Source organism: Yoonia sp. (assembly GCF_014859355.1).
Lineage (GTDB): Bacteria > Pseudomonadota > Alphaproteobacteria > Rhodobacterales > Rhodobacteraceae > Yoonia.
The window spans coordinates 1-46,757 of sequence record NZ_JACUUJ010000024.1 but is presented as its reverse complement, the minus strand read 5'-3'; the positions used below and the strand labels follow the sequence as shown (position 1 = coordinate 46,757).

Annotated in this window: 48 protein-coding genes, 2 tRNA genes and 1 other RNA gene; 28 read left to right on the top strand and 23 right to left on the bottom strand. The window is 58.2% G+C overall.

Going from position 1 to position 46,757, the window contains the following annotated elements:
- From IBX59_RS10090 to IBX59_RS10065, 6 genes are all read right to left on the bottom strand, one after another.
- Positions 1 to 497 (bottom strand): VOC family protein (locus tag IBX59_RS10090; protein WP_296375086.1); only part of this gene is annotated, 497 nt, incomplete at its 3' end.
- Between the two features lie 102 nt (positions 498 to 599).
- Positions 600 to 2,417, bottom strand: coding sequence for a translational GTPase TypA (typA, locus tag IBX59_RS10085; protein WP_296375084.1), 1,818 nt, complete (start codon positions 2,415 to 2,417; stop codon positions 600 to 602).
- An 81-nt stretch (positions 2,418 to 2,498) separates the two neighbouring features.
- The gene (locus IBX59_RS10080; RefSeq protein WP_296375082.1) at positions 2,499 to 2,834 is read right to left on the bottom strand and encodes an SMR family transporter; all 336 of its coding nucleotides are present in this window, start codon (positions 2,832 to 2,834) and stop codon (positions 2,499 to 2,501) included.
- A 181-nt stretch (positions 2,835 to 3,015) separates the two neighbouring features.
- Positions 3,016 to 3,615: a YitT family protein gene (locus IBX59_RS10075; RefSeq protein WP_296375081.1), complete on the bottom strand. Its 600-nt coding sequence runs from the start codon at positions 3,613 to 3,615 to the stop codon at positions 3,016 to 3,018.
- Between the two features lie 65 nt (positions 3,616 to 3,680).
- Positions 3,681 to 4,889 (bottom strand): NADP-dependent isocitrate dehydrogenase, encoded by a 1,209-nt coding sequence (locus IBX59_RS10070; protein ID WP_296375078.1) that lies wholly within the window; start codon positions 4,887 to 4,889, stop codon positions 3,681 to 3,683.
- A 107-nt stretch (positions 4,890 to 4,996) separates the two neighbouring features.
- A tRNA-Ile gene (locus IBX59_RS10065) sits at positions 4,997 to 5,073 on the bottom strand.
- A gap of 355 nt (positions 5,074 to 5,428) precedes the next feature.
- Between IBX59_RS10065 and purM the strand changes: the two genes are divergently transcribed.
- Genes purM through IBX59_RS10045 form a run of 4 tightly spaced genes read left to right on the top strand, consistent with a single transcriptional unit; the run spans position 5,429 to position 8,757 of the window.
- On the top strand, positions 5,429 to 6,469 hold the full coding sequence (gene purM, locus IBX59_RS10060) for a phosphoribosylformylglycinamidine cyclo-ligase (RefSeq protein ID WP_296375076.1): 1,041 nt from the start codon (positions 5,429 to 5,431) through the stop codon (positions 6,467 to 6,469).
- Entirely contained in the window at positions 6,466 to 7,095 is a 630-nt protein-coding gene (gene purN / locus IBX59_RS10055; protein WP_296375073.1) for a phosphoribosylglycinamide formyltransferase, read from the top strand. The genes purM and purN overlap by 4 nt, the downstream gene beginning before the upstream one ends.
- 39 nt (positions 7,096 to 7,134) lie before the next feature.
- Positions 7,135 to 8,292, top strand: coding sequence for a ribonuclease D (rnd, locus tag IBX59_RS10050; RefSeq protein WP_296375070.1), 1,158 nt, complete (start codon positions 7,135 to 7,137; stop codon positions 8,290 to 8,292).
- Positions 8,293 to 8,349: 57 nt separating this feature from the next.
- Positions 8,350 to 8,757 carry a SufE family protein gene (locus IBX59_RS10045; RefSeq protein WP_296375068.1) on the top strand — a complete coding sequence of 136 codons (408 nt, stop codon included), beginning with the start codon at positions 8,350 to 8,352 and terminating at the stop codon, positions 8,755 to 8,757.
- On the opposite strand, the gene IBX59_RS10040 is transcribed toward IBX59_RS10045, so the two are convergent.
- The 6 genes from IBX59_RS10040 to IBX59_RS10015 form a co-directional block, all read right to left on the bottom strand.
- The gene (locus tag IBX59_RS10040) at positions 8,754 to 9,377 is read right to left on the bottom strand and encodes a DUF1638 domain-containing protein (protein WP_296375066.1); all 624 of its coding nucleotides are present in this window, start codon (positions 9,375 to 9,377) and stop codon (positions 8,754 to 8,756) included. The two genes, IBX59_RS10045 and IBX59_RS10040, sit on opposite strands and share 4 nt — an antisense overlap.
- Positions 9,374 to 9,529: a heavy metal-binding domain-containing protein gene (locus IBX59_RS10035; protein ID WP_296375064.1), complete on the bottom strand. Its 156-nt coding sequence runs from the start codon at positions 9,527 to 9,529 to the stop codon at positions 9,374 to 9,376. Before IBX59_RS10035 ends, IBX59_RS10040 begins: the two co-directional genes overlap by 4 nt.
- Positions 9,510 to 9,731, bottom strand: a complete 222-nt coding sequence (locus tag IBX59_RS10030) for a hypothetical protein (protein WP_296375062.1) — start codon at positions 9,729 to 9,731, stop codon at positions 9,510 to 9,512. The genes IBX59_RS10035 and IBX59_RS10030 overlap by 20 nt, the downstream gene beginning before the upstream one ends.
- 52 nt (positions 9,732 to 9,783) lie before the next feature.
- On the bottom strand, positions 9,784 to 10,491 hold the full coding sequence (locus tag IBX59_RS10025) for a B12-binding domain-containing protein (RefSeq protein WP_296375061.1): 708 nt from the start codon (positions 10,489 to 10,491) through the stop codon (positions 9,784 to 9,786).
- A gap of 496 nt (positions 10,492 to 10,987) precedes the next feature.
- A complete protein-coding gene (bmt, locus tag IBX59_RS10020; protein ID WP_296375059.1) occupies positions 10,988 to 12,004 on the bottom strand; it encodes a betaine--homocysteine S-methyltransferase in 1,017 nt (338 codons plus the stop codon).
- Between the two features lie 128 nt (positions 12,005 to 12,132).
- Positions 12,133 to 12,447 (bottom strand): DUF1476 domain-containing protein, encoded by a 315-nt coding sequence (locus IBX59_RS10015; RefSeq protein ID WP_296375057.1) that lies wholly within the window; start codon positions 12,445 to 12,447, stop codon positions 12,133 to 12,135.
- 135 nt (positions 12,448 to 12,582) lie between these two features.
- On the opposite strand from IBX59_RS10015, the gene purC reads away from it, so the two are divergent.
- The 6 genes from purC (at position 12,583) to IBX59_RS09985 (ending at position 20,536) form a co-directional block, all read left to right on the top strand.
- Entirely contained in the window at positions 12,583 to 13,344 is a 762-nt protein-coding gene (gene purC / locus IBX59_RS10010; RefSeq protein ID WP_296375055.1) for a phosphoribosylaminoimidazolesuccinocarboxamide synthase, read from the top strand.
- 51 nt (positions 13,345 to 13,395) lie between these two features.
- Positions 13,396 to 13,626, top strand: a complete 231-nt coding sequence (gene purS, locus IBX59_RS10005; protein ID WP_296375052.1) for a phosphoribosylformylglycinamidine synthase subunit PurS — start codon at positions 13,396 to 13,398, stop codon at positions 13,624 to 13,626.
- A complete protein-coding gene (purQ, locus tag IBX59_RS10000) occupies positions 13,626 to 14,294 on the top strand; it encodes a phosphoribosylformylglycinamidine synthase subunit PurQ (protein ID WP_296375050.1) in 669 nt (222 codons plus the stop codon). Before purS ends, purQ begins: the two co-directional genes overlap by 1 nt.
- 46 nt (positions 14,295 to 14,340) lie before the next feature.
- Complete coding sequence (locus IBX59_RS09995; protein WP_296375049.1) at positions 14,341 to 16,095, top strand: ATP-binding protein; 1,755 nt, start codon at positions 14,341 to 14,343, stop codon at positions 16,093 to 16,095.
- A gap of 11 nt (positions 16,096 to 16,106) precedes the next feature.
- Positions 16,107 to 17,438: a sigma-54 dependent transcriptional regulator gene (locus tag IBX59_RS09990; protein WP_296375048.1), complete on the top strand. Its 1,332-nt coding sequence runs from the start codon at positions 16,107 to 16,109 to the stop codon at positions 17,436 to 17,438.
- Between the two features lie 413 nt (positions 17,439 to 17,851).
- Positions 17,852 to 20,536 carry a ribonuclease E/G gene (locus IBX59_RS09985; RefSeq protein WP_296375047.1) on the top strand — a complete coding sequence of 895 codons (2,685 nt, stop codon included), beginning with the start codon at positions 17,852 to 17,854 and terminating at the stop codon, positions 20,534 to 20,536.
- A 54-nt stretch (positions 20,537 to 20,590) separates the two neighbouring features.
- On the opposite strand, the gene IBX59_RS09980 is transcribed toward IBX59_RS09985, so the two are convergent.
- Positions 20,591 to 20,818: a sulfurtransferase TusA family protein gene (locus tag IBX59_RS09980; RefSeq protein ID WP_296375044.1), complete on the bottom strand. Its 228-nt coding sequence runs from the start codon at positions 20,816 to 20,818 to the stop codon at positions 20,591 to 20,593.
- A gap of 105 nt (positions 20,819 to 20,923) precedes the next feature.
- Between IBX59_RS09980 and IBX59_RS09975 the strand changes: the two genes are divergently transcribed.
- From IBX59_RS09975 to IBX59_RS09960, 4 genes are all read left to right on the top strand, one after another.
- A complete protein-coding gene (locus IBX59_RS09975; protein WP_296375042.1) occupies positions 20,924 to 21,679 on the top strand; it encodes a cytochrome c biogenesis CcdA family protein in 756 nt (251 codons plus the stop codon).
- A gap of 62 nt (positions 21,680 to 21,741) precedes the next feature.
- Complete coding sequence (locus tag IBX59_RS09970; protein WP_296375040.1) at positions 21,742 to 22,980, top strand: hypothetical protein; 1,239 nt, start codon at positions 21,742 to 21,744, stop codon at positions 22,978 to 22,980.
- Positions 22,977 to 24,335: a cytochrome P450 gene (locus IBX59_RS09965; RefSeq protein ID WP_296375038.1), complete on the top strand. Its 1,359-nt coding sequence runs from the start codon at positions 22,977 to 22,979 to the stop codon at positions 24,333 to 24,335. Before IBX59_RS09970 ends, IBX59_RS09965 begins: the two co-directional genes overlap by 4 nt.
- A 258-nt stretch (positions 24,336 to 24,593) precedes the next feature.
- Positions 24,594 to 24,833 carry a hypothetical protein gene (locus IBX59_RS09960; protein WP_296375037.1) on the top strand — a complete coding sequence of 80 codons (240 nt, stop codon included), beginning with the start codon at positions 24,594 to 24,596 and terminating at the stop codon, positions 24,831 to 24,833.
- On the opposite strand, the gene IBX59_RS09955 is transcribed toward IBX59_RS09960, so the two are convergent.
- From IBX59_RS09955 to IBX59_RS09915, 9 genes are all read right to left on the bottom strand, one after another.
- Entirely contained in the window at positions 24,818 to 25,081 is a 264-nt protein-coding gene (locus IBX59_RS09955) for a ribbon-helix-helix domain-containing protein (RefSeq protein WP_296375035.1), read from the bottom strand. The two genes, IBX59_RS09960 and IBX59_RS09955, sit on opposite strands and share 16 nt — an antisense overlap.
- Positions 25,074 to 25,250, bottom strand: coding sequence for a DUF4169 family protein (locus IBX59_RS09950; RefSeq protein WP_296375033.1), 177 nt, complete (start codon positions 25,248 to 25,250; stop codon positions 25,074 to 25,076). Before IBX59_RS09950 ends, IBX59_RS09955 begins: the two co-directional genes overlap by 8 nt.
- The gene (fumC, locus tag IBX59_RS09945; RefSeq protein ID WP_296375031.1) at positions 25,247 to 26,638 is read right to left on the bottom strand and encodes a class II fumarate hydratase; all 1,392 of its coding nucleotides are present in this window, start codon (positions 26,636 to 26,638) and stop codon (positions 25,247 to 25,249) included. Before fumC ends, IBX59_RS09950 begins: the two co-directional genes overlap by 4 nt.
- A 67-nt stretch (positions 26,639 to 26,705) precedes the next feature.
- Positions 26,706 to 27,176 carry an SspB family protein gene (locus IBX59_RS09940; protein WP_296375029.1) on the bottom strand — a complete coding sequence of 157 codons (471 nt, stop codon included), beginning with the start codon at positions 27,174 to 27,176 and terminating at the stop codon, positions 26,706 to 26,708.
- Positions 27,177 to 27,409: 233 nt separating this feature from the next.
- A complete protein-coding gene (locus tag IBX59_RS09935; RefSeq protein ID WP_296375027.1) occupies positions 27,410 to 28,060 on the bottom strand; it encodes a DUF1194 domain-containing protein in 651 nt (216 codons plus the stop codon).
- Between the two features lie 52 nt (positions 28,061 to 28,112).
- Positions 28,113 to 28,463, bottom strand: a transfer-messenger RNA (tmRNA) gene (gene ssrA, locus IBX59_RS09930).
- 5 nt (positions 28,464 to 28,468) lie between these two features.
- Entirely contained in the window at positions 28,469 to 28,813 is a 345-nt protein-coding gene (locus tag IBX59_RS09925) for a DUF4345 family protein (RefSeq protein ID WP_296375025.1), read from the bottom strand.
- 110 nt (positions 28,814 to 28,923) lie between these two features.
- Positions 28,924 to 29,964, bottom strand: coding sequence for an ABC transporter substrate-binding protein (locus IBX59_RS09920; protein ID WP_296375024.1), 1,041 nt, complete (start codon positions 29,962 to 29,964; stop codon positions 28,924 to 28,926).
- Between the two features lie 72 nt (positions 29,965 to 30,036).
- Positions 30,037 to 30,765 (bottom strand): GntR family transcriptional regulator, encoded by a 729-nt coding sequence (locus IBX59_RS09915; protein WP_296375022.1) that lies wholly within the window; start codon positions 30,763 to 30,765, stop codon positions 30,037 to 30,039.
- Positions 30,766 to 30,842: 77 nt separating this feature from the next.
- Between IBX59_RS09915 and IBX59_RS09910 the strand changes: the two genes are divergently transcribed.
- The 13 genes from IBX59_RS09910 to IBX59_RS09850 all read left to right on the top strand — a co-directional run bounded on the left by IBX59_RS09910 (position 30,843) and on the right by IBX59_RS09850 (position 45,386).
- On the top strand, positions 30,843 to 31,601 hold the full coding sequence (locus IBX59_RS09910; protein ID WP_296375019.1) for a DUF2182 domain-containing protein: 759 nt from the start codon (positions 30,843 to 30,845) through the stop codon (positions 31,599 to 31,601).
- 12 nt (positions 31,602 to 31,613) lie between these two features.
- Complete coding sequence (locus IBX59_RS09905) at positions 31,614 to 32,255, top strand: DUF1326 domain-containing protein (RefSeq protein ID WP_296375017.1); 642 nt, start codon at positions 31,614 to 31,616, stop codon at positions 32,253 to 32,255.
- A gap of 45 nt (positions 32,256 to 32,300) precedes the next feature.
- On the top strand, positions 32,301 to 33,401 hold the full coding sequence (locus IBX59_RS09900; RefSeq protein WP_296375015.1) for a dimethylsulfoniopropionate demethylase: 1,101 nt from the start codon (positions 32,301 to 32,303) through the stop codon (positions 33,399 to 33,401).
- A gap of 78 nt (positions 33,402 to 33,479) precedes the next feature.
- Complete coding sequence (gene acuI, locus IBX59_RS09895; RefSeq protein ID WP_296375013.1) at positions 33,480 to 34,463, top strand: acryloyl-CoA reductase; 984 nt, start codon at positions 33,480 to 33,482, stop codon at positions 34,461 to 34,463.
- A gap of 190 nt (positions 34,464 to 34,653) precedes the next feature.
- Positions 34,654 to 35,082 carry a universal stress protein gene (locus tag IBX59_RS09890; protein ID WP_296375011.1) on the top strand — a complete coding sequence of 143 codons (429 nt, stop codon included), beginning with the start codon at positions 34,654 to 34,656 and terminating at the stop codon, positions 35,080 to 35,082.
- 24 nt (positions 35,083 to 35,106) lie between these two features.
- A complete protein-coding gene (locus IBX59_RS09885) occupies positions 35,107 to 36,750 on the top strand; it encodes a BCCT family transporter (protein ID WP_296375008.1) in 1,644 nt (547 codons plus the stop codon).
- A gap of 115 nt (positions 36,751 to 36,865) precedes the next feature.
- Positions 36,866 to 38,284, top strand: a complete 1,419-nt coding sequence (locus IBX59_RS09880) for a deoxyribodipyrimidine photo-lyase (protein ID WP_296375006.1) — start codon at positions 36,866 to 36,868, stop codon at positions 38,282 to 38,284.
- A 124-nt stretch (positions 38,285 to 38,408) separates the two neighbouring features.
- Positions 38,409 to 39,617 (top strand): cyclopropane-fatty-acyl-phospholipid synthase family protein, encoded by a 1,209-nt coding sequence (locus tag IBX59_RS09875; protein WP_296375004.1) that lies wholly within the window; start codon positions 38,409 to 38,411, stop codon positions 39,615 to 39,617.
- 33 nt (positions 39,618 to 39,650) lie between these two features.
- Positions 39,651 to 40,091: a TrgA family protein gene (locus IBX59_RS09870; protein WP_296375002.1), complete on the top strand. Its 441-nt coding sequence runs from the start codon at positions 39,651 to 39,653 to the stop codon at positions 40,089 to 40,091.
- 3 nt (positions 40,092 to 40,094) lie between these two features.
- Positions 40,095 to 41,210 (top strand): gamma-glutamylcyclotransferase, encoded by a 1,116-nt coding sequence (locus IBX59_RS09865; protein WP_296375000.1) that lies wholly within the window; start codon positions 40,095 to 40,097, stop codon positions 41,208 to 41,210.
- Between the two features lie 53 nt (positions 41,211 to 41,263).
- A complete protein-coding gene (locus IBX59_RS09860; RefSeq protein WP_296374997.1) occupies positions 41,264 to 42,295 on the top strand; it encodes a cysteine synthase A in 1,032 nt (343 codons plus the stop codon).
- On the top strand, positions 42,292 to 44,673 hold the full coding sequence (locus tag IBX59_RS09855) for a DUF3772 domain-containing protein (RefSeq protein WP_296374995.1): 2,382 nt from the start codon (positions 42,292 to 42,294) through the stop codon (positions 44,671 to 44,673). Before IBX59_RS09860 ends, IBX59_RS09855 begins: the two co-directional genes overlap by 4 nt.
- Entirely contained in the window at positions 44,670 to 45,386 is a 717-nt protein-coding gene (locus IBX59_RS09850; protein ID WP_296374993.1) for an alanyl-tRNA editing protein, read from the top strand. Before IBX59_RS09855 ends, IBX59_RS09850 begins: the two co-directional genes overlap by 4 nt.
- Before the next feature lie 22 nt (positions 45,387 to 45,408).
- Here the strand turns inward: IBX59_RS09850 and IBX59_RS09845 are convergent, their stop codons facing one another.
- Positions 45,409 to 46,539 (bottom strand): AI-2E family transporter, encoded by a 1,131-nt coding sequence (locus IBX59_RS09845; protein WP_296374991.1) that lies wholly within the window; start codon positions 46,537 to 46,539, stop codon positions 45,409 to 45,411.
- 127 nt (positions 46,540 to 46,666) lie between these two features.
- Between IBX59_RS09845 and IBX59_RS09840 the strand changes: the two genes are divergently transcribed.
- Positions 46,667 to 46,756, top strand: a tRNA-Ser gene (locus IBX59_RS09840).
- Position 46,757 lies beyond the last annotated feature (1 nt).

Genomic DNA, 46,757 nt, shown 5'->3' with positions numbered 1-46,757 from the left:
GCTTTGTCGATGTGGTGATCGCCTGCCGCGACGCGGATCAGGTGGGCGCGGTGCAGCACATCGGTGTGCGTCAGCCCCGCAGGCGGTTCAAACCGATAGCTGGCCAGTTCAATCAGCATCCCGCAAGGATCCCGAAAATAGATGCTGTCCATAAACCCACGGTCCTTGGGGCCGGAATTGGGAATGCCGCGTTCTTTCAGGCGGTTTACCAGTTGATCGAACGTGACTTTTGAAACGTTGAACGCCAGATGGTGCAGGTATCCTTGTCCCTGATCTACGACCTTGCGTTCGGGCTTACGGTCTTCGGATGTGAACACCGTGATCAGTCGCCCGTCGCCGGGATCGAAATACAGATGCCCCTGCGACGGATCATCCAGGTTGGGCTGATCAAAGACAAAAGGCATGCCCAACACACCTTCCCAGAAATCAATGGTAGATTGCCGGTCGGCGCCGGTGATCGTGATGTGGTGAACCCCTTGGGTCTGAAGCTTGCGCATTGTCATTCTCCCTTGTTGCAAAATATCTAATATCTCTTTGCCAAAGTAGAAAGGGCAGCCTATGCGGGCTGCCCTGTGCAAAAATGCAGATGTTGTCGCGGTTCAGGACGCGCGCGACTGCCGCTTGCGTTCATGCGGGTCAAGGAACCGTTTGCGCAGGCGGATCGCGTTTGGTGTGACTTCGACCAGTTCGTCATCGTCGATATAGGCGATGGCCTGTTCCAGCGACATGGTGACCGGTGTGGTCAGGCGCACGGCCTCATCCGTGCCGGAAGCGCGCACGTTGGTCAGCTGCTTGCCCTTCAGCGGGTTCACCTCAAGGTCGTTGTCGCGGCTGTGTTCGCCGATGATCATGCCCTGATACACGGCTTCCTGTGCGCCGATAAAGAATTTGCCGCGGTCTTCCAGTTTCCACAGGGCATAGGCGACCGAGGTGCCGTTTTCCATGGAAATCAACACGCCCTGACGGCGACCTTCGATCTTGCCTTTGTAAGGGGCCCAGCCGTGAAACAGCCGGTTCAGAATGCCGGAACCGCGTGTATCGGTCAGAAACTCACCATGATACCCGATCAGGCCGCGCGACGGGACATGCGCGATGATGCGGGTCTTGCCTGCACCGGCGGGCTTCATTTCGACCAATTCACCCTTGCGCGGGCCGGTCAGTTTTTCGACGACCGCGCCGGTGTATTCGTCATCCACGTCAATCGTGGCTTCTTCGATGGGTTCCATGCGGACGCCATCGACGACCTTGTAAATCACCTGCGGGCGGGAAATCGACAGCTCGAACCCTTCGCGGCGCATGTTTTCGATCAACACACCCATCTGCAATTCGCCGCGGCCCGACACCTCGAATGCGTCGCCTGTCGGCGTATCGTTCACCTTGATCGCGACGTTGACTTCGGCTTCTTTCATCAGACGGTCGCGGATCACGCGGCTTTGCACCTTTTTGCCATCGCGGCCGGCAAGGGGGCTATCGTTGATGCCAAAGGTCACGGTGATGGTGGGCGGATCGATCGGTTGCGCAGGAATGGCGGTATCGACGGACAGATCGCAAATTGTATCGGCCACGGTCGCCTTGGTCATACCGGCCAGTGTCACGATATCGCCTGCCTCGGCCGCATCAATCGGTTGTTGGCCAAGCCCGCGAAAAGCGAGGATTTTGGACACCCGAAACTGTTCGATCTTGTCGCCATTACGCGATAGCGCCTTGACAGTTTCGCCTGCGCGCAGAGTGCCTGCTTCGACCCGGCCCGTCAGGATGCGCCCGATGAACGGGTCAGCCGACAATGTGGTCGCCAGCATCTGAAACGGTTCATCCCGGCGACTGATTTGTGCGGGCATTGGCACATGCTTCAGCACCAGATCAAAAAGCGCCGACATGTCCTTGCGCGGGCCATCAAGTTCGGCGTCGCACCAGCCGTTGATGCCGCTGGCGTATAGCACGGGGAAATCAAGCTGGTCGTTGTTCGCTTCCAACGCCGCGAACAGATCAAACACCAGATCAAGCGCCTGATCGGGTTCGGCGGCGGGTTTGTCTACCTTGTTCAGCACCACGATCGGGTTCAGCCCCAGCGCCAGCGCCTTGGAGGTCACGAATTTGGTCTGCGGCATCGGTCCTTCGGCGGCATCCACCAACAGAACAACGCCATCAACCATCGACAGGATTCGTTCCACCTCGCCACCGAAATCGGCGTGGCCGGGGGTGTCAACGATATTGATCCGGGTGCCTTTCCATTCGACGGACGTGCATTTCGCCAGAATCGTGATGCCGCGTTCGCGTTCGATGTCATTGCTGTCCATCGCGCGTTCGGTGGTTGTTTCGTTTTCGCGGTAAACGCCGGATTGTTTCAAAAGTTCATCGACAAGGGTTGTCTTGCCGTGGTCAACGTGCGCGATAATCGCGATATTGCGGATGTCCATTGGTCTGCCTTATGGGAAAGTTAGACGCGCGATACCGTGCAATCGCAGCAAAAGCCAGCCCTTAAACGCGGAAACAGCGCGTCAATGCGTTGCCGTATTCGAAAAAAGCTGAATAACAACGATCCCCGCGATGATCATTCCCATGCCCAGCACGGCGGCCAGATCGAGCTTTTGCCCGAATACGGTAAAGCCAATCAGCGCGATCAGCACGATCCCAACCCCCGACCATAGCGCATAAAGTATCCCCACAGGGATCACCTTGAGCGCCAGCGCCAACAGATAGAACGATGCCGCATAGGTCACAACGCACAAGACAGAGGGCCAGAACCGTGTGAATTGCGCGCTGGCTTGCAGGGCGGTGGTGCCAATCGTTTCAGTGATGATGGCAAGCATCAGGTAAAGGTATTGGGGCGGCATTTGAATTTCCTGTTGCAGGGGGGGCGTTTTGAAATTGTCGGGTGACAGCCTGCGATCTGTCTGAAAACGACTTCACTTTCTACCGCAACCCGATGGTTTGCCCCCCGGTCCGAAGGCACCTTGCGACATTTAGCAGAGGACGGGGATTCGCGCAAATGCGCGCCGGCCGCGATACCCCAGACTAGCGCGGGGTATAACGGTCGGGCCGGTGGTTGACCGCGATGACCAGATTGGTGGCAACGGCCCCCGCCAGTGACAGCAGGATCGGGGCACCCCCGATTACGAACAGCGCGATGCTGAACAGCACCACATCAAAGACCAGCTGCGTCCAACCCGCGCGAAACCCTGTTTTGTCCTGTAGATACAGCGCCAGCACGCCGATGCCGCCCAGCGACCCGCCATGGCGGAACAAGACAAGCAGGCCGATCCCGATCATTGCGCCCGCCATCACGGCCCCAACCAAGGGTTGCAATCTGTCAAAACGGATCAGGTCCGGCAAGAACAGGCTGACCAGTGACACCATCCCCACCGCGATAAAGCTTTTGAGGGTAAAAATTGCGCCCTTGCGCGTCCAGGCCAAAACGTAGAACGGTAGATTGATGACAAAGAAAACCGCCCCAAAGTTCCATCCGGTCACATAGGATACCAGAACCGCCAGCCCGGCGGTTTGCCCGGTGATCAGCCCCAGATGGCCCAGCATCAGCAACCCAAACCCGCAAAGCGCGGTTGAGAGCACAAAGGCTTGCGCATCTTCGGATAAGGGGTGCGTTTTTTCTGCCATGTGTCTGCCCAATCAAAACGGGCCGCCCTGTGACGGACGGCCCTTTACACTGCAAAAGCAGTATCTTACATCGCGGCGTTCAGGTTTTCATCGATCTTTTCAAGGAAACCTTCGGTGGTCAGCCATTTCTGGTCGGGTCCGACCAGAAGCGCCAGATCCTTGGTCATGAAACCGCTTTCCACGGTATCGACTACAACCTTTTCCAGCGTTTCGGCGAATTTCATCAATTCGGTGTTGCTGTCCAGCTTGGCGCGGTGCTTGATCCCGCCGGTCCACGCAAAGATCGACGCGATCGAATTGGTCGATGTTGCCTGTCCCGCCTGATGCTGGCGATAGTGGCGGGTGACCGTGCCATGGGCGGCTTCGGCTTCCACGATCTTGCCATCGGGAGTCATCAACTGGCTGGTCATCAAACCTAATGAGCCAAAGCCCTGCGCGACGGTGTCGGACTGCACGTCGCCGTCATAGTTTTTGCAGGCCCAGACATAACCGCCCGACCATTTCATCGCTGATGCGACCATATCGTCGATCAGACGGTGTTCATAGGTCAAACCGGCCGCATCGAACTGGTCCTTGAATTCCGCGTCAAAGATGCGCTGGAAGATCAGCAGGAACTGGCCGTCGTACTGTTTCAGGATCGTATTTTTGGTGGACAGGTAAACGGGGTAATTCCGCTTGAGGCCATAGTTGAAAGACGCGCGGGCGAAATCCTCGATTGATTTGTCCAGGTTGTACATCGACATGAACACGCCCGATGATGGCGCATCGAACACTTCTTCTTCCATGACGGTGCCGTCTTCGCCGACGAATTTCATCGTCAGCTTGCCGGGTCCGGGGAACTTCATGTCGGTGGCACGATACTGGTCACCAAAGGCGTGGCGCCCGATCACGATGGGCTGGGTCCAGCCGGGCACAAGGCGCGGTACGTTCTTGCAGATGATCGGTTCGCGGAACACGACACCGCCCAGAATGTTGCGGATCGTGCCGTTGGGGCTGCGCCACATCTTTTTCAGGCCAAATTCCTCGACCCGTGCCTCATCCGGGGTGATGGTGGCGCATTTCACGCCAACGCCGATTTCCTTGATCTTTTCGGCGGCATCAATCGTGATCTGGTCGTTGGTTTCATCGCGTGTTTCGATGCCGAGATCGTAATACAGCAGATCAATATCCAGATAAGGCAGGATCAGTTTCTTTTTGATGAAATCCCAGATAATCCGGGTCATTTCGTCGCCGTCAAGTTCGACGATGGGGTTCTCTACCTTGATCTTGGACATGTGTCTCTCCGATGTGGTGCCAGTGTCTGCGCCGCCATAGCGCAAATTTGCAGCAACGGAAAGACTGTATGCACTTGTATACCGCAATTTCCATACGGGGGGTGGTATGGTAGGCCCGGCAGGACTTGAACCCGCAACCAAAGCGTTATGAGCGCTCTGCTCTAACCAATTGAGCTACAGGCCCCCTGTGACAGGCTTTAACAGACCGGACCAAGCCGTCAAGTTGGCCGGGGAAAAAGACTTGTGAAATTCAACCGCCCATTAACATTGATGCGCTGGATGATCGCGGTTTTGCGGAATGTCGGCAAAATGAAGCGGCGGCGCAGGCCATATATGGAAAACCAAACGCCGTCCGCCCCAAAACCAGCAAGACCGAAAGAACATGAGGAGGGCGCTTTCATCGCTTCCCTTCAATTCGCCTATAAGTCTTAACAAAGGGTGAATGATCCGTTGAAAAAAAGACATTGCGGTGGTTCATGCCGTTGCGCAGCCCTTTGGCATCCGTTATCGCAAAGTCAACTGACAGACGGGGTGTCATTATGACGAAGAACGGGCTGACCTATGCGGATGCGGGTGTCGATATTGACGCGGGCAATATGCTTGTGGAACGGATCAAACCTGCCGCCAAACGCACCGCGCGTCCGGGTGTCATGGCGGGCTTGGGCGGGTTCGGCGCGCTGTTCGATCTGAAAGGCGCGGGATACAGCGATCCGATTCTTGTGGCCGCGACCGATGGCGTTGGCACCAAACTGCGCATCGCGATCGACACCGGCAACGTCGATACGATCGGGATCGACCTTGTGGCGATGTGCGTCAACGATCTGGTGTGCCAAGGGGCAGAGCCGCTGTTTTTTCTGGATTATTTCGCCACCGGAAAGCTGGAGCTGGATCAGGCCACGCGCATCATCGAAGGGATCGCTGCAGGATGTGCGGCGTCTGGTTGCGCCCTGATCGGCGGTGAAACGGCTGAAATGCCCGGCATGTATCATGATGGCGACTTTGACCTTGCGGGTTTTGCCGTGGGGGCGATGGAACGTGGCACTGATCTGCCTGCGGGGGTTGCTGTGGGCGATGTGCTGTTGGGGCTGGCATCGGATGGGGTGCATTCGAATGGCTATTCTCTGGTGCGCCGTGTGGTTGGCCTGTCGGGGCTGGGATGGGGTGATGCGGCCCCGTTTGCCGATGACAGCCTGGGTGCGGCACTGCTGACGCCGACGCGGCTTTATGTCAAACCGGGCTTGGCGGCTGTGCGGGGAGGGGGCGTGCATGCGCTGGCCCATATCACCGGCGGCGGGCTGACGGAAAACCTGCCGCGTGTCTTGCCTGAAGGGATGGGTGCGCAGATTGATCTGGGCGCGTGGGATTTGCCGCCCGTCTTTCGCTGGCTGGCAGAAACGGGCGGTATGGCGCAGGCGGAATTACTGAAAACCTTCAACGCAGGTATCGGCATGGTGCTGGCGGTGGATGCAGGGCAGGCTGGCGATCTGACCGCGCTGCTGACGGACGCAGGCGAAACCGTGCACGACCTTGGCCGTGTCACGATGGGCGATGGCGTGTCCTACACAGGGCAATTGCTGTGACCAAACGCGTCGCCATCCTGATTTCGGGCGGCGGGTCGAATATGGTGGCCTTGGTCAAATCCATGACCGGTGATCACCCCGCCCGCTGCGTGCTGGTGGTGTCGAATGATCCGGCTGCGGGTGGGCTGGACAGGGCGCAGGCGCTGGGTGTGGCCACGGCGGCGGTCGATCACAAACCATTCGGGCGCGACCGCGCCGGGTTCGAGGGCGCATTGCAAAAGGTGCTGGCGGATGCGCGCCCCGATATCATCTGCCTTGCCGGCTTCATGCGTATCCTGACGCCGGAATTCACCGCGCAATGGGCGGGCCGGATGCTGAACATCCACCCTTCGCTGTTGCCGAAATACAAGGGCCTGCACACCCACGCCCGGGCGTTGGAAGCGGGCGACCGTGAACATGGCTGCACGGTGCATGAGGTGACAGCCGAACTGGATGGCGGGCCGATCCTGGGGCAGGCCCGTTTGACCATTGGCCCGACCGACACAGCCGAGACCTTGGCCGCCCGGCTTTTGCCGCTGGAACATGCGCTCTACCCTGCGGTGCTGCGCCGCTATGCCGTCGGGGATCGCAGCTTGATCACACTGCCCGCGAAAGAAACGGCCCCCGACTTTCCATTGCAGGATTGATCGCTTAACACAGGGTCAGCAATGAATGACGGACCAAGCATGAACAAGATCACGACCACCCAAGAATTGGCTGTTTTTTGCGCCGAGGCATCAAAACGTGCTTATGTGACAGTCGATACAGAGTTTTTACGCGAACGCACCTATTATTCCAAACTTTGCCTTGTGCAACTGGCCTATCAAGATGATGCGGGCGCCGATGCGGTTCTGGTGGACCCATTGGCCGAAGGGCTGTCACTGGACCCGCTTTATGCGCTGTTTCGCAACACCGATGTCGTCAAGGTATTCCATGCCGCGCGGCAGGATCTTGAGATTTTCTGCGTCGAGGCTGGGGTCATTCCCGAGCCGCTGTTTGACACGCAGGTCGCCGCGATGGTCTGCGGATTTGGCGAACAGGTGGGCTATGAAACCCTTGTTCGCAAGATCGCCAAGGCCGATCTGGATAAATCGTCGCGCTTTACCGATTGGACCCGCCGCCCGCTGACAGATGCACAACTGACCTATGCCATCGCCGATGTGACCTATCTGCGTGATATTTACGAATATCTTGCCGACAGGTTGGAAAAATCGGGCCGCAAGAAATGGGTGGCCGAGGAAATGGCCGTTCTGAAAGATCCTGCCACCTATGCCGCAAACCCCGATGAAGCATGGCAGCGGGTCAAGACACGCACGCAATCGGGCCGTTTTCTGGCTATCGTGCGTGAACTGGCGCGGTTTCGTGAAATCTATGCGCGCGATAACAACATCCCCCGGTCGCGCGTGTTCAAGGATGACGCACTGGTCGAACTTGCATCGACCAAGCCGCAGAATGAACAGGATCTGGGCCGGTCACGGCTGTTGCTGCGTGAAGCCCGCAGGGGTGATATTGCCCAAGGCATTCTGGCCAGTATCAAGGCCGGGTTGGAAACCCCCACCACGGATCTGCCCAAACCCGATAAATCGCGCGTGGCCATGCAGGTCAACCCTGCACTGGCCGATATGCTGCGCGTGCTGTTGAAGGCCAAGACCGACAACGAAGGCGTGGCGCAAAAGTTGGTGGCGTCGTCGGCCGATCTGGATGCGCTGGCGGCAGGCGAGCGCGACGTGCCTGCAATGACAGGCTGGCGGCGCGAGGTGTTCGGCAATGATGCGCTGCAGCTTTGCGATGGCAAGGTCGGGTTGGCGGTGAAAGGCCAAAGGGTGGTGACTGTCCCGCTTTGATCTGGACGACTGCGCCTGGGGCACCTAGATAAAGGGGCGTAATCAAAAGGCGGAAAAATGGCAAACCCAGATTTCGAAGATCTCGTTGAAACCTTTGAATTTCTTGATGATTGGGAAGACCGCTATCGCCATGTGATCGACATGGGCCGCGCGATGGACCCGCTCGAGAATGCGTTGCGTGTGCCTGCGACCAAGGTTGACGGCTGTGCCAGTCAGGTTTGGCTGGTGCCGCAGGTCAAGAATGGCATATTCACCTTTCGCGGCGCCAGCGATGCGATGATCGTAAATGGCCTGATTGCGGTGCTGCGCGCGCTGTATGACAATCAGCCGGTTGCCGAGATTGGCAAGATCGATGCGCCCGCTGAACTGGGCCGTCTGGGCCTGAACGATCATCTGTCTGCGCAACGCTCCAACGGGCTGCGGGCCATGGTCGAACGGATCAGGCAGACAGCCGCTGCGGCCTAAAGTTCTGCCAGTGCTGTTTGCAAGTCGCCATAACCTGTAAACCGCCGTTCGAACCTCAGCCCCAGCCGCGTGGCGCAGTTCTGCGCCTTGGCCGTCAGCGCCGGATCATCGGTTTGCGCCTGATAAACCAGTTTTTCGTAATTCCCGAAATATATGTCGCGCAGGTCAGGGTGACGGTCCAGCCCCAGCGGTTCCCACACAAAGGCGTCGAACTGGCGCACCAGAAAATCCGTCAGGTAAAACGCCGTCATCTCATCGCGGGCGGCAAAGCTGTCCACCCCTTCAAAAAAAGCATAGCAATGTGGACCGGGCACCATAGCCACATCCAGTACCGCGCAGGCGGCCTGCAATTGCCCGCCCGTGCCGCAATCAGCGTAAACCACGAAAACGCGGTCATAATCCGCGCGATGTTTTTCCACTGCCGCCCGCACAGCCGGCACGATCCGTTCCGGGTGGTTATGCAGGATGGCAGGCAGGCATTGCAGGTCTAGATGATCCCATCTGTTCGCAGCCTTCAACGCCAGAATTTCCCGCGCCAGTGCCCCGCAGGCAATCAGCAGAACAGACCCATCGCCGCGAGGGGCCAACCCCTGTGTGGTCAATGCCGCATCGGACGTCACGACAAACGCACCGCAGTGCCACAGACGATGATTTCAGACACGCGGTGCATGATCGCACAGGTTTCAATGCGACAACTGACCACCGCGTTGACCCCCATGCGCCGGATGTCGTCGGACATGCAAATCAGGAAATCAGTTTTTGAAACGGTCATAATGATCGTCGTCCTTGTTGCCAAGCCGCTCTGCGATCAGGCGCCAAGCCACATAAGCAACAAGCGCCACAATTCCGGTTACGCCCAGCCCAACCAACGGGAGGATTTCTGTGTCCGCAAAAAACGCGGTGAAAAGCCACACAGTGACCGCAGCAGCGGCCACAACACACACAATGATCAAACTCAGTCGATTAAACGGCATCACCCACTCCTTTGTGTCAGATATGAGGGGGCGGGGCAGAAATAAAAAGGGGTCAGGCTTGCGCCGCCCCCTGATTATGCTTGCGCGCCACCAGTGCCTTGGCGGTTTCGACTGCGACAGCGGCATCGCGGCAATAGGCATCAGCCCCGATCGCCCGTCCAAATTCTTCGTTCAGGGGGGCGCCGCCAACAAGGACGATATAATCGTCGCGCACGCCTTTTTCGACGAGGGTGTCAATGACGACCTTCATATAAGGCATCGTCGTGGTCAGCAGGGCCGACATGCCCAGAATATCAGGTTGTTCGGATTCCAGAGCGTCGAGATAGGATTCGACTGCATTATTGATTCCAAGGTCGACCACCTCGAAGCCGGCCCCTTCCATCATCATCGAAACAAGGTTCTTGCCGATGTCGTGGATATCGCCCTTGACGGTGCCAATGACCATCTTGCCCATGCGCGGCGCGCCCGTTGCAATCAGCAATGGTTTCAGAATGGCCATGCCGCCTTTCATCGCGTTCGCAGCCAGCAACACCTCTGGGACAAACAGGATACCGTCTCGGAAATCGTTCCCGACAATGGTCATGCCACCCACAAGCGCTTCGGTCAGAACGCGGTAAGGCGCCCACCCGCGGGCAATCAGGATGTTCACACCTTCTTCGATCTCTTCCTTCATCCCGTCGTAAAGGTCGTCAAACATCTGCGCGACAAGTTCTTCGTCGTTTAGTTCGGACAGGATGATGTCATCTTCTTGGTCGGACATGGGGCACCTATTGAAAAATCTGCCCTTAACTAATGCGCCTTTGCGGGCTTGACCAGCCAGAGAATTGCGACATTCGCACCATCTTCACCGACCTTCGCTTGCGTGTGTTTCTTTTTTTTTGCCTGTCAATTAAGTGCCTAATCCGGAATCGTGCGAACGGGCGCTGCTGTTCTCTCGAACCGGGGTGCCTTGTTGCGGGTTGCGGACATTGAAACCAGCGCACAGAATGATCAACCGCACGATATCTGCAGAACTGGCATTTCTTTGTCCGGTCGGTCCTTTCCGGGGCGGCATAGATCTGTTTGTCAGACCCCGCAACACGTTGATCGTGCGCGGGGCCCTTCTCCTGTTACGGTCATCGACTCCTCAGCCTGTGCCGCATTCTCATGATGGCAGCCAGAGGTTAGAAAAAAGTGAATATCTTCTTTTGTTCAAAAATACCTCGGGGGAGTCCGCGGCACGCGGGCGGGGGCAGCGCCCCCTTTTTTGCCCGGCCTCAGGGTTTGCGGCGGCGGCCACGACGGGGTGTTGCCTCTGGTCCTGCACCATCCGTCCCGTCCGAAACCGAAGAAAACCCGCCCAATGCCGCTGTGATCGTTTCCAGCGTCGGGCGCGGGCCATTGGGCCGCGTTTCCAACGCGGCGCGCATCGCGCGCAAATGCTCGGGTGTGGTACCGCAGCAACCGCCGATAATGGTCGCCCCACAGGCGCGGGCCAGCACGGCATAATCGGCCATCAGCGCAGGGGTGCCGTCATAATGGATGTGGCCATCGTGGTATTTCGGAATGCCTGCGTTGCCTTTGGCGATGATCGGCAACGTGGGGCCTGCAGCCGCAAACCCCAGCACCGTGCGCAACAGGTCAGATGCACCCACGCCGCAATTTGCCCCAAAGGCGAGTGGTGCCGGGTCGAGCTTTCCAACCATCTTGACCATCTCGGCGCTGGTCAGTCCCATCATCGTGCGGCCTGCCGTGTCAAAACTCATCGTGCCACACCATGGCATTTCAGCCAGTGCAAAGGCTTCTGCTGCGGCGCGGAATTCTTCGGCGGCACTGATCGTTTCCACCCAAAGAACATCCGCGCCGCCTGCCTTCAGCCCTTCGGCCTGTTCGTGAAACATTTCGACGGCCCGCGTATGGGTCAGGCTGCCCATCGGGGCCATGATTTCGCCCGTCGGGCCGACGGACCCGGCAACCACGACAGTCCGCCCGGCGGCATCGGCCACGTCGCGGCCAATTTCCGCGGCGGCCTTGTTGAGCGCAAAGACCTGATCCGCGGCGCCATGCAGTTTTAGCCGTGACGCATTTGCGCCGAAACTGTTGGTCAGAAACAGGTCACTGCCCGCATCCACGGCGCCTTTGTAAAGCGTTGTGATTTTGGCGACTTCGCTAAAGTTCCACATTTCCGGGGCATCACCGGACATCAGGCCCATGTTGAAAAGGTTTGTGCCGGTCGCGCCATCGGCCAACAGCCAGTCGCGGGTTTCAAGCAACTTGGAAAGTGCATTGGTCATGATGTTGTCAGGCCCTTGAATTTAACGGGTGGTTGCATGAAATGATGAAAGATCAACTGCAAATGGCGCATGTCCCGGCCGCAACGATGCAACAGGATCTGATCTTGCGTGACAGGGGGTTGCAGGGCCTAGTTTTCGTCCAGCAGTTCGGCTTTGGCGCGCGCCATCAGCATTGTCATCTGTTCGCGGATCAAACGTTCTTCGGCCAGACTGCCCAGATCGGCGGCAAGCTTGCGATACACGTCTTCGTCGCCGGGCTCTTGCATGTCGGCCTTGATCACTTCGGCGGCATAGGTCGTTGCATCATCGCCTGTTTTCCCAAGCAGTTCTGCCGCCCAAAGGCCCAACAATTTATTGCGCCGTGCCTCAGCGCGAAACTGCATTTCAGCGTCATGGGCAAATTTCGTCTCAAAGGCGTTTTCGCGATCTTTGAATGTGTTCATCGGGCCGTCCTCGTGATTTGCAAAGCGTTGCCTATGATATGCCTGCACAGGTGCTTGCCCGCAAGGGGGGCATGCACTATGACGCGCACATGACGCGGCCCGGGGCGGGCATGCGCACGACACAAAGAGGTGAGCATGGCACGCCGCAAAAAGATTTATGAAGGCAAGGCGAAAATTCTGTATGAAGGCCCCGAGCCAGGCACATTGGTGCAGTATTTCAAGGATGATGCGACCGCTTTCAATGCTGAGAAAAAGGCGGTCATCGAAGGCAAGGGTGTGCTGAACAACCGCCTGTCGGAATATTTCATGACCGGGCTGGGCCAGATCGGGATTCCCACGCATTTCATCCGGCGCCTGAACATGCGCGAACAATTGATCCGGCAGGTGGAAATCATTCCGCTAGAGGTGATCGTGCGCAATTTTGCCGCTGGCACGATGGCCAAGCGCATGGGCATGGAAGAAGGCACGCCGCTGCCGCGCCCCATCGTGGAATTTTCCTACAAGGATGATGCGCTGGGTGATCCGTTGGTCCCCGAAGAATATATCATCGCCTTTGGCTGGGCGTCCCAGCAGGATATGGACGACATCGTCAGCCTTGCCCTGCGGGTCAACGACTGGATGTCGGGCGTCATGTATGGCGTGGGGATCAAGCTGATCGACTTCAAGATCGAGGTGGGCCGCGTCTGGGACAATGAATTCCCCCGGCTGTTGCTGGCCGATGAAATCAGCCCAGACAGCTGCCGCCTGTGGGATATCGAAACGGGCCAGAAGCTGGACAAGGACGTGTTCCGCCGTGATCTGGGCAACTTGACCGATGCCTATACAGAAGTGGCGCGTCGTTTGGGTGTGTTGCCGTCGAATGTGACCCACAGACCGAAACCGACGCTCATCAACTGACGGATCGTTTTTGAGTATTTTTGGCAAGATGATGAGGAAAGAGGCGCTGACATGAAAGCTCGCGTGTATGTAATGCTCAAGACTGGCGTGCTGGACCCGCAGGGCGAGGCGGTGCGCCACGCGCTTGGCAGCCTTGGGTTTGATGGTGTGAACGCTGTGCGGCAGGGCAAGGTGATCGAACTTGATCTGGCCGAGGGCACGACCGAAGAAACCGTCAGGTCCATGTGCGAAAAGCTGTTGGCGAACACTGTGATCGAAAGCTACCGGATCGAGGTGCTGTGATGCGCGCGGCGGTCATCGTTTTCCCTGGTTCCAACTGCGACCGTGATATGGCTGTGGCTTTGCGCGCGGCTGGGGCCGACGTCAGCATGGTCTGGCACAAGGACGCAACTTTGCCCGATGGCGTTGATCTTGTCGCTATTCCTGGCGGGTTTTCCTTTGGCGATTATCTGCGTTGCGGGGCAATTGCCGCGCAGTCGCCAATCTCTCGGGCGGTGGTCGCGCATGCCGAGCGGGGCGGATATGTGCTGGGGGTGTGTAACGGGTTTCAGGTCTTGACGGAAACCGGTTTGCTGCCCGGTGCGCTGATGCGCAATGCCAACCTGAAATTCCTTTGCAAGACCGTAGACCTGAGGGTCGCAACGACCGATAGCGCCTTTACGGCGGGTTATCATGCCGATGAGGTGGTTGCGCTGCCGATAGCCCACCATGACGGGAACTACACCGCCGATGCCGATACGCTCGCGCGGCTTGAAGGCAATGATCGCGTGGCCTTTCGGTATGTGACGAACCCGAACGGGTCGATTGCGGAGATTGCCGGGATCCTGTCGGAAAACCGTCGGGTGTTGGGGATGATGCCGCACCCCGAGCGGGCAGTGGACGCGCGCCACGGCAGCACTGCCGGCGAGCCCTTGTTTGCCGGTCTTGTGGGCCAATTGGCGCTGACATGATAGCAGCCTGCTTGTCGCTGCGGTGATCTGCACATAAACTGGTGTCATGAAAAAGACGCAAGCGCAGGGCAGTCGGCATGCGGCGGGCAGATGGTATCTGCGTCTGTCTATCGTCGTCATTTGCGGTCTGGCGCTGATCGTCATTTACGTCAGCAACCATTTCCTGACCGAACGTTTTACCGAAACGATCCGTAACCGGTCAGAGGTGCGCGTTGCACTTTATGTGACCAACCTGATGAGCGAGTTGCAACGCAATTCCGTTGTGCCGCAACTGTTGGCACGTGATCCCGAACTTATAAAAGCCCTGGACAACAAAGATTATTCATTATCGACGGCGCGGCTGCTGTCATTTGTCGATGAAATTGGGGCTGCGAACTTGATGTTGCTGGACCGCGACGGTCGCACAGTGGCGGCCACCGACCGCAACCGGCTTGGCGAAAACCACCGTGCAGCGCCGTTTTTTGTCAATGCGCAGCGCAGCAACCGCACCGTCTATACCACCGTTCGCAAGGAAACAGGGGCCTATGATCTGATCTACGCCCGCCGGATCGACATGGGCGGGCAAATGCTGGGCGTGATCACGATCGAGCTTGATGTCCCCCGGCTGGAACGCGGCTGGGCGGGTGTGTCTGATGCGGTCATTGTGATGGACAGCGAAGGCACGATCATCATGTCAACAGAACCCCGTTGGCGCGGCCTGCAAGAATCCGAAGCGCTCCAGCGCCAGTCGGCCCCATCGGCCATTCAGCGGGCATTGCAGGCAACCCAAGGATGGGCGGCGCTACCCGCCGATGGCTATCTGCGGGGCGAGGCTGTGCTGCGCCGCGAGGCGCGCGTGCCGCATCAGGGCTGGCGGATGGTGACTTTCACCACATATGCATCGGTGCGCGAAAGGGTGAACGGTGTTCTGGCCATCGAAGTGATGGGCTTTGCACTGATCATGGCGGGACTGTTTTGGTTGTCATCGCGCCAAACCGCATCCCGCCTTGTGTTGTTTCAGCGCGAATCTGCGGAATTGCGCGTATTGAACCAACGGTTACAGCGTGAAATCGCCGAACGTGAAAAGGTTGAAAAGACCCTGGAAGTGGCCGAACAGACCATTGCGCAGTCATCAAAACTGGCCGCCTTGGGTGAAATGTCAGCCGCCGTCAGTCACGAGTTGAATCAACCATTGGCCGCCATGAAAACCTATCTGGCGGGTGCGCGCCTTTTGCTGCAACGCCAGCGCCCGCAAGAGGCGCTATCGTCTTTCCAGCGTATTGATGACCTGATCGAACGCATGGGCGCAATAACGCGGCAACTGAAATCTTATGCCCGCAAGGGCGCGGTCGGATTTGAACCTGTCGATACCCGCGCGGCCGTGTCGTCCGCCTTGGCCATGATGGAGCCGCAGTTGAAATCCTCTGCGGTCAATATCATCCGGATGCTACCGAACGAACCGGTCATGGTCTTGGGTGACAGGCTGCGCCTTGAGCAGGTCATCATCAACCTTTTGCGCAATGCACTTGATGCCACGCAGAATGCCGCCGACCCGACCATAGAAATCTGGTTGGCTGCAGGGGATCGGGTCACACTTCAGGTCCGCGATAATGGGGAAGGAATAGACAATCTGGATGATCTGTTCGAGCCTTTTTACACAACAAAGCAACCCGGTGACGGGGTGGGGCTTGGGCTTGCCATTTCATCGGGGATCGTCAACGAACTGGGTGGCCGTCTGACTGCCCGTAATGCCGCAGATGGCGGCGCGATTTTTGAAGTGCAGCTTCCACGCCTGAAACAAGACCTCGCCGCCGCTGAATAAGGACGCAGACTATGAGCAAAGTCATGAAAATTGCGATCGTCGATGACGAAAAGGACATGCGCCAGTCGATCAGCCAATGGCTGGCGCTGTCAGGGTTCGATACCGAAACCTATGCCTCTGCCGAGGATGCGCTGAAAGGATTGGGCAGCGACTACCCCGGGATCGTGGTCAGCGATATCAAGATGCCGGGCATGGACGGGATGCAGTTCTTGCGCAAGCTCAAGGGGCTCGATAGTTCGCTGCCTGTGATCATGATCACAGGCCACGGCGATGTGCCAATGGCGGTTGAAGCCATGCGGTTTGGCGCTTTCGATTTTCTGGAAAAGCCCTTTAACCCCGACCGCATGACCGAATTGGCCAAAAAGGCCACGCGGGCCCGCCGGTTGACGCTGGACAACCGCGCCCTGCGGCGGGAACTGTCAGACGGGTCTGCCTTGATGCAAAAATTGATCGGGCAGTCTGCGGCGATGGAACGGTTGAAAGAGGATATTCTGGATCTGGGCCAAGCCGATGGTCACGTGCTGGTCGAAGGCGAAACAGGCACAGGCAAGACGCTGGTGGCGCATGCGCTGCACGCAGTGGGCGCGCGGGCAAATCGTAAATTCATGCTTCTTAGCTGTTCCGCTTTTGACGAAGACACACTGGCACGGCGGATCTTTGGCCCGGCACAGCAGGACGAACCCATACCGGCTATGGAAGAGGCCCGCGGCGGCACGCTGGTGCTTGAGGATATCGAGGCCCTGAGCGGTGCCTTGCAAGCCCGCCTGCTGACGGCGATCAACGAACAGGGCATCCCGGCAGAAACCCGTATTGTGGCGATCTGCAATCTGCAGGAACAGGATAAAACCTGCGAAAGCGTGCTGCGCCCTGATCTGTTTTACCGCCTGGCCGCGTTGCGCATCACTGTGCCGCCGCTGCGCCAGCGCGGCGAGGATATCCTGACACTGTTCACCCGGCTCAGCGAACAATTTGCCGAAGAATACGGCTGCAACGTGCCCGAGGTCAGCGCACAGGAAGCCGCCCAACTATTGCAGGCCCCTTGGCCGGGAAATGTGCGCCAGCTGATCAATGTGGCCGAACGGGCGGTGTTGCAGAACCGGCGCGGGTCGGGGTCGATTGCATCACTTTTGATGACGGATGCAGACGACAGCAGGCCCGCCATGACGACCGAAGGCAAGCCGCTGAAAGAATTCGTCGAAGCGTTCGAGCGCATGCTGATCGACAACACCATGCGCCGGCACAAAGGGTCTATCGTTTCGGTGATGGACGAATTGTGTTTGCCCCGCCGGACCTTGAACGAAAAAATGGCGAAATACGGTCTGCAACGGTCTGATTATCTTTGATAATTGGCGATGTTGGGGGGGGTGCAAGTCGCCACTTGTGCAAGCCCCCCTTCGTCCCTTATGTATATAGAACGGGTGTTCGTGCGAAGGCTGCACGGTGCCGCCCGGGAGAATTCTCTGCTGTGAACGATGCGACGGGCTCTTCCCGCGTGTTTCCAGCAGCTGATTTGGCTGAAAGGCCAGAAGAACGCCATTGGCCGCGCGGCGTTTTGCGCGGACCGGGCCTTGAATGGGCCCCGGCATGTTCCGGGGTCGGAGAAGAAACGCGATGCGACGCGCGCAACACAGCTGCAATGACACGGTGGCCCTGATGGGCGTCGTCACTGCCCGCGCGGATATCGCCTTTATTAGACATGCGACCAAGACAGCCGGGCCCCCTGGGTCGGTTTTAAGGCCATGTGCGAACGGAAAAAATGCCAAAGAAAATGCTTATCGACGCGACACATGCGGAAGAAACCCGCGTTGTGGTCGTAGACGGCAACAAAGTCGAAGAATTTGATTTTGAAAGCCAATTCAAACGCCAGCTTGCTGGTAACATCTATCTTGCAAAAGTAACGCGGGTCGAACCTTCGCTACAGGCTGCCTTTGTGGATTATGGCGGTAATCGTCATGGTTTCCTTGCTTTTTCGGAAATCCACCCGGATTATTATCAGATCCCGGTCGCCGACCGCGAGGCATTGATGGCCGAGGAAAAAGCTTATGCCGAAAGCCTGAAGGCCGAGGAAGACAACGACGAAAGCCCAAAACCCCGCCGCCAGCGGTCGCGCTCAAGGGTCCGTTCGGCCGCGACCGAAGATCTGGATGCCGTTGCAACCGCAGAGGTCGAAACGCCAGAGGATGTGATCTCTGGTGACGTTGCGGGTATGGAAACCATCGATTTTGCGGATGACGAAGAAGGCAGTTCCCCCATGGAACTTGTCCGCGAAACACCCGTTGAAACCCCAGCTGCCGGGGAAGATGACGATGATGACAACGGCGATACCGACGATCTGGATGACAACATCGAAAGCGTTGTTGAAGACGATGATACCGATGATGTCCTCCCTGCGCGCAAACCCCGCCCCAAGCGCTACAAGATCCAAGAGGTGATCAAGGTCCGGCAGATTCTGCTGGTGCAGGTGGTCAAGGAAGAACGCGGCAATAAGGGTGCTGCGCTGACGACCTATCTGTCGCTGGCCGGTCGCTATTGCGTTTTGATGCCGAACACGGCCCGTGGTGGTGGCATCAGCCGCAAGATTACCAACATCGCTGATCGCAAAAAGCTAAAGGAAATTGCGGGTGAATTGACCGTGCCTGACGGTGCCGGTCTGATCATTCGCACCGCCGGATCACAGCGCACCAAGGCCGAGATCAAGCGCGATTACGAATACCTGCAACGCATGTGGGAACAGATTCGCGAATTAACGCTAAAATCCATCGCCCCTGCAAAGATCTACGAAGAGGGCGATCTGATCAAACGGTCGATCCGAGATCTGTATTCCAAGGACATTGACGAGGTGATCGTGGCAGGCGAGGCGGGCTATCGCACCGCCAAGGACTTCATGAAAATGATCATGCCGTCACATGCCAAGAACGTGAAATACTACGCCGAACAACTGCCCCTTTTCGCCCGCTTTCAGGTCGAAGGTTATCTGGGCGGCATGTTCAACCCGACTGTGCAACTGCCATCTGGCGGCTATATCGTGATCGGCATCACCGAGGCGCTGGTCGCCATCGACGTGAACTCTGGCCGCGCTACCAAGGAAGGCTCGATCGAACAGACCGCGCTGAAAACCAATTTGGAAGCCGCCGATGAGGTGGCCCGCCAGTTGCGCCTGCGTGATCTGGCCGGTCTGATCGTCATCGACTTTATCGACATGGACGAACGCAAGAACAACGCCGCTGTCGAAAAGCGTTTCAAGGACAAGCTGAAAACCGACCGTGCGCGCATTCAGGTGGGCCGGATTTCCGGCTTTGGTCTGATGGAAATGTCGCGACAGCGCCTGCGCCCCGGCATGCTTGAGGCGACAACGCAGATGTGTTCGCATTGCCATGGCACGGGCCTGTTGCGGTCTGACGATAACGTGGCGCTGTCGATCCTGCGCGCGCTGGAAGAGGAAGGCGTGCGCGCCCGCACGAAAGAAGTGCTGGTCAAGGCACCGATTTCCATCGCCAATTTCCTGATGAACGGCAAACGCGAACATATCGGCGATGTCGAAACCCGCTATGGCATGTCGGTGCGGATCGAATGTGACCCGACGCTTGTATCGCCTGACTTTGCCATCGAAAAGTTCAAGACAGCGACCCGTGTGGTGCCTGATGCGGTGCCTTTTGTTAGCGCGGTTGTGATGGTTGACGAAGATGACGATGATATCGCCGAGGATCAAGAGGAACCAGTCGCGCAGACCGAAGTGCAGGCCACAGATGCCGATGGTGATGACAAGCCCAAACGCAAGCGGCGGCGGCGGCGGCGGCGGCGTCCCAATGATGCAAACGGTGATGTTCAGCAGGCAGATGGTGCAACATCTGACGCTGAAGCGACCGACACACCGGCAACCGATGCGCCTGTCGAAGCAGTGACAGAGGTTGCCTCTGAAGAGGAGACTGCGGTCTCGGCAGCGCCCAAACGCCGCCGGACGCGCACACGCAAAACCGCTGACACGCCTGTTGCAGAAGCCGCAGAATCTGTCACAGGTTCAGATGCAGCAGAGCAGGTCGAAAACGAAGCGGCCGAAGCGCCGGCGCCGAAAAAGCGCACGCGGAGCCGCCGTAAACCTGCGACAGCGGCGGACCCTGCTGCGGTCACCGCAGAGGCTGGCGCGGCAGACCCTGCCCAAACCGCCGAGCCCGAGCCAAAGCCAAAGCCGAAACGCCGTAGTCGTGCCAAGCCCGCGCCCGTGACACAAGAGGCACCCGTCGCAGAAGATGCCGCACAAGTCACGCCAGAGGTCAGCGATGACGTCGCCGCGCCGACCGCAGAAAAGACAGCGCCGGTGGCGGCCGTGGCCGCAGAACCGGTTGCCGTCGCTCCGACAGCGCCAACGCCTGAACCAACGCCTGCTGCCGTCAAACCGGACGCGCCTAAGCGTAAAGGCTGGTGGTCACTGGGCCGCGGCTGAATATCAAAAGGCCGCGCTGACACAGCGCGGCCTTTTTCGTTGCGGCAATCCCGATCAGGCCTTGCGGATCAGATAGATTTGCCCTGCATCCGCATCCGCGATCCCCAATAAATCATGTCCGGCCTCGGCGCAGAAATGTGGCACATCGACAATGGCTGCAGGATCGTCGGCCAGCATGCGCAACACTTGGCCAGACGCCAGCGATTGCAGGCGTTTGCGGGCTTTCAGGACAGGCAAAGGGCATAATAGCCCTTTGGCATCAAGTTCAGCATCGTAATTCATGCCACAGGGTTAGGCGGGATGTTTCAACTTGTCCACCAAGATGTGAGATCAACCCACGTGACCTTGCCCTGGGGCTAGCGTAGTTAATGGGCAAAGGGGTATGGTATGTTTGATACAGCTTTGATCTTTGACGCAGGACTGCTGCCTGCCATGATCGTTGCAATGATGGCGGGGCTGTTGTCATTTCTCAGCCCTTGTGTGCTGCCGATTGTGCCCCCCTATCTGGCCTATATGGGCGGCGTGTCCGTGACCGAGATGGAACACGCGCGCGCGGCTCGCCGCCGGGTGTTCCTGACTGCGATATTCTTTGTGCTGGGGCTTTCCACAGTGTTCTTACTGCTTGGGTTTGCCTTTTCCAGTATGGGGCGGATGTTTTTGCAGTTTCAGGATGCCTTTGTCACGATTGCGGGTGTGGTCATCATGATCCTTGGTGCGCATTTCATCGGGGTGTTCCGCATCGGATTTCTGGACCGCGAAGTGCGTGTTGACGCAGGCGACAAGGGCGGGTCTGCCTTTGGGGCCTATGTGCTGGGGTTGGCCTTTGCCTTTGGCTGGACACCCTGCCTTGGGCCTATTCTTGGCGCGATACTGGGGCTTGCGGCATCCGAAGGCGATGTGACCCGGGGCACAGTTCTCTTGGCGTTTTACGCCTTGGGACTGGGCATTCCTTTTTTGCTGGTGGCCGCGTTTTTCCCCCGGCTTAAAGGCGTGATGGCGTGGATGAAACGGCATATGTCACGGATCGAACGGACGTCGGGCCTGTTGTTGTGGACTGTGGGGCTGATGATGCTGACCGGGCAGTTTGCGGCGTTCAGCTATTGGTTGCTGGAACGGTTTCCCGCGCTTGGGTTGATCGGATAGCGCTTATCTTTCTGCGAAAGACCCGCTAGTTTGCCGCCCATGGTATCATGCAGTTTATATCCATGAACGCCCAAGCTGTGCCCGTGAGGCGCCGACAGGTGTTTCATATCCCCGGGTATGATCCGATACATCCACGCCGTTACCGCGAACTTTACCGCAGCGAAGGGGCCGCACAGGCGCAAATCAGCGGTTATCGGATCAATCTCAGTGCCAATCCGGGGGCCGATACCTTTGGGTGGATTGTGGATGGGCAGATCGACGGCAAAGATGTGTCGGCGCAAATTGATGTGCTGGTCTGGTCTGATATCGTGCGCGAAAGCATGGCGCAAAGTATTCCGGCGACATATTGGCAAATGCTGCGCACGGCATGGCTTTATCTTTCAACAGGCACGCTGCGGCGGTTGATGTGGATGCGCAAGGGGCCGGTGATTGCAGCCTTGTATCCTGTCGCGATGTTGCTGGGGCAATTGGCGCTGGCGGCTGTGCTGGGTTGGTTGGCAGGGCAGGTGATGGCGCTGGTGCTGGGGCGGGTGGGTCTGCCGGGAATTTCCAGGCTTCTGCTGCAATACGCGGTCTGGGCGGCGGTGACGATCGTGCTGTTGCGCTGGTTCAAATCGAGGGATGACAAACTCTTTGCTTATTACCTGATGCATGACTACGCTTTTGCGGCAAGTGCTGGCGGCGCGAACCCGCCAGCACTGGAAGCGCGACTTGCCCAATTCACCGACCAGATTGCGCAGGCGTTCCTTGATCCCGTGGACGAGGTCTTGGTCGTGGGCCATTCGTCGGGTGCGCATCTGGCGGTTTGCGTGGTCGCTGACCTGATCCGACAGGGGCGCGTGCCGCAGGGCGGGCCAAGGCTGGCCTTGCTGACACTGGGGCAGGTGGTGCCGATGGCGTCATTTCTGCCCAAGGCACGGCGGTTGCGGGCTGATCTGGCCTATCTTTCGATCCAGGATGCGCTGACATGGGTTGATGTTTCTGCCCCAGGTGACGGATGCTGCTTTGCCCTGTGTGATCCGGTCGCGGTGACGGGCGTGGCCCTGCCGGGCAAACGCTGGCCATTGGTGATCTCGGCGGCGTTCACGCAAACGCTGTCGCCCGGCCGTTGGAAGGCGCTGCGCTGGCGGTTTTTCCGATTGCATTTTCAATATCTCTGCGCCTTTGACCGGCCTGGCGATTACGACTATTTCCAGATCACCGCAGGCCCGATGACGCTCGCGGATCGGTATCGTGACAGACAGGCCTCAAAATCGCGGATTGATGTCGCGGTGTCGAAATACACAGATATTGCACCATGAAAACCAACCTGGCGCCCAAACCGCCCGCGCGACCGGACAAGGTATCGCTGTGGCGCTATAGCCGGCTGTTCCGGCAGGATATTCTGTCTGCCCAACCCGAGCGCCTGTATGGTGCGTGGATGGCGGCGTTTCGCACGCCGTTTTTTCGCAGTTACCTGATCAATGATCCCGCCCTGATCCGCCAGGTTTTGCACGAAAGGCCCGATGATTTTCCGAAATCCGATCGCATTGGCGCCGGATTGCGCCCGCTTTTGGGCAACAGCGTTTTTCTCGCTAACGGAGAGGCGTGGAAACGTCAGCGCCGAATTATCGACCCCGCGTTTGAAGGCGGCCGCTTGCGTGATACTTTGCCCGCCATTCTTGCCGCCGGCGACAGCGCCGTGACCCGCTGGGCGCCACTGGCCGACGAAACACCACACGACATCGAGATATTGACCAGCCATCTGACGGCTGATGTGATTTTTCGGGCCCTGTTTTCAATCCCGATCGACGATGCCGTTGCACGGGACGTTTTTGCCGCCTTTCAGGCGTATCAGCGGGCGCAGCCGCTTTTGAACCTTGCGGCCTTTGTGCCGGGGCCGCGCTGGATGCCACGGTTTTTCCGGCCCGGTGTCCGGCGGCCTGCCCGTCATATCCGCACGCTGATGACGAAACTGACCAAGGCGCGCCTTGCCAGAATTGCGGCAGGGACCGCCCCGGATGATCTGGCCACCAAGATCATGACGACAAAAGATCCGCAGACCGGGGCCGAATTCAGTCTGCGGGAAATGGTTGATCAGGTCGCAATATTTTTCCTTGCGGGCCACGAAACCAGCGCTTCGGCGCTGTCATGGGCGCTTTATCTTCTGGCGCGCTATCCTGATTGGCAGGACAAGGTCGCGCAAGAGGCGGCTGGCTTTGACGGGACATTTGGCGCCTTGTCCAGCCTGAAGGTCACGCGCAATGTGTTTCGCGAAACGCTGCGCCTTTATCCGCCGGTGCCGATGATGGTGCGCGAATCCACACGCCCAGAGGTGTTTCGCAACCGCGATGTGCGCCCCGGTGCGCAAGTGGTGCTGTCGCCTTGGCATTTGCATCGGCACAGGCGGTTCTGGGATGCCCCTGATGCCTTTGATCCGGCCCGTTGGGACAGTGACGCAGGCAAGGCCGCCGCCCGTGATGCCTATATGCCATTTTCTGCCGGACCCCGGGTTTGCACCGGGGCGGGCTTTGCGATGATCGAAGGCGTGGTGCTGCTGGCACAGATTTTGCGACACTATCGCTTTGTTATTGTTTCCGATTCAGAACCTATGCCAGTGGCGCATCTAACGGTGCGGTCACGGGATGGGATCGTGTTGCGATTCGCTAAGCGTTAAACAGATCGTGGCAGTCATATGTGCAAATCGACAGATTTGCTGCATTTGCAGGCCCCCGATGAACACAAGATGTATGGGTTGCCCCAATTGGGACCTATCTGCGCCATTTTTCAAATTGTTGTTTTTCTTACTATGGACAGAAGGACTGGTGTCTGATCATACTCGGGTCAGAAATAGGTGAACAGTCTGCCTTGCTTTTGACCTAAATCACCGTGTTTCGAAAAGAGAAGTCAATGTTTGTGCCTATTGGGGGATACGATGACGATATCGCTGCCAGATCCATCCAAGATTGGCCTTATGGGCCTTCTGGGCAAACGCCGTCGCGACGAAATCAAATTGACCGCTGCGCCAAGACCGCTGAAACCACATGAAATTGCAAAACGTTTCGCAAAATCAGGCCAGCCGGAACAGGCCAAGCCAGCAAGGTTGAGCGATGCCGAAAAAAGCGATCGCGCGCGGTTGTCGAATTTGCGCGGTGCGCTTTATTCCAAGGATTGATCGCGCGTCTGATCGTTAAGCGGGCCATGGTCCGCTAGCGCACGTTCCAGAACAAAAACCCGCAAGGCCGAGGCGAGACTGATATCCCCCCGGCCTTCATCTATTTCAGCGGCCAGACCATTGATCGTTTTGCCGTCCTGATCTGCAATCGTGCGGAATCTGTCCCAGAAGATATCTTCGAGCGAAACGCTTGTGCGGTGCCTGCGCAGGGTCAATGACCGTTTGACGGGGCGTCGATGATCATTCATCTTCGAACTTCATCTGGTCCAGCCGGTCGCGCGCTTTTTGGGCCTGTGCAGCCTCTAACAACCGCTGGCTTTTGGTGCGGCCAAAGCGGATGGCGTTTTCATCCGCTTTGGCCTTTTCTTCGGCCCTGTCGCGCGCCTTGCGCGCCTTGTTCAGATTGACAGGTGTCACTTGGGGCCGATCATGTCTTCGGGGCGAACCACTTTGTCGAACGTCGCCTCATCCACAAACCCCAGATTGATCGCTTCTTCTTTCAGGGTGGTGCCGTTCTTGTGCGCGGTCTTGGCGACGGTTGTGGCATTGTCGTAACCGATAGTGGGCGCCAGCGCGGTGACCAGCATCAGCGATTCCCGCATCAGTTTTTCGATCCGCGTCCGGTCTGCCCGAATACCGACCACGCAGTTGTCGGTAAATACACTGCTGGCATCGCCCAAAAGTTGCATGGATTGCAACACGTTATAAGCCATCATCGGCTTCATCACGTTCAGTTCGAAATGTCCCTGTGATCCGGCAAAACCGACGGCGGCGTCGTTGCCCATCACATGCGCGCAGACTTGCGTAATCGCCTCGACCTGTGTGGGGTTGACCTTGCCGGGCATGATGGATGACCCCGGTTCGTTTTCCGGCAGCATCAGTTCGCCCAACCCGCAACGTGGACCAGACCCCAGCATCCGAATATCGCAGGCGATTTTATAAAGGCTGACAGCGACTGTTTTCAAAGCACCCGAGAGTTCTACCAGCGCATCATGGGCGGCCAAGGCTTCGAACTTGTTGGGGGCGGTGACGAATGGCAGGCCGGTAATGTCCGCCATATGGGCCGCGACCGTTTCACCCCAGCCTTTTGGCGTGTTCAACCCTGTGCCAACAGCAGTTCCGCCCTGCGCCAGTTCGTAAATTGCGGGCAACGCCGATTTGATCCGGCGGATACCCATGGCGACCTGATGCACATAGCCGGAAAATTCCTGGCCCAGCGTCAGCGGCGTTGCATCCATCGTATGGGTGCGGCCGATCTTGATGATGTCGTTAAATTCGCGTTGCTTTTGTTCCAATGCGGCATGCAGTTTTGCCAGACCTGGCAACAACACATCATGTGCGGTGGTTGCCACGGCAATATGCATTGCTGTCGGAAATGTGTCGTTGGACGATTGGCCCATGTTGACATGATCGTTGGGGTGAATGGGGTCTTTTGACCCGATCACGCCGCCCAGAATTTCAATGGCGCGGTTGCTGATCACTTCGTTGGCGTTCATGTTCGACTGGGTGCCTGACCCGGTTTGCCACACGACGAGTGGGAAATGATCGTCCAGCTTGCCAGCGACCACTTCGGCGGCGGCGGCGATAATGGCGTCGGCGCGTTCTGCGTCCAGTTTGCTGCGGTCCTTGTTGGCAATGGCGCAGGCTTGTTTGATCACGCCCAGCGCGCGCACGATGGCAATAGGTTGTTTTTCCCAACCGATGGGAAAGTTTTGCAGCGATCGTTGGGTCTGTGCGCCCCAATAGCGGTCGGCGGGGACCGCAAGCGGGCCAAAGCTATCGGTTTCGGTGCGTGTCGCGGTCATGATCTGGCCCCTTTTGCGTTGCTGTTGGGGGCGGTTTAAGGCCGCGCGGGCCTTGGCGCAAGATCAGCTATTTGCGAAATTTATCAAGGCTGACAACATCGGCTGGTTTGCGGTCGGTTTCCGGTTCGTTCTCGGGTTCGACCATTTCATCCATCGGCGCCTCTGTGGTGGGTTCTTCGGCGGTATCCTGTGTTTCAAACCGCAGACCGAATTCGACAGACGGATCAACAAAGGTCTTGATCGCATCATAAGGGATATAAAGCGTTTCTGGGTTGTCGCCAAAGTTCAGCGTGATGGTAAACCCGTCATCTGTTGCTTCCAGATTGTCGAACCAATGCTGGATTACGACCGTCATTTCACCCGGATAGCGGTCTGACAGCCAATCCGCGATTTCGACATCGGGGTGCATCGTATCAAAGGTAACAAAGAAATGGTGCGCGCCGGGCAGTCCATTTGCAGCGACATCTGCCAGAACCTCCTGGATCAGGCCGCGCATGGCGCGGTGCATCAGATTTCCATAATCGATGGAGCGGGTCACGGCATCACGTCCTTTCCTTTGACAGGTGCAGCATACGGGATTCTGTTGTGGATGAAAGACCCCTGATCAGGTTGCGCGCATTGCCGATCAATCGCAAGGCGCGGCCCCCGCGCGGCCCCGTAAAATCAGCCACAGCACAAACCATGGTAACAGGCTTGCGATCGCCCCGACGACGGTGGTCGTGATGTCTGCCAAAGGTCGCAGACAAGGCCGCCCGTCTTGCGCCGCAGCCATCACCCCAGAACTTGACTAAGCTCGCGGAAAATTTTGGTGCGGATTGCGCGCGGATAATCACGGTGAGTGCGGGCGGTGATGACAAAACCATTCCGGGTGATCAACGCATTGCGGTAAAATCCGGTGATCGCCAGCCCCATCGATTCAATGGCAATCCCGTTGATCGTGACACCGGCGCGTTCGGCGGCATTGCGGGCCGCGCGCACGTCTGACCCTGCATTGGGGGTGCCGTCGCCTGAGACGTCAATCACCTTATGCGCGCAGTCCGGAACCTGTGCGAACAGTTCCAGCGCGAAATAAACCGCTTCTGCGGGGGCCGTATCCGACAGGACAAATGCACGGGGCATCGCGGCAGCTTGCGCGGCCAGCGCCTGCGCGTCCAGACCGGTATTAATGCGTTGCCATGGAATGCTTAGCGCCTGTTGGTCAACGCCCGACCATTGCACAACCGCAATGGCGGTTTGCCCCCGCACCATCGCATCGACAATTTCAGGGTCGCGCAATGCTGCGGCCATGCCATCGGTTTGCAGCCGGTATTCTGCCGCATCGACGGAATTCGACACATCCACCATCAGCACAAGCGCCGTATCACAGGCCCACGCAGCCAGGGGAAAAACAGATAGCGCAAGGCCAAGCAAGGTTCGAACCATAGCCGCATGGTGCGCAGGCGCGGGCGGCAATGCAAGCCATCGTAAGGGGGAAGGTGCAGGTTTCTGTTGCCAGGTACCTGCGGACCCCGCCTATGGTCGCAAAACCATAGGGCTTAAGGTTTCAATAGTTCCGACTGCTTACGCAGCCATCGCCATTGGTGCTTTGTTGTCATTTGCAACTAGCTTTTTTGTACCGATAACGGTGGTAACTCACCGAGACAAAGCAAAACCCCTTTAGACGTTCGTCGATCCTGTTTCGTCCCCATGGCTGCCAAATGAGCAGTTTTTGGTGGAGACGCCGGGTACCGCCCCCGGGTCCGATCCGCGTATTACGAGCGCGTTTATGTCCATAGTCCCGAAAGACATTTGTTAAATAGGGGGTGTGGGGGGCGCTTGCAAGTGGTTGCGCTACAGATTCAGTGCAACAGCTGGCAAGCCAACGCCCAGCTCGACTGCGAAAAATACCCATTTCTTGCGGCTTTGCCTATCCAGCAGCAGCGATGTCGCACGCCCCATCGCGGCACCCAACCAGCAAAACCCCAGCATTGCATAGGCGGTAGGGGTGCCGATGATCAGCGCGCCAATCCCCATTCCCACGAACAATGCCCCGGCGGATGCGCGAATTTCAGACGGCCCCATCCCGCTGCGGCCAGCTGTCAGGTCAAGCGTGGCCAGCGTGTAACGCGGCGCAAGCCAGCCAAAACAGCCCAGTCCGATGCTGGTGATGGCAAAAGCGAGATTAAGAAGATCCATCTGTGTGTTCCTGTTGCTTGCCCGCTGTAACGGTGGCGCGCCAGTGACAGGTCAAGCTGTGGTGATGGCTGGGGCAGGGCGGAACATCATCCGCCCTGCGGGGGGATATCTTAGAAACCGGCTTTGATCAGCTCAAACGTTTCCGCCTGACGTTCGCGCATGGCGTTGGGCAGGGGCAATTGCGCCAGCAGCGGCACATCAACCTCGCCCAGCCCGGATGCGACAAGGTCTTCCTCGGTCACTTGGGCCGCCAATGCGGCGGCGTTGGCCGACCCGAAACCGGCGTCAAGCAATGGCACGACCGAGTCCTCGGACAGCATCGCGTTGACGTAGTCATATGCCTTTTGTTCTACACCCGATCCATTTGCAAGGTTGACATAGCCACACAACCACAGCGACGACCCTTCCACTGTTTCGCGTGCGAAACCGATAGGGCGGCCTTCCTCGACCATTGTAGGATAGGTTTCATTCCACGCCCAGCTGATCAGGATTTCACCCGATGACATCAGCTGTGCCAATTCGGCCGGGTCGGTCCAATAGGTGCGCAGGTTGGGGTGAACCTCGCGCAGCCAGTTGGCGGCGGCGTCAAATTGCGCATCGGTGGCGGTGGTCCAGTCGTCAACGCCGGTGGCCAGATAGGCCAGCGCAAAGGCATCGTCAACGTTGTCTGGCAATGTCATGCGGCCCGCGTATTTGGGATCCTTGAAAATTTGCAGGCTGGTCACATCCTCGACCGGGACAGATTCCGGGTTATAGGCGATCGCGGTTGATCCGAAATCCGTCGGGATGAAATAAGCCGTTTCTGCGCCCACATCGGTGCCGGTCAGGGCGCGGTTCAGATTGTCATATGCGGTGATGCGGGACGTATCCCAAGGTTTGATGATCCCGCTGTCGGTCCAGCGGCTGACCGAACCGGCACAGATATGCGCGACATCGGCCTTGAAACCTGAACGCACCTTTTGAAACGCTTCGTCTTCGTCGCCAAAAAACGCAAAGGTCGGGCTGGCACCGTGCTGGTCGATATAGGCTTGGTGATATGCCGGATCCTCGAACCCCGAATAGTCAAAGACCAAAAGATCGGAATCCTGCGCAATCGCTGCGGTGGAAAGCGCCGTGACGGACACGGCACTAAAGAAAATGTTGGCTTTCATGGTGTTCTGCTCTCATTTGGATTTTGATTAGGTATTCATGACGGTGCGGCACTGCAAGGGCCATTTGGCGCATTACGCAGGTCTGCGCCGTGCGATGACATCTTGGGCAAGTTGCTGGGTGTAAGTTGCCAGTTCGGCCAGTTTTGCATCGGTGTCGGCGGCGCCATGGGCTGCGATCGCGTCGGCGATGTCAAGATGCAGGGCAACGATCCGTTCGCGCGACCGGGCGGTAAATGTGATCATGTTCATCAGCGGTTGCATCGCCTCGACCGCACCGGCCAGTTGATACGACAGCACCGGATTGCCAGCCGCATCCACCAGCGCGCGGTGAAACGCCACGTCGGATGCGCAAAACGCCGCGTCTGTCAGTCCGGGCTGCGCCTGGCGGTGTGCCTCGGCGCGCATGGTGGCCAGATGATCGGCGCTGCGCCGTGCGGCGGCCAGCGGCGCACAGGCCCGTTCCAGCGCATAGCGCGCCTCGCAGGCGGTGGCAAAACTGACATCGTTCATCGACAAAAGCAGCGTCGATGTGGTGATTTGTTGACCATAGGCGTCTTCAAACCGCAGGCGGTTGACGAAAGCCCCCCCCGCAGCCCCGCGCTGGGTGCGGATCAGCGATTGCGCCGCCAGCCGTTTCAGTGCCTCGCGCACGCTGGAACGTGACACATCGAAATGTTCGGCCATTTCCGCCTCGGAGGGCAGACGTTCATCGACGGGCAGCGCGCCCGAGATGATGGCATCCTTGATCGCCTTGGCAATCTGTGCCGACAGATCGGCGGGGTTTTCGGGGTCAATTTTCATTTGTCTGACATTTATGATTTGCCTGAAAGGTAATTGTCTGACAATTTAAATGCAAGCCGTTGAGTCGGGGGTGGACCATGCTGTCAGACCGGATCAGAACGATGGGAATGCCGCATTGGCTGACCCTGTTCGGGGTGATCCTGGGCGCTTGGATCGTGCTTTATACGCTGGCAATACCGGATGATTTGCGCGCGTTATCAAAAGTTTACGGATCAGAGTTTTGGCGATCCCTTTGCGTTGTCACGCTGGATGCCACAGGCTATGCCACCGCCGTTGCGATGTGGGCGCTGATGGCGGCGGCCATGATGTTGCCCACGGCCTTGCCTGCGTTCGCGACCCATGACGATCTGTGCCACCAGACAGGGGCGCGCCTTGCCCCGCTGGTGGCAGGGTATGCGGTGGTCTGGATGGGATTTTCGTTGATTGCAGCAGCGGCGCAGATGGGGCTGTTCAGTCTGCAAATGATCAGCGCCATCGGTGACAGCCAGTCGCTTTGGTTGTCGGCAGGGCTGTTGCTGGGGGCGGGCCTTTACCAGTTTTCACCCGTCAAAGAGGCCTGCCTGAGCAAATGCCGCCAGCCGCTGACATTTTTTATGTCACATTGGGACGAAGGCCCGTGGCGTAATGGGCTGCGGCTGGGGTTGATCTGTCTTGGCTGTTGCTGGGCCTTGATGCTGCTGGCCTTTGTGGGCGGGGTCATGAACATGGCCTTCATGGGGATTGCGACGCTGATCATGGTTCTGGAAAAGATGCAGAACTTGGGGCGATATGTGACAAGGCCCTTGGGCGTTGTCCTGATTTTTGGTGCAATGACACTGGTGGTGCGCGCCGTATAAGGAGGAATGGAAATGGCTTTGGATCAGAATGCAGCGGTGGGAACGATCCCTTGGGCGATCAAGGGCGAATTGATCCTGAACTGCAACTGCACGGTGTTCTGCCCCTGCGTGGTGTCGCTTGGCAAACATGCGCCGACCGAAGGCTATTGTCAGGCGTGGTCGGGTATTCGCATCGACAGCGGGCATTACGGTGACGAAGACCTGAGCGGTCTGAACGTGGGGTTGGTGCTGGAAATTCCCGGCCTGATGGCGCGCGGCAACTGGAAGGCTGCCGCCTATATCGATGAACGCGCCACTGACGCGGCCTATGACGGCTTGCTGAACATCTTTACCGGCAAGGCACGCGGCACCACGGGGCTGTTCAAGGTGCTGGTCAGCGAATTTCTGGGGGCTGAACGTGCACCGGTTCTGTTTGAGACCGAAGGCAAGGCGCGGCGCCTGATGGTCGGCAAGGCCATTCAGGGCGAGGTGGTGCCGGTCGGCGGCAAAGACCCTGATGAAGATATCGTGGTGACCAATACAGGTTACTGGATGGGGCCTGACATCACCGTTGCGACGGCCAACAAGGGCCGCGTGCGCGCCTTTGGCCGGGTGTGGGATTTTGACGGGCGCAGCGCCGAAATCTGCCAGATCGACTGGCACGGGCCGAACTGATCTGTCGGCTCTGAACACCACTGTTTATCTTTCAAAGGTGCCCTTATGGTCGTCATCGCCCCTTCGCGCCGCATCCGGCGCACCCCCTTTACCCCCGGCGTCGAGGCGGCGGGTGTCAAAGGGTATACCGTTTACAATCATATGCTGCTGCCGACGGTGTTTGACAGCGTGGTGGCGGATTATCACCATCTGAAAAACGCCGTGCAGGTCTGGGATGTGGCCTGCGAACGCCAGATCGAACTGCGCGGCCCCGATGCCGCGCGGCTCATGCAGATGCTGACGCCACGCGATCTGCGCGGAATGCTACCGGGGCAATGTTATTATGTGCCGATCGTCGATGAAACGGGGGGGATGCTGAACGACCCTGTTGCGCTGAAACTGTCCGAGGACCGTTGGTGGATTTCCATCGCCGATAGTGATCTTTTATTCTGGGTCAAGGGGTTGGCCTATGGTTATCGGCTGGATGTGCTGGTGGATGAGCCCGATATATCGCCGCTTGCGGTGCAGGGACCACAGGCCGAGGAACTGGTCGCAAGGGTGTTCGGTGATGCGACACGCGCGGTGCGGTTTTTCCGTTTTGGCTGGTTCGATTTTCAAGGTGTCAGCATGGCGGTGGCGCGGTCGGGCTATTCCAAACAGGGCGGGTTCGAGATTTACGTCGATGGCGCTGAAAACGGAATGCCGCTGTGGAACGCTTTTTTAGAGGCGGGCAAAGACCTTGACGTGCGCGCGGGCTGTCCGAACCTGATCGAACGGATCGAGGGCGGGTTGCTGTCATATGGCAATGACATGACGCGCGAAAATACGCCGCATGAATGCGGGTTGGGGCGGTTCTGTTCAACGCAGACGGCGATTGGCTGCGTCGGACGCGATGCGCTGCTGCGCGTCGCCAAGGAAGGGCCGACGCAACAGATCAGGGCGATTGAAATTGCAGGTGAGATTCCCCCCTGTGACCGCGCCTGGCCAATGTTGGCGGGTGGCAAACGGGTAGGGCAGGTGACATCGGCGGCCAAATCGCCGGACTTTGGCGTCAATGTGGCGATTGGCATGGTGCGGATGACCCATTGGGACGCGGGTGCGACTTTGCAGGTGGATACGCCGGACGGGATGCGCGAGGCTGTCGTACACGAGAATTTCTGGCTTTAGCGCCAGTGGCTGTCGTCGGAGCCTCCGGCGGGAGTTTTTTGACCAAGATGAAGGTGGGAGCCCACCAAGGAGGATGTGATGTTCAAGGCTTTGGTTGTCGAAAAGGACGCAGACGGCAAGACACATGCGGGCGTGCAGGAGATGTCGCTGGATCAACTGCCCGAGGCAGAGGTGACCGTTTCCGTGGAATATTCCACCGTCAATTACAAGGACGGGCTTTGCATCGGACCCGGCGGCGGGTTGGTGCGGAATTATCCGCATGTGCCGGGGATTGATTTTGCCGGCACGGTCGCGGCGTCATCTGATGCGCGTTACAAACCTGGCGACAAGGTTGTGCTGACCGGTTGGCGCGTCGGTGAGGCGCATTGGGGCGGCTATGCGCAGAAAGCGCGGGTGCGCGCCGACTGGCTGGTGCCACTGCCCGAAGGGTTGACGACGCGGCAGGCGATGGCCGTGGGCACCGCCGGGTTTACCGCGATGCTGGCGGTCATGGCGCTGGAGGATCATGGGATCAAGGCAGGGCCGGTGCTTGTGACCGGGGCTGCGGGTGGCGTGGGGTCTGTGGCGACGGCGATCCTTGCCAATTTGGGCTATAAGGTGGCGGCGGTGACGGGCCGGCCTGAGACCGAAGATTACCTGCGGTCGCTGGGGGCTACGCAAATTGTGCCGCGCGCGGAATTGAACGAGACGACCAAGCGCCCGTTAGAGGGCGAGACTTGGGGTGGATGTGTTGATGCCGTGGGCGGCGCGATGCTGGCGCGTGTGCTTGGGCAGATGGAATACGGTGCATCGGTTGCTGCTGTGGGGTTGGCAGGCGGTGCAGTATTGCCTGCGACGGTGATTCCGTTTCTGTTGCGCGGCGTGAACCTGCTGGGCATCGACAGCGTGATGCAGCCCTATGACAACCGCCTGCGCGCCTGGGCGCGGATTGCGCGCGACCTGCCGATGGATAAGCTGGAGGCGATGGTGCAGCCTGCCACGCTGGCCGATCTGCCGCAGCTTGGCGCTGATATTCTGAAGGGTCAAATCAAGGGGCGCGTGGTGGTCGATGTGAACGCGTGACCATGTCTTGCGCATGATCCGGGCATAGATCGGAAAAAGAAATGACGTGAAACCGGTTGTTTTGCCGGGTTTCATCCTGTTAGGCTTGTGTGGGGATATCGGGCATTTGTCTTGGTTTCCCGCACAAAAACGCGGCTCTTGCGACCTGCGTGGCCTGTAAGGTTAAAAACCGCCGCGACAGGAGGGAACAATGTTTCACAAGATTATGGTGCCCATTGATTTGGCTCACCGTGACCGTATGGAGACCGCGATCACCGTCGCGGCGGATATTGCAAAGCTTTACGGCGCGCAAGTCTGCTATGTCGGGGCGACCACGCCGACGCCCGGAGCAACGGCACATACCCCGCAGGAATACGCTGCCAAACTGGATGCCTTTGCCAGACAAGAGGGCGTAGCCCACGGGCATGACGTGGCATCGCACATGGTGATTTCGCACGATCCCACCGCCGATCTGGATCAAGATCTGGTCAAGGCCGTCGACGCGGTGGGCGCCGATCTGGTGGTGATGGCAACCCATGTGCCGCATATTGGCGACCGTTTATGGCCGTCAAACGGGGGGCGGTTGGCCACACATACAAAGGCGTCGGTCTTTCTGGTTCGCGCCGACGCATCAAAATAAAAATGAATGAAGGGGGTTAGATATATGGCCGATGAAAGCACGAATACGGGGATTCCTTTACCTGAAGGCAGCACCGACCTTATCGAAACCGACTATACGATTGGGCAAGACAATTACGAGGCCAATGTCGGGCCGTTCGGGCTTGATATTCACAATCCTGTTTTTGCGATTTCCGGGCTGAGCGTTGTCGCCTTTGTCTTTTATGCCCTCGTATTTCAGGAACAGGCCGCCGCCATGTTCGGTGCGCTGCGGCCATGGCTGACCAGCACGTTTGACTGGTTCTTTATTTCCGCCGCAAACGTCTTTGTGCTTTTCTGCCTGATGCTGATCGTTACGCCGCTTGGCACGGTGCGCTTGGGCGGGGCCGAGGCCACGCCTGACTACACTTATATGGGCTGGTTCGCGATGCTGTTTGCCGCGGGCATGGGCATTGGTCTGATGTTCTTTGGTGTGCTGGAACCGGTTTATCATATGGCCATATCGGAACCGCTGGGTGTTGCGTCGCCCTTTGACGCCGATGGAAATGTGATTGCGGCAAATGTGGATGCGGCGCGCGAAATGGGGCTGGCCGCCACGATCTATCACTGGGGGCTGCATCCTTGGGCCATCTATGCCGTGGTGGCGCTTGCGCTGGCATTGTTCAGCTATAACAAGGGGTTGCCACTATCCATCCGGTCGGCCTTCTACCCGATTTTCGGCGAACGGGTCTGGGGCTGGACAGGCCATGTGATTGATACGCTGGCGGTTTTTGCGACTTTGTTCGGTCTGGCGACATCGCTTGGGCTGGGTGCACAGCAGGCAGCTGCAGGGATGGAGTTTGTCTATGGCATCGAAAACACGGTTAACACACAGGTCATTCTGATCATCGGGATCACGGCGGTTGCGCTTGTGTCAGTGATGCGCGGGCTTGACGGTGGGGTCAAGGTACTGTCCGAGATCAACATGATGCTTGCGGCCCTACTGCTGCTGTTCGTGCTGTTTGTTGGCCCGACGCTTGCCATCCTGTCGGGTTTCGGCAGCGGACTGGTGGCCTATATCGCCGACCTTGCACCGCTATCAAACCCCGTTGGCCGGACCGATGACAGCTATCGCGAAGGCTGGACCGCGTTCTATTGGGCCTGGTGGATCAGCTGGTCACCTTTCGTGGGCATGTTCATTGCCCGTGTCAGCCGGGGCCGGACAGTGCGTGAATTCGTCGTCTGCGTTCTGCTGATCCCGTCGCTGGTTTGCGTGCTGTGGATGGCCGTTTTCGGCGGCACCGCAATTGATCAGGTTTTCGCATCGCCGGACACAAGTCTGGTCAAGGCCAATGTGATCGACAGCTATAGTCCGGAACTGAGCCTGTTCGGGATGCTGGCCGATTTGCCGCTGGCCGCGATCACATCGACCCTTGCGATCATCCTTGTCGTGGTGTTTTTCGTGACATCCTCTGACTCCGGCTCGCTGGTGATCGACACGATCACGGCGGGGGGCAAGGTTGACGCGCCTGTGCCACAGCGGATGTTCTGGTGTATCTTTGAAGGTGTCGTGGCGATCGTGCTGTTGCTGGGCGGCGGATTGGGGGCGTTGCAGGCGATGGTCATTTCGACCGGCCTGCCGTTTACGCTGGTCTTGTTGTTGATGTGCTGGGCGATCTTTCAGGGCCTGCGCAGCGAATTGCGCGCCTGACCTGACCGGGTGCAGGGCAAAAACAAGGGGCCGTCCTGTCGGGCGGCCCTTTTTGCGTGTTGACGCGGCGATCCTTGCGCTAGATCAACACGTGGCAGTGACAGGTAGAAGTTTCGTGGAAATATCCCCCATCATCATGTGGTTCCGGCGCGATCTGCGGCTGGGTGACCATCAGGCCCTGACCGCCGCCTGCGCCAGCGGGCGCCCGGTCATTCCGGTGTTCATTCATGATGATCTTGTCGCCGGGCAGGGGGCCGCGCCGCGGTTCAGGCTGGGTCTGGGGCTGGCGGATCTGGTGCATTCGCTGGCGGACAAGGGCAGCCGGTTGATCCTGCGTCGGGGTAATGCGCTGGTGGTGCTGCGCGATCTGATTGCACAAACGGGGGCCGGGGCTGTCTATTGGTCGCGGCTTTATGATCCTGACACGCGGGCGCGCGATACCGCCGTCAAAGCGGCACTGAAATGCGACGGGATCGACGCGCAAAGTTTTGCCGGGCATGTGTTGTTCGAACCATGGACGGTGGCGACCAAGACGGGCGGATTTTACAAGGTCTACACACCGATGTGGAAATCGGTGCGCGATACCGCCGTGCCAGATACCTTGCCAACACCCGCCGCGATACCCGCGCCTGACAGTTGGCCCGCGTCTGATGCGCTGGATGACTGGCAGATGGGGGCAGCTATGCAGCGCGGCGCCGATATTCTGGCCGGCCATTGCACTGTTGGGGAAACCGCCGCAGCGGACAGATTGGGCGGGTTTATCGCCGATCGCGTGGCCAGCTATGCGAAAAACCGCGATCTGCCCGCAGTGAAAGGCACATCAGGCCTGTCGGAAAACCTGACCTATGGGGAAATCAGCCCGCGCAGTTGCTGGCATGCGGGCTGGCGTGCGCTGCACGATGGCAAAGCAGATGCAGAGGTGTTTCTAAAAGAACTGGTCTGGCGCGAATTTGCCTATCATCTGGCCTATCACACGCCGCGGATTGTCAGCGACAACTGGAAACAAGACTGGGATTCCTTTCCATGGAACACCGATGAAAAGCGTCCCGAGGTGGTGGCATGGCAACAGGGTCGCACGGGTATCCAGTTTGTCGATGCCGCCATGCGCGAAATGTATGTCACCGGCACCATGCATAACCGGGGGCGGATGATTGTCGCGTCTTACCTGACGAAACATCTGCTGACGCATTGGCAAATCGGGATGCACTGGTTTGCCGACTGCCTGATCGACTGGGATCCGTGCAGCAATGCGATGGGATGGCAATGGTCGGCGGGGTCGGGGCCGGATGCCACACCGTATTTCCGCGTGTTCAATCCGGTGACGCAGTTGGATAAATTCGACAAGGATCGCGCTTATGTCAAACGCTGGCTGGCCGAACCATATTCCAGACCATCAGCGACGGCGCTGTCGTTTTATGATATGATCCCAATGCGCTGGGGCATGTCACCCCACGATGGTTATCCTGATCCGGTTGTCGCCGCGGATGCCGGGCGCAAGCGTGCATTGTACGCATATGAAAACCGTGGTTTTTGAACGACGCAGGGTCAGTAAAACTTTTTCAAACGTTTTCCGTGACTTCACCGAAACACAGGTTAATTTACTGCCATAAACCGAGCGCGACCCGCCTGAGCGCGTTCAGAACGACAAAAGGACAAGAATGATATTCACCAGCACTGAAGGGCAGGACAAACTGCCCCGGTATTTTTCCGCTGTTTTTGATGTGATGCAAACGATGAAACGCGGACGGATTGACGTGATTTTGCCTGACGGGCGGCATTTTCGCGCCGAAGGAACAGAACCGGGCTATGTGGCTGAAATTCAGGTGCATAACGATGATCTGTTTGCGCGCACCATACGCGAAGGTGATCTTGGGTTTTGCGAGGCCTATATGGATGGCTGGTGGTCAACGCCTGATCTGTTGGCCTTCATGGATCTGGTGCATGACGACGCCGAGGACATGTATGACGGGTTTCCCGGCCAGTTTCTTGTGCGGTTTTATGAACGGATGCGGTTCTGGATGCAGCGCAATTCCAAAGAGCAGGCGAAAAAGAACATCAGCTATCACTACGATCTGGGCAATGATTTCTATGCGCTTTGGCTGGACGAAACAATGACCTATTCATCGGCCAAATTCGACACCGGACAAGAAAGCCTGGAGGCCGCGCAGATCGCCAAATACCAAAGCATGGTCGATCAGATGGGCGCGCAACCGGGCGATCATGTTCTGGAAATCGGCTGTGGCTGGGGTGGGTTTGCCGAATATGCCGCCAAGGAACGCGGACTAAGGGTTACAGGCCTGACGATCAGCCGCGAACAACATGACTATGCGGTAGAACGGATGGCCAAGGCCGGGCTGTCGGATATGGTGACGATCAAGATGCAGGATTACCGCGACGAAACCGGCGTTTATGACGGGATCGCCAGTATCGAAATGTTCGAGGCCGTGGGCGAAAAGTACTGGCCGGTCTATTTCGAGACCCTGCGCGAAAGGCTGAAACCGGGCAAACACGCAACACTCCAGATCATCACGGTCGCGCACAGGCGTTGGCAGGTCTACAAGCGGGGCGTTGATTTCATCCAGAAATACATCTTTCCCGGCGGCATGCTGCCCAGCCCTGTGGTCTTGCGCCAAGAGATTGAAAAGGCTGGATTAACCGTCGCGCGTTCGATTGAATTCGGTGAAAGCTACAGCCAGACCCTGCGCCGCTGGCACGAGACGTTCAATGATCGCTGGGATGATGTCGCCGCCTTGGGTTTTGATGAACGGTTTAAACGGATGTGGAACTTTTATCTGACCTCTTGCGCCAGCACTTTTCATAGCGGAAACTGCGATGTAACCCAGATAACCGTGACACGCGCGCCCTGAACGCGGCGCGGACGCCAAGAAGGATGCCGTTGTATGCCGACAGCTGGACGCCTCGCAGGGGCCATCGCCTATGCGCTATATGGTTGGTATATTGCGAGCCTTTTGATCCCGTTTTTTCCCGAAGGTGTGGCGCCTGGCTACCTGATCCCGGCCACGATCACGATTGCCGTCGTCTGTGGGTGGAAGATTGTCGGTGCGCGGGCCAATCGCGGGTATTACGCCGCCATTGGCCACGGTCTGACAGGGGCTTTTGCCCTGTCGTTTTGGGTGATCTTTCTTGTGTCGTTCCAAAGGATGATCCGCAAATCGTTGCGGCGGCTTTATGATGGCCCGATGGAGGGGGTTGTCGATATTTTTGCACAGATGCTGGAATTTGGGCAAGAATTGTTGGACGTGAACCTGATCGTGTCGGTGGCGGTTGGCGGGGTCATCGGTGCTTGGGTGGCCGAATATTACGCCAAGCGTTACCCTTGAACGATGGATCTGTTTGTTTACGGCACGTTGATGTCGCATGCATTGATGGCGGCGGTTGCCGGGCCCGGACGTCTGACTGCGACGCAGGCACAACTGGAAGAATATGCGCGCCTGCCTGTCAGGGATGCTGTTGTGCCCTTTATCATAGCCACCAGCGGGGCGGTATGCCGGGGGGTTGTCTGGCATGATCTGACGGATCAACAGGTCAACCGCCTCGATCTGTATGAATCGGCATTTGGGTATCAGCGCAAAGAAATGCGCGTCACACAAGGCGGCGAAATAGTCCCGGTTTCTTGCTATATGCCGCCAAAGGCGGTTGTGGCGGGACCGGGGGACTGGGCGTTGCAGACGTGGGAACCGGCGCATTTGGCCCCTGCGGTTCTGGCCGCACAAGACCTGTTTTCCCACCGTCCATTGCCCGAACCGGGTGCCTTGCGGCGCATGTGGCCGATGATCGATGCGCGTGCTTGGGCCAAGCACCGCGCCTCTGCCGGCCCTGCACAAATCCGCCATGCCGCAGCACCTGACGATATGCGCATTGTCGCCAGCCGCCCACCGCAGGGGTCTTTTTTTCGTTTGCAAAGCGTCGATGTGACCCATCGCCGGTTTGATGGCACAAGATCGCATCTTTTGGTGCGCGAGGCCTTCCTTGGTGTCGATGCGGCCATCGTGCTGCCTTATGATCCGCTGCGCGACCGTGTGGTGCTGGTGGAACAGTTTCGCATGGGGCCGCTGATGCGGCATGATCCCAATCCGTGGATGCTGGAGCCTGTGGCCGGAATCGTTGATGCCCGCGAAACCCCGCAAGATGCCGCACACCGCGAAGCACAAGAGGAAGCAGGGCTTACCCTGCGCCATCTTGAACCTGTCAGCGCGTTCTACGCGTCGCCCGGCGCGTCAACCGATTTCATGTATGGCTATGTCGGTCTGTGCGATATCCCGCAAACATCCCCCTATAGCGGCGGGCTTGCATCCGAAGCAGAGGATTTGCGCCTGCACCCGATCACGCTGGACAGGGCCTTGGCGTTGATGGACAGCGGTGAAATCGCGACCGGCCCATTGGTTTTACTGCTTAACTGGCTGGCCCGCCACCGGACACGACTGCGCGCCATGTCTTGATGTCAGGCTGGCGCGGGCCTACACATGTTACGTAAAACGAAAGGCGCCCTAAGATGACCATCAGACAAGATTTGGCCGATGCGGTCGGCAATACCCCGTTGATCAAACTGCGCGCCGCGTCAGAGGCAACGGGCTGTACCATTCTGGGCAAGGCAGAGTTTATGAACCCCGGACAGTCCGTCAAGGATCGCGCGGCGCTGTTCATGATCCGTGATGCGATTGCCAGGGGTGATCTGCAACCGGGCGGCACGATTGTCGAAGGGACCGCCGGCAATACCGGCATCGGGCTGGCGCTGGTGGGCGCATCCATGGGGTTCAAGACGGTCATCGTTATTCCTGAAACCCAAAGTCAGGAAAAGAAAGACATGCTGCGCCTTGCCGGTGCGCAACTGGTCGAAGTGCCCGCAGCGCCCTATCGCAACCCCAACAATTTTGTCCGCTATTCCGAACGGCTGGCCAATGAATTGGCCAAGACCGAACCGCATGGGGCGGTCTGGGCGAACCAGTTTGATAACGTCGCCAATCGGCAGGCGCATATCGAAACCACCGGCCCGGAAATCTGGGACCAGACGGGCGGCAAGGTTGACGGGTTCATCTGCGCCTGCGGGTCGGGCGGCACGCTGGCGGGGGTCGCCATGGCCTTGCAGGACAAAGGCGTTAAAATCGGGCTGTCCGATCCTGATGGCGCCGCTCTCTATTCCTATTACACCACCGGCGTGCTGAAGATGGAAGGATCGTCAATTTCCGAAGGCATCGGGCAAGCGCGGATTACCCGGAACCTTGAAGGGCTGAAGCCCGATTTTTGCTATAACGTCAGCGATCAAGAGGCACTGCCGATTGTCTTTGATCTGTTGCAACACGAAGGTTTGTGCATGGGCGGTTCGACGGGCATCAATGTAGCCGGAGCGATCCGCATGGCGCGCGACATGGGGCCGGGCCATACGATTGTGACTATCCTGTGCGACTATGGCACCCGCTATCAATCCAAGCTGTATAACCCCGGCTTCCTGCGTGAAAAGGGTCTACCGGTGCCGGAATGGCTGGAAGCAAAGGTTGAACTGCCGTCGGTCTTTGCCGACACATGATCCGGCGGCTGTTCCTTGTTGCGGTCCTGACGCTGTGGCCTTTGCCGGGGCTTGCCCAAGGCATTGGTGATGCAGCCGTGCCGGACACGGCCGCGCAGGACACGGTCACGGACATGCAAGGACCAGCCGCGCCCGACGCGTCGTTACAGCAACCGCCGGTCGCGCCCTTTGACGAAGGCTGGGAAAGGGTTGCGCGGCTTGCAGAAGATCTGGCCATGCGGCCCGATGCATCACTGTTTGCGGTGAACCGCGTGCGGGCGGATCTGGTGATGTGGCGTGACGCATTCCACTTGCGCACACGCGACAACGCCGCCCGGCTTGCCACGGTAAATGCCCAGATTGCGGCGCTGGGTGCAGTCCCTGAAACAGGCGAGGAAGCCCCCGACGTTGCAACGCGACGGGCGGCGTTAGCTGAACAAAGGCGCGCCCTTGCAGCACCGGGCATCCTGGCCGCAGAGGCGCATGCCCGCGCTGATGGATTGATCCGCGAATTTGATGCGCGCCTATTGCAACGCCAAACGGCCGAACTGACCAAACGTGGCCCATCCCCGCTGAATCCGGTGCATCTGGGTGGGGCAGTGGCGGCCGTTTGGAACGCAGTATCCATCGTGGGCGTCGAAATCGCCGCGGGTCTTGTTCAAGGGGTTGAATCGGGGCGGCTTCAGTCAAACCTGCCGCGCGCGGTTGCGCTGTTTGTTGTGGCTGTCGGGCTGCTTTGGTTTGTGCGGCGATGGATTACCACATGGCGCAGCACCCTGGAAACTCGCGCCGGGAAACTGATGCCAGTCTGGATGTTCACTTTGTCGCTGGCGCAAATTGCAGTGCCGGTTCTGGGGCTGGTGGCGCTGCGATTGTCGCTTGAAACGCTTGATATTTTTGGTCTTCGCAGCAGTCTTGTGGTGGCGGCGATCCCGTCTGCGGGGTTTGCAGTGGTGTTTGCCTGGTGGCTGGGGGGGCGCATTTTTCCGTCGGGTGTGCAGGCGGGGTATCTGGGGTATGATCGGGGCACGCGCCGGCTGGGCCGGGCCTATAGCCTGACACTGGCGTGGATCATGGCCATCGGGTCGCTGTTTGACGCTGCATTGCAGACTATCGAAACAGATCCCGGTGTGCGCGCAGCGATTGAATGGCCGGTGTTGGCAGTCATGGGCGTTGTGTTGTGGCAACTGGGGCATGTCATCCGGCGCAAGCCGGAAGAGATTGAAGGCCAGACCGTATCGCAGGGCCGCCTGCGGGATCTGGTAGGGCAGCTTTGCATCCTGATCGCTGTTGTCGCCCCTTTGGTTGCGGCGCTGGGATATGGTGCCGCGGGTCGGGCGCTGATGGTGCCGGCGATCATGTCGCTGGCATTGATCGGGCTTTTGCTGGCGATCCAGCGTTTGGTGCACGACGTTAGCCGCGATGACATCAACGACGAAAACAACAAGGGCGCCTTTGCGCTGTTGCCGGTTCTGATCAGTTTCTTGATCTACATTCTTAGCCTGCCGCTTTTTGCGCTGATATGGGGCGCCCGTGTCGATGACCTAGAGGAACAGTGGACCCGCTTTGGCGAAGGTTTTGCGCTCGGCGAATCCCGCATTTCGCCCGGCGATTTTCTGACTTTTGCGATCGTCTTTGCACTGGGTTACCTGCTGACGCGGTTTATTCAGGGCAGTCTGCGCAAATCGGTGCTGCCACGCACCCGGTTGGATCTGGGGGGGCAAAATGCGATTGTGGCCGGTTTTGGCTATCTTGGGATCATTCTGGCTGCAATCATCGCGATCACCAGTGCGGGGATTGACCTGTCGAGCCTCGCGATCGTGGCGGGTGCCTTGTCGGTCGGAATCGGGTTCGGGTTGCAGAATATCGTGTCAAACTTTGTGTCGGGGATCATTTTGTTGATCGAGCGCCCCGTCAGTGAAGGTGACTGGATCGAAGTCGGCGGAAAGATGGGCTATGTGCGCGCCATTTCTGTGCGCTCTACCCGGATCGAAACTTTTGACCGGACCGATGTGATCGTGCCCAATGCCGATCTGGTCAGCAATCAGGTCATCAACTGGACGCGTGGCAACCTGATTGGCCGGGTCATCTTGTCGGTTGGGGTGGCCTATGGCAGTGACGTGGACAAGGTAACAAACATCCTGCGCGAAATTGCCGAGGCCCACCCGATGGTCCTGATGACGCCACCGCCTGCCGTTCTGTTTATGGGGTTTGGGGCAAGTTCGCTTGATTTTGAAATTCGGGCCATTCTGCGCGATGTGAATTACATCATGAATACAAAATCCGAGATAAACCACGAAATTGCCAAAAGGTTTGCCGCAGAAGGCATTGAGATTCCCTTTGCGCAACATGACATCTGGCTGCGCAATCCCGAGGCGCTGAAGGAAAGCAAAGCATGACTGACTTGTTGTTTCGTGATGATGCCTATCTGCGCGAGGCACCGGCCCATGTGACAGCGATCACCTCTGAAGGTGGGATCATGCTGGATAAATCCGTGTTTTACCCCACCTCTGGCGGGCAGCCCGGGGATAGCGGCCAGCTTGTTTGGCATGGTGGGACGCTGGATATTGCCACGGCCGTGAAAGGGCAGGGGGATGGTGTGGTTTTGCTGCCGGCAGAGCCTGCGGCGATGCCTGCGGTGGGCGACCGGGTGCATCAGAAAATCAACTGGGACCGCCGGTATCGCCATATGCGGATGCATACGGCCCTGCATCTGTTGTCGGTTGTGATCCCTTTGCCGGTCACGGGCGGTGCGATTGCGGCTGACAAGGGGCGGCTGGATTTCAATATGCCAGACGCACTGGATGATCGGGCCGCGGTCGAAGAGGATCTGAACCGGCTGATTGCCTGCAATATGGACGTGACGGAAGAGTGGATCAGCGAATCCGCACTGGATGCGCAACCCGATCTTGTGAAAACAATGGCTGTCCAGCCCCCCCGTGGCGGTGGACGTATCCGATTGGTGCGGATCGGCGTTGGCCTTGAAACTGCCGACCTGCAACCCTGTGGGGGCACCCATGTTGCGAATACCCGCGAAATTGGCCGGGTCAGCTTGGGTAAGATCGAAAAAAAGGGCCGGCAGAACCGGCGGGTTTATTTGCACTTTGCGTAAGCAGCGCGCTGGCGCGTCTACATCAGTCTTTGTGACGATGTCTGTCGGGTGTTTGATCAAGCATCTGTTCGGATTCAGGCAATCCTTCGCGCGACAGCAGAATGGCAAAGGGACGCAAATGCGGAACATGGCTGCACACAACCAAAAGCATCACCATAATCGGCACCGATAAAAACATCCCGGGAATGCCCCAAACGGCCCCCCAAAAAGCGAGCGACAGAATGATCCCGAAGGATGACAGGCGCAAGGCATGCCCCATCAACATCGGATCAATAATGCTGCCGTTGATGAACTGAATGATCCCTGAAATGGTAAAGATCAGCAGCGTAATCGTAGCGTCACCGATTTGGACATGGGCCATCAGTGAAATCAGCACGGTCGCCACGATCGAGCCTATATTCGGGATGAAATTCAGCACGAATGTGATGATCCCGATGGATGTCGCCAATTCCAGTTGAAACGCCCGCGCCAGCACATAGACCATTGCCCCGGTGATCGCGCTGATCACGGTTTTGACCAGAAGGTAATAATTGACCCGGTGAATAATGGATTGAATGATCCGGCCGATCCGTTCGGCTTGCGCCTTGTCACCGACGAAATTGTCAAGTTTGGTTTCGAACCAAACACGCTCGGCAAACAAAAAGCCGACAAAGAGGATCACCAGAACGGTGGCCTGCATGATTCCGCTTGCTTGCCCAGCGGCCGTGCGCAGATAGCCTGACACCTCCATTGAGCGGACAGCGTTGGAAATGGCGCGCTCTTCTTCTTCGCCAAGCCAACTGAACAATGATGCAACCGCAGAGGGCGCGCGTTCGGCATAAGACAGCGTTGTGACCAGCACGGTGTTGACTTGTCCGACCAGAACAGACGCCAGCGTCAAAAGAGCGGCGGCAATCAGAACCATGGCGACGGCGCTGGCCACGGCATTGGGGATACGAATCGGCCCAATGCGTTGCCGCGCGATAAAATTGATGACATCGCTTGTAAGACTGAACAAAATGATCGCCGTCGCCAGCGAAATCAGGATAAACCGTGCCTGCACCAGCAGGAAAAGAACGACAGCAAACGCAATAATCAACAACGCGCCGGTCTGCAGCCGGGTTGATTCGGACCGTTTTTCAGGAACGCTTGTTTTGGGCGGATCGTGTAACATAGCACCTAGACTGACATATTCGTGACGGCTTGAACATGGCTGCGGATGCAGATGCAGTAAAGACAATAAACAAACATATTATGAAGGTCTTGCAAAAGGGGCCAGGCCCGGTCTAAACCCTCGTCACGGACAGGTGGCCGAGTGGTCGAAGGCGCACGCCTGGAAAGTGTGTAGGCGGGAGACCGTCTCCAGGGTTCGAATCCCTGTCTGTCCGCCAC

Coding starts and splice junctions, on each gene's coding strand:
- typA (WP_296375084.1), bottom strand. CDS start 2,417: ATGGACATCCGCAATATCGCGATTATCGCGCACGTTGACCACGGCAAG.
- IBX59_RS10080 (WP_296375082.1), bottom strand. CDS start 2,834: ATGCCGCCCCAATACCTTTACCTGATGCTTGCCATCATCACTGAAACG.
- IBX59_RS10075 (WP_296375081.1), bottom strand. CDS start 3,615: ATGGCAGAAAAAACGCACCCCTTATCCGAAGATGCGCAAGCCTTTGTG.
- IBX59_RS10070 (WP_296375078.1), bottom strand. CDS start 4,889: ATGTCCAAGATCAAGGTAGAGAACCCCATCGTCGAACTTGACGGCGAC.
- purM (WP_296375076.1), top strand. CDS start 5,429: ATGACGAAGAACGGGCTGACCTATGCGGATGCGGGTGTCGATATTGAC.
- rnd (WP_296375070.1), top strand. CDS start 7,135: ATGAACAAGATCACGACCACCCAAGAATTGGCTGTTTTTTGCGCCGAG.
- IBX59_RS10045 (WP_296375068.1), top strand. CDS start 8,350: ATGGCAAACCCAGATTTCGAAGATCTCGTTGAAACCTTTGAATTTCTT.
- IBX59_RS10035 (WP_296375064.1), bottom strand. CDS start 9,529: ATGACCGTTTCAAAAACTGATTTCCTGATTTGCATGTCCGACGACATC.
- IBX59_RS10030 (WP_296375062.1), bottom strand. CDS start 9,731: ATGCCGTTTAATCGACTGAGTTTGATCATTGTGTGTGTTGTGGCCGCT.
- IBX59_RS10025 (WP_296375061.1), bottom strand. CDS start 10,491: ATGTCCGACCAAGAAGATGACATCATCCTGTCCGAACTAAACGACGAA.
- bmt (WP_296375059.1), bottom strand. CDS start 12,004: ATGACCAATGCACTTTCCAAGTTGCTTGAAACCCGCGACTGGCTGTTG.
- IBX59_RS10015 (WP_296375057.1), bottom strand. CDS start 12,447: ATGAACACATTCAAAGATCGCGAAAACGCCTTTGAGACGAAATTTGCC.
- purC (WP_296375055.1), top strand. CDS start 12,583: ATGGCACGCCGCAAAAAGATTTATGAAGGCAAGGCGAAAATTCTGTAT.
- purS (WP_296375052.1), top strand. CDS start 13,396: ATGAAAGCTCGCGTGTATGTAATGCTCAAGACTGGCGTGCTGGACCCG.
- purQ (WP_296375050.1), top strand. CDS start 13,626: ATGCGCGCGGCGGTCATCGTTTTCCCTGGTTCCAACTGCGACCGTGAT.
- IBX59_RS09995 (WP_296375049.1), top strand. CDS start 14,341: ATGAAAAAGACGCAAGCGCAGGGCAGTCGGCATGCGGCGGGCAGATGG.
- IBX59_RS09990 (WP_296375048.1), top strand. CDS start 16,107: ATGAGCAAAGTCATGAAAATTGCGATCGTCGATGACGAAAAGGACATG.
- IBX59_RS09985 (WP_296375047.1), top strand. CDS start 17,852: ATGCCAAAGAAAATGCTTATCGACGCGACACATGCGGAAGAAACCCGC.
- IBX59_RS09980 (WP_296375044.1), bottom strand. CDS start 20,818: ATGAATTACGATGCTGAACTTGATGCCAAAGGGCTATTATGCCCTTTG.
- IBX59_RS09975 (WP_296375042.1), top strand. CDS start 20,924: ATGTTTGATACAGCTTTGATCTTTGACGCAGGACTGCTGCCTGCCATG.
- IBX59_RS09970 (WP_296375040.1), top strand. CDS start 21,742: ATGAACGCCCAAGCTGTGCCCGTGAGGCGCCGACAGGTGTTTCATATC.
- IBX59_RS09965 (WP_296375038.1), top strand. CDS start 22,977: ATGAAAACCAACCTGGCGCCCAAACCGCCCGCGCGACCGGACAAGGTA.
- IBX59_RS09960 (WP_296375037.1), top strand. CDS start 24,594: ATGACGATATCGCTGCCAGATCCATCCAAGATTGGCCTTATGGGCCTT.
- IBX59_RS09955 (WP_296375035.1), bottom strand. CDS start 25,081: ATGAATGATCATCGACGCCCCGTCAAACGGTCATTGACCCTGCGCAGG.
- fumC (WP_296375031.1), bottom strand. CDS start 26,638: ATGACCGCGACACGCACCGAAACCGATAGCTTTGGCCCGCTTGCGGTC.
- IBX59_RS09935 (WP_296375027.1), bottom strand. CDS start 28,060: ATGGTTCGAACCTTGCTTGGCCTTGCGCTATCTGTTTTTCCCCTGGCT.
- IBX59_RS09925 (WP_296375025.1), bottom strand. CDS start 28,813: ATGGATCTTCTTAATCTCGCTTTTGCCATCACCAGCATCGGACTGGGC.
- IBX59_RS09920 (WP_296375024.1), bottom strand. CDS start 29,964: ATGAAAGCCAACATTTTCTTTAGTGCCGTGTCCGTCACGGCGCTTTCC.
- IBX59_RS09915 (WP_296375022.1), bottom strand. CDS start 30,765: ATGAAAATTGACCCCGAAAACCCCGCCGATCTGTCGGCACAGATTGCC.
- IBX59_RS09910 (WP_296375019.1), top strand. CDS start 30,843: ATGCTGTCAGACCGGATCAGAACGATGGGAATGCCGCATTGGCTGACC.
- IBX59_RS09905 (WP_296375017.1), top strand. CDS start 31,614: ATGGCTTTGGATCAGAATGCAGCGGTGGGAACGATCCCTTGGGCGATC.
- IBX59_RS09900 (WP_296375015.1), top strand. CDS start 32,301: ATGGTCGTCATCGCCCCTTCGCGCCGCATCCGGCGCACCCCCTTTACC.
- acuI (WP_296375013.1), top strand. CDS start 33,480: ATGTTCAAGGCTTTGGTTGTCGAAAAGGACGCAGACGGCAAGACACAT.
- IBX59_RS09890 (WP_296375011.1), top strand. CDS start 34,654: ATGTTTCACAAGATTATGGTGCCCATTGATTTGGCTCACCGTGACCGT.
- IBX59_RS09885 (WP_296375008.1), top strand. CDS start 35,107: ATGGCCGATGAAAGCACGAATACGGGGATTCCTTTACCTGAAGGCAGC.
- IBX59_RS09875 (WP_296375004.1), top strand. CDS start 38,409: ATGATATTCACCAGCACTGAAGGGCAGGACAAACTGCCCCGGTATTTT.
- IBX59_RS09870 (WP_296375002.1), top strand. CDS start 39,651: ATGCCGACAGCTGGACGCCTCGCAGGGGCCATCGCCTATGCGCTATAT.
- IBX59_RS09865 (WP_296375000.1), top strand. CDS start 40,095: ATGGATCTGTTTGTTTACGGCACGTTGATGTCGCATGCATTGATGGCG.
- IBX59_RS09860 (WP_296374997.1), top strand. CDS start 41,264: ATGACCATCAGACAAGATTTGGCCGATGCGGTCGGCAATACCCCGTTG.
- IBX59_RS09855 (WP_296374995.1), top strand. CDS start 42,292: ATGATCCGGCGGCTGTTCCTTGTTGCGGTCCTGACGCTGTGGCCTTTG.
- IBX59_RS09850 (WP_296374993.1), top strand. CDS start 44,670: ATGACTGACTTGTTGTTTCGTGATGATGCCTATCTGCGCGAGGCACCG.
- IBX59_RS09845 (WP_296374991.1), bottom strand. CDS start 46,539: ATGTTACACGATCCGCCCAAAACAAGCGTTCCTGAAAAACGGTCCGAA.